The organism is Sphaerisporangium rufum (assembly GCF_016863395.1).
GTDB lineage: Bacteria > Actinomycetota > Actinomycetes > Streptosporangiales > Streptosporangiaceae > Sphaerisporangium > Sphaerisporangium rufum.
Window position 1 is genome coordinate 1 of sequence record NZ_BOOU01000001.1, and the last position, 56,106, is coordinate 56,106.

Annotated in this window: 53 protein-coding genes, 1 tRNA gene and 2 riboswitches (1 of these 56 only partly in view); of the genes, 26 read left to right on the plus strand and 28 right to left on the minus strand. The window is 73.5% G+C overall.

Features of this window, described 5'->3' with window-relative positions; genetic code table 11:
* Positions 1-525 precede the first annotated feature (525 nt).
* The 11 genes from Sru01_RS00005 to hutU all read right to left on the minus strand — a co-directional run bounded on the left by Sru01_RS00005 (position 526) and on the right by hutU (position 14,992).
* The gene (locus tag Sru01_RS00005; RefSeq protein ID WP_203981792.1) at positions 526-1,083 is read right to left on the minus strand and encodes a GTP-binding protein; all 558 of its coding nucleotides are present in this window, start codon (positions 1,081-1,083) and stop codon (positions 526-528) included.
* Positions 1,084-1,096: 13 nt separating this feature from the next.
* Positions 1,097-1,456: a DUF742 domain-containing protein gene (locus Sru01_RS00010; protein WP_203981696.1), complete on the minus strand. Its 360-nt coding sequence runs from the start codon at positions 1,454-1,456 to the stop codon at positions 1,097-1,099.
* The gene (locus tag Sru01_RS00015) at positions 1,456-1,878 is read right to left on the minus strand and encodes a roadblock/LC7 domain-containing protein (RefSeq protein ID WP_275412125.1); all 423 of its coding nucleotides are present in this window, start codon (positions 1,876-1,878) and stop codon (positions 1,456-1,458) included. The genes Sru01_RS00010 and Sru01_RS00015 overlap by 1 nt, the downstream gene beginning before the upstream one ends.
* 44 nt (positions 1,879-1,922) lie before the next feature.
* Positions 1,923-4,943 (minus strand): sensor histidine kinase, encoded by a 3,021-nt coding sequence (locus Sru01_RS00020; RefSeq protein ID WP_239136659.1) that lies wholly within the window; start codon positions 4,941-4,943, stop codon positions 1,923-1,925.
* Positions 4,944-5,220: 277 nt separating this feature from the next.
* Positions 5,221-7,530: a [protein-PII] uridylyltransferase gene (locus Sru01_RS00025; RefSeq protein WP_203981698.1), complete on the minus strand. Its 2,310-nt coding sequence runs from the start codon at positions 7,528-7,530 to the stop codon at positions 5,221-5,223.
* Between the two features lie 5 nt (positions 7,531-7,535).
* Positions 7,536-7,874, minus strand: coding sequence for a P-II family nitrogen regulator (locus Sru01_RS00030; RefSeq protein WP_203981699.1), 339 nt, complete (start codon positions 7,872-7,874; stop codon positions 7,536-7,538).
* Positions 7,871-9,184 carry an ammonium transporter gene (locus Sru01_RS00035; RefSeq protein WP_203981700.1) on the minus strand — a complete coding sequence of 438 codons (1,314 nt, stop codon included), beginning with the start codon at positions 9,182-9,184 and terminating at the stop codon, positions 7,871-7,873. The genes Sru01_RS00030 and Sru01_RS00035 overlap by 4 nt, the downstream gene beginning before the upstream one ends.
* 368 nt (positions 9,185-9,552) lie before the next feature.
* Positions 9,553-10,494, minus strand: coding sequence for a sigma-70 family RNA polymerase sigma factor (locus Sru01_RS00040; RefSeq protein WP_203981701.1), 942 nt, complete (start codon positions 10,492-10,494; stop codon positions 9,553-9,555).
* Positions 10,495-10,741: 247 nt separating this feature from the next.
* On the minus strand, positions 10,742-12,091 hold the full coding sequence (locus Sru01_RS00045; RefSeq protein ID WP_307811936.1) for a formimidoylglutamate deiminase: 1,350 nt from the start codon (positions 12,089-12,091) through the stop codon (positions 10,742-10,744).
* 92 nt (positions 12,092-12,183) lie between these two features.
* Positions 12,184-12,888 carry an SDR family oxidoreductase gene (locus Sru01_RS00050; protein ID WP_203981703.1) on the minus strand — a complete coding sequence of 235 codons (705 nt, stop codon included), beginning with the start codon at positions 12,886-12,888 and terminating at the stop codon, positions 12,184-12,186.
* Between the two features lie 451 nt (positions 12,889-13,339).
* Positions 13,340-14,992, minus strand: coding sequence for a urocanate hydratase (hutU, locus tag Sru01_RS00055; protein WP_203981704.1), 1,653 nt, complete (start codon positions 14,990-14,992; stop codon positions 13,340-13,342).
* A gap of 247 nt (positions 14,993-15,239) precedes the next feature.
* Between hutU and Sru01_RS00060 the strand changes: the two genes are divergently transcribed.
* The 3 genes from Sru01_RS00060 to Sru01_RS00070 all read left to right on the plus strand — a co-directional run bounded on the left by Sru01_RS00060 (position 15,240) and on the right by Sru01_RS00070 (position 19,667).
* Positions 15,240-16,628: a DUF4331 domain-containing protein gene (locus Sru01_RS00060; RefSeq protein WP_239136633.1), complete on the plus strand. Its 1,389-nt coding sequence runs from the start codon at positions 15,240-15,242 to the stop codon at positions 16,626-16,628.
* 79 nt (positions 16,629-16,707) lie between these two features.
* A complete protein-coding gene (locus tag Sru01_RS00065; RefSeq protein ID WP_203981705.1) occupies positions 16,708-18,027 on the plus strand; it encodes a tetratricopeptide repeat protein in 1,320 nt (439 codons plus the stop codon).
* Positions 18,024-19,667: a nickel/cobalt transporter gene (locus Sru01_RS00070; protein WP_203981706.1), complete on the plus strand. Its 1,644-nt coding sequence runs from the start codon at positions 18,024-18,026 to the stop codon at positions 19,665-19,667. Before Sru01_RS00065 ends, Sru01_RS00070 begins: the two co-directional genes overlap by 4 nt.
* Positions 19,668-19,792: 125 nt before the next feature.
* On the opposite strand, the gene Sru01_RS00075 is transcribed toward Sru01_RS00070, so the two are convergent.
* On the minus strand, positions 19,793-20,947 hold the full coding sequence (locus tag Sru01_RS00075; RefSeq protein ID WP_203981707.1) for an RtcB family protein: 1,155 nt from the start codon (positions 20,945-20,947) through the stop codon (positions 19,793-19,795).
* A 113-nt stretch (positions 20,948-21,060) separates the two neighbouring features.
* Here Sru01_RS00075 and Sru01_RS00080 point away from each other — a divergent pair, with 113 nt between their 5' ends.
* Positions 21,061-21,705 (plus strand): alpha/beta hydrolase, encoded by a 645-nt coding sequence (locus Sru01_RS00080; protein WP_203981708.1) that lies wholly within the window; start codon positions 21,061-21,063, stop codon positions 21,703-21,705.
* A 22-nt stretch (positions 21,706-21,727) separates the two neighbouring features.
* On the opposite strand, the gene Sru01_RS00085 is transcribed toward Sru01_RS00080, so the two are convergent.
* Together Sru01_RS00085 and Sru01_RS00090 are read right to left on the minus strand one after the other, a co-directional pair.
* Positions 21,728-21,922, minus strand: coding sequence for a hypothetical protein (locus Sru01_RS00085; protein ID WP_203981808.1), 195 nt, complete (start codon positions 21,920-21,922; stop codon positions 21,728-21,730).
* 86 nt (positions 21,923-22,008) lie between these two features.
* A complete protein-coding gene (locus Sru01_RS00090) occupies positions 22,009-22,830 on the minus strand; it encodes a hypothetical protein (RefSeq protein ID WP_239136635.1) in 822 nt (273 codons plus the stop codon).
* A 238-nt stretch (positions 22,831-23,068) separates the two neighbouring features.
* Between Sru01_RS00090 and Sru01_RS00095 the strand changes: the two genes are divergently transcribed.
* The 9 genes from Sru01_RS00095 to Sru01_RS00135 all read left to right on the plus strand — a co-directional run bounded on the left by Sru01_RS00095 (position 23,069) and on the right by Sru01_RS00135 (position 32,004).
* On the plus strand, positions 23,069-24,415 hold the full coding sequence (locus Sru01_RS00095; protein WP_203981709.1) for a glutamine synthetase family protein: 1,347 nt from the start codon (positions 23,069-23,071) through the stop codon (positions 24,413-24,415).
* Positions 24,416-24,482: 67 nt separating this feature from the next.
* Positions 24,483-25,826, plus strand: coding sequence for an aldehyde dehydrogenase family protein (locus tag Sru01_RS00100; protein WP_203981710.1), 1,344 nt, complete (start codon positions 24,483-24,485; stop codon positions 25,824-25,826).
* 46 nt (positions 25,827-25,872) lie between these two features.
* Positions 25,873-26,637, plus strand: coding sequence for a 3-oxoacyl-ACP reductase (locus tag Sru01_RS00105; protein ID WP_203981711.1), 765 nt, complete (start codon positions 25,873-25,875; stop codon positions 26,635-26,637).
* A gap of 6 nt (positions 26,638-26,643) precedes the next feature.
* The gene (locus tag Sru01_RS00110) at positions 26,644-27,351 is read left to right on the plus strand and encodes a gamma-glutamyl-gamma-aminobutyrate hydrolase family protein (RefSeq protein WP_203981712.1); all 708 of its coding nucleotides are present in this window, start codon (positions 26,644-26,646) and stop codon (positions 27,349-27,351) included.
* 17 nt (positions 27,352-27,368) lie between these two features.
* Positions 27,369-27,466: riboswitch (glycine riboswitch) on the plus strand.
* A riboswitch (glycine riboswitch) is annotated at positions 27,467-27,565 on the plus strand. It begins immediately after the preceding riboswitch.
* Positions 27,566-27,598: 33 nt separating this feature from the next.
* Positions 27,599-28,690: a glycine cleavage system aminomethyltransferase GcvT gene (gcvT, locus tag Sru01_RS00115; RefSeq protein ID WP_203981713.1), complete on the plus strand. Its 1,092-nt coding sequence runs from the start codon at positions 27,599-27,601 to the stop codon at positions 28,688-28,690.
* Positions 28,687-29,073 carry a glycine cleavage system protein GcvH gene (gene gcvH / locus Sru01_RS00120; RefSeq protein WP_203981714.1) on the plus strand — a complete coding sequence of 129 codons (387 nt, stop codon included), beginning with the start codon at positions 28,687-28,689 and terminating at the stop codon, positions 29,071-29,073. Before gcvT ends, gcvH begins: the two co-directional genes overlap by 4 nt.
* A gap of 68 nt (positions 29,074-29,141) precedes the next feature.
* The gene (locus Sru01_RS00125) at positions 29,142-30,518 is read left to right on the plus strand and encodes an L-serine ammonia-lyase (RefSeq protein ID WP_203981715.1); all 1,377 of its coding nucleotides are present in this window, start codon (positions 29,142-29,144) and stop codon (positions 30,516-30,518) included.
* A 153-nt stretch (positions 30,519-30,671) separates the two neighbouring features.
* Positions 30,672-31,658 carry a hypothetical protein gene (locus tag Sru01_RS00130; protein ID WP_203981716.1) on the plus strand — a complete coding sequence of 329 codons (987 nt, stop codon included), beginning with the start codon at positions 30,672-30,674 and terminating at the stop codon, positions 31,656-31,658.
* Complete coding sequence (locus Sru01_RS00135; protein WP_203981717.1) at positions 31,642-32,004, plus strand: GntR family transcriptional regulator; 363 nt, start codon at positions 31,642-31,644, stop codon at positions 32,002-32,004. Before Sru01_RS00130 ends, Sru01_RS00135 begins: the two co-directional genes overlap by 17 nt.
* A 1-nt stretch (position 32,005) precedes the next feature.
* On the opposite strand, the gene Sru01_RS00140 is transcribed toward Sru01_RS00135, so the two are convergent.
* Positions 32,006-32,401, minus strand: a complete 396-nt coding sequence (locus Sru01_RS00140) for a hypothetical protein (protein WP_203981718.1) — start codon at positions 32,399-32,401, stop codon at positions 32,006-32,008.
* Between the two features lie 212 nt (positions 32,402-32,613).
* Entirely contained in the window at positions 32,614-34,080 is a 1,467-nt protein-coding gene (locus Sru01_RS00145) for an MFS transporter (protein ID WP_203981719.1), read from the minus strand.
* Between the two features lie 141 nt (positions 34,081-34,221).
* On the opposite strand from Sru01_RS00145, the gene Sru01_RS00150 reads away from it, so the two are divergent.
* On the plus strand, positions 34,222-35,133 hold the full coding sequence (locus Sru01_RS00150; RefSeq protein ID WP_239136636.1) for a helix-turn-helix transcriptional regulator: 912 nt from the start codon (positions 34,222-34,224) through the stop codon (positions 35,131-35,133).
* Positions 35,134-35,182: 49 nt separating this feature from the next.
* On the opposite strand, the gene Sru01_RS00155 is transcribed toward Sru01_RS00150, so the two are convergent.
* From Sru01_RS00155 to Sru01_RS00175, 5 genes are all read right to left on the minus strand, one after another.
* Positions 35,183-35,401, minus strand: coding sequence for a DUF397 domain-containing protein (locus tag Sru01_RS00155; RefSeq protein WP_203981721.1), 219 nt, complete (start codon positions 35,399-35,401; stop codon positions 35,183-35,185).
* 5 nt (positions 35,402-35,406) lie between these two features.
* Entirely contained in the window at positions 35,407-35,598 is a 192-nt protein-coding gene (locus tag Sru01_RS00160) for a DUF397 domain-containing protein (RefSeq protein ID WP_203981722.1), read from the minus strand.
* Complete coding sequence (locus Sru01_RS00165) at positions 35,591-36,043, minus strand: DUF5753 domain-containing protein (protein ID WP_203981723.1); 453 nt, start codon at positions 36,041-36,043, stop codon at positions 35,591-35,593. The genes Sru01_RS00160 and Sru01_RS00165 overlap by 8 nt, the downstream gene beginning before the upstream one ends.
* A gap of 140 nt (positions 36,044-36,183) precedes the next feature.
* The gene (locus Sru01_RS00170; protein ID WP_203981724.1) at positions 36,184-36,774 is read right to left on the minus strand and encodes a cysteine hydrolase family protein; all 591 of its coding nucleotides are present in this window, start codon (positions 36,772-36,774) and stop codon (positions 36,184-36,186) included.
* Positions 36,775-36,913: 139 nt separating this feature from the next.
* Positions 36,914-37,438, minus strand: a complete 525-nt coding sequence (locus Sru01_RS00175) for a DinB family protein (protein ID WP_239136639.1) — start codon at positions 37,436-37,438, stop codon at positions 36,914-36,916.
* Between the two features lie 94 nt (positions 37,439-37,532).
* Here Sru01_RS00175 and Sru01_RS00180 point away from each other — a divergent pair, with 94 nt between their 5' ends.
* Positions 37,533-38,963, plus strand: a complete 1,431-nt coding sequence (locus Sru01_RS00180) for a hypothetical protein (RefSeq protein WP_203981725.1) — start codon at positions 37,533-37,535, stop codon at positions 38,961-38,963.
* 84 nt (positions 38,964-39,047) lie between these two features.
* Positions 39,048-40,235 carry an amino acid deaminase/aldolase gene (locus Sru01_RS00185; protein WP_203981726.1) on the plus strand — a complete coding sequence of 396 codons (1,188 nt, stop codon included), beginning with the start codon at positions 39,048-39,050 and terminating at the stop codon, positions 40,233-40,235.
* A 140-nt stretch (positions 40,236-40,375) separates the two neighbouring features.
* Here Sru01_RS00185 and Sru01_RS00190 read toward each other — a convergent pair whose 3' ends face one another.
* The gene (locus tag Sru01_RS00190; RefSeq protein ID WP_203981727.1) at positions 40,376-40,702 is read right to left on the minus strand and encodes a DUF3618 domain-containing protein; all 327 of its coding nucleotides are present in this window, start codon (positions 40,700-40,702) and stop codon (positions 40,376-40,378) included.
* Positions 40,703-40,825: 123 nt separating this feature from the next.
* Here Sru01_RS00190 and bcp point away from each other — a divergent pair, with 123 nt between their 5' ends.
* The 7 genes from bcp to Sru01_RS00225 all read left to right on the plus strand — a co-directional run bounded on the left by bcp (position 40,826) and on the right by Sru01_RS00225 (position 48,350).
* Positions 40,826-41,299: a thioredoxin-dependent thiol peroxidase gene (gene bcp, locus Sru01_RS00195; RefSeq protein WP_203981728.1), complete on the plus strand. Its 474-nt coding sequence runs from the start codon at positions 40,826-40,828 to the stop codon at positions 41,297-41,299.
* Positions 41,300-41,351: 52 nt separating this feature from the next.
* Positions 41,352-41,425: transfer RNA gene (locus Sru01_RS00200), tRNA-Leu, on the plus strand.
* Positions 41,426-41,523: 98 nt separating this feature from the next.
* A complete protein-coding gene (locus tag Sru01_RS00205; protein WP_203981729.1) occupies positions 41,524-42,633 on the plus strand; it encodes a hypothetical protein in 1,110 nt (369 codons plus the stop codon).
* 406 nt (positions 42,634-43,039) lie between these two features.
* Positions 43,040-44,206 carry a sensor histidine kinase gene (locus Sru01_RS00210; protein WP_239136641.1) on the plus strand — a complete coding sequence of 389 codons (1,167 nt, stop codon included), beginning with the start codon at positions 43,040-43,042 and terminating at the stop codon, positions 44,204-44,206.
* Positions 44,203-44,874: a response regulator transcription factor gene (locus tag Sru01_RS00215; protein WP_203981730.1), complete on the plus strand. Its 672-nt coding sequence runs from the start codon at positions 44,203-44,205 to the stop codon at positions 44,872-44,874. The genes Sru01_RS00210 and Sru01_RS00215 overlap by 4 nt, the downstream gene beginning before the upstream one ends.
* 205 nt (positions 44,875-45,079) lie before the next feature.
* Complete coding sequence (locus Sru01_RS00220) at positions 45,080-45,847, plus strand: ABC transporter ATP-binding protein (protein ID WP_203981731.1); 768 nt, start codon at positions 45,080-45,082, stop codon at positions 45,845-45,847.
* Position 45,848: 1 nt separating this feature from the next.
* Positions 45,849-48,350, plus strand: coding sequence for an ABC transporter permease (locus Sru01_RS00225; protein ID WP_203981732.1), 2,502 nt, complete (start codon positions 45,849-45,851; stop codon positions 48,348-48,350).
* 162 nt (positions 48,351-48,512) lie between these two features.
* Here Sru01_RS00225 and Sru01_RS00230 read toward each other — a convergent pair whose 3' ends face one another.
* Positions 48,513-50,282 carry a molybdopterin-dependent oxidoreductase gene (locus tag Sru01_RS00230; RefSeq protein ID WP_239136643.1) on the minus strand — a complete coding sequence of 590 codons (1,770 nt, stop codon included), beginning with the start codon at positions 50,280-50,282 and terminating at the stop codon, positions 48,513-48,515.
* Positions 50,283-50,400: 118 nt separating this feature from the next.
* On the opposite strand from Sru01_RS00230, the gene Sru01_RS00235 reads away from it, so the two are divergent.
* Positions 50,401-50,661: a hypothetical protein gene (locus Sru01_RS00235; RefSeq protein WP_203981733.1), complete on the plus strand. Its 261-nt coding sequence runs from the start codon at positions 50,401-50,403 to the stop codon at positions 50,659-50,661.
* Positions 50,658-51,011: a YlcI/YnfO family protein gene (locus tag Sru01_RS00240; protein WP_203981734.1), complete on the plus strand. Its 354-nt coding sequence runs from the start codon at positions 50,658-50,660 to the stop codon at positions 51,009-51,011. The genes Sru01_RS00235 and Sru01_RS00240 overlap by 4 nt, the downstream gene beginning before the upstream one ends.
* A gap of 36 nt (positions 51,012-51,047) precedes the next feature.
* Here the strand turns inward: Sru01_RS00240 and Sru01_RS00245 are convergent, their stop codons facing one another.
* The gene (locus tag Sru01_RS00245; protein ID WP_203981735.1) at positions 51,048-51,953 is read right to left on the minus strand and encodes a TetR/AcrR family transcriptional regulator; all 906 of its coding nucleotides are present in this window, start codon (positions 51,951-51,953) and stop codon (positions 51,048-51,050) included.
* Between the two features lie 92 nt (positions 51,954-52,045).
* On the opposite strand from Sru01_RS00245, the gene Sru01_RS00250 reads away from it, so the two are divergent.
* A complete protein-coding gene (locus tag Sru01_RS00250; protein ID WP_203981736.1) occupies positions 52,046-53,161 on the plus strand; it encodes an FAD-dependent monooxygenase in 1,116 nt (371 codons plus the stop codon).
* Positions 53,162-53,179: 18 nt separating this feature from the next.
* On the opposite strand, the gene rdgB is transcribed toward Sru01_RS00250, so the two are convergent.
* The 4 genes from rdgB to murI form a co-directional block, all read right to left on the minus strand.
* On the minus strand, positions 53,180-53,794 hold the full coding sequence (rdgB, locus tag Sru01_RS00255) for an RdgB/HAM1 family non-canonical purine NTP pyrophosphatase (RefSeq protein WP_203981737.1): 615 nt from the start codon (positions 53,792-53,794) through the stop codon (positions 53,180-53,182).
* A gap of 157 nt (positions 53,795-53,951) precedes the next feature.
* A complete protein-coding gene (gene rph, locus Sru01_RS00260) occupies positions 53,952-54,668 on the minus strand; it encodes a ribonuclease PH (protein WP_203981738.1) in 717 nt (238 codons plus the stop codon).
* Positions 54,669-54,673: 5 nt separating this feature from the next.
* Positions 54,674-55,426, minus strand: a complete 753-nt coding sequence (locus Sru01_RS00265) for an MBL fold metallo-hydrolase (RefSeq protein WP_203981739.1) — start codon at positions 55,424-55,426, stop codon at positions 54,674-54,676.
* An 11-nt stretch (positions 55,427-55,437) separates the two neighbouring features.
* On the minus strand, positions 55,438-56,106 hold the 3' portion of the coding sequence (gene murI / locus Sru01_RS00270) for a glutamate racemase (RefSeq protein ID WP_203981799.1). Its footprint extends 189 nt past the window's final position; 669 of the gene's 858 nt are visible here — the last part of the coding sequence; the start codon falls outside the window, past its right edge; the stop codon is at positions 55,438-55,440.

Consider the following 56,106-nt stretch of genomic DNA (forward strand, 5'->3'; position numbering starts at 1 on the left):
GTTCACGAAGTCCGTGATAAGCCAGTTGACTCCGCGGGCGGCCTGGCTCAGCTCCCTCACGGGCCCTCCTTGTAGCATGCACCGACGTTGTCGGAAATGATGATGGTCGAATCGTCGCCGCGCGCGGGCCGGCCCGGGCGGGCGGGCATCGGGTGTCCTCACATCCACGCAACCTCTCACCGAACCCGGCGTTGCCAGAGGATCGTGCCACGTATGGGGCTCGTGGGGAAACCGGGACATCGAACAGGCGATGGTAATTGCAGCACACCGCCACCCCAACCGCCAACCGGACGTTTCCCGACAAACCACCTGAAATGCTGCTAGATGGTGATAAATCCTGCTAGTTACTCGACAACTACCCGGGAAATACCGGCACGCGAGCGCGGCTCGCCTGTCGGCACGCGCCCGGACGGCACCCGCACGGCACCTGCACGGCACCTGCACGGCACCCGGGCGGCTCGGCGGCGACGGCCCGGCGCGGTCCCGCTCGGCGCCCGCGATCCGCTCAGCCGGCGGGCGATGCGCTCAGTTGGCGCGGCCGTACGCCGCCCGGAGCGTGAGCACGTGCTCCACCAGCGTGATCAAGGTGAACTTGACGGCGTCCCGGGAGCGGGCGTCGGTCCGGACGATCGGGATGTGCGGGGCCAGGGTGAGGGCCTCGCGCACCTCCTGCTCGACGTGCGGGAACTGGCCTTCCCAGCCGTTCACGGCCACCACGAACGGCAGCCGGGCCTCTTCGAAGTAGTCGATGGCGGGGAAGCAGTCGGCCAGCCGGCGGGTGTCGACCAGCACCACCGCGCCGATGGCGCCGCGCACCAGGTCGTCCCACATGAACCAGAACCGGTGCTGCCCGGGCGTGCCGAACAGATACAGGATCAGATCCTGATCCAGCGACAACCGCCCGAAGTCCATCGCCACCGTCGTGGTGGTCTTGTTCGGGGTCAACCCCAGATCATCGATGCCGGAACTGGCATCGGTCATGACCGCCTCGGTGGTGAGCGGAAGGATCTCCGACACCGCCCCCACGAACGTCGTCTTCCCGACCCCGAACCCACCCGCGACCACGATCTTCGTCGAGGTCAGCGCCGGCCCGCGGCTAGAGCCTGCGAAGTCCACTGAGAACCCTTTCCAGCAGATCGTTGTCCGGCTTGCCCTGCTCCAGCTGCGGAGAGTGCAGGCGCACCAGACCTTCGTCGGCCATGTCGGCGATCAACACGCGGGCCACGCCGAGCGGCACGCGCAGCAGCGCGGAGACCTCGGCGACCGAACGAACGGAGCGGCAGAGCACGATGATCGCTTCCTGCTCGGCGGTGAGCAGCGACAGATCATCGCCCATTATCGGGGCGGAGGAGACGAGAGTCTCCATGGCGAGGTGGTAACCGGGCTCGGTCCGCCCGCCGGTGACGGCGTACGGACGGAAGAGGGGCTCGTCCTCGCTCCCGTCACCCCCGAGCATCACCGCACCCTGGACGTCTGCAGCTCGGCGCGCAGGGCGGGCGTGAGCACCTGCCCGGCCCGCTCGACCAGCAGCGTCATCTGGTAGGCCACCAGACCCATGTCACAGTCGGGGGCGGCCAGGACCGCCAGGCAGGATCCGTCGCTGATGGCCATCACCAGCAGGATGCCGTACTGCATCTCCACCACGGTCTGGGTCACCCCGCCGCCGTCGAAGACCCGGGACGCCCCGGCGGTGAGGCTCAGCAATCCGGCCGCGACGGCGGCCAGCTGGTCGGCCCGGTCCGGGGGGAAGCCCTCGGAGTTCGCCAGCCGCAGACCGTCGGCCGACACCACGACCGCGTGCGCCACGCCGGGCGTGCCGCCGACGAACTCGGTGATCAACCAGTCGAACCGGCGTGCCTCGTGACTCAGCTCTAGCACGAATCCTCCTCATCGCTTGCGGCGTCATCATCGAAGAAGGCGGGTCAGCCGGCGCCGGGCGGATCTTCCTCCCGGTCGCCGATGTCCGCGGGGCCGCCGCCGCCCCGGGAGACGTCCGCCCGGCCCCGCTGGATGCCCTGCTGGAAGCGGGACATGCGGCTGCGGATGAGATCGGCGGAGACCTCCGGCCGCGGCGGCGGCGCCGCGGCGGGCGCGGCGGTGGCGGCGGACCCGGGCACCAGGTTGGCCTTCGGCGTGCGCTTGGGCAGTCCGGCCGCGGTGATGCCGCCGAGCGAGGGATCGCGCGCCGCGTCGGCCGCCCGCCATCCGCTGTCGGCCGTACTCGTCCAGCTCGGCCGGGCGGGCGCGGGGGTGTCTCCGGCGCGCGCGGCCGGCGCGCCGTCCGCACCGGGTCGCCCGGAATCGGAATGCTCGGAATCGGAATGCTCGGAATCGGAATGCTCGGGGTCGGGACGCTCGGAGTCGGGACGCTCGGAGTCGGGACGGCGGAACCAGGCGGACTCGACGGCGGCGAAGATCGGCAGGTACTCGTCGCCGCGTTCCAGCGAGGACTCACCGGGCCGGCTGACCGGACCGGTGACCGGCCCCGTCAGCGGCCCCGTCAGCGGATCGGCGCCGGGACCGGTGGGACCGGGCGGGTACGGCAGCGGCCGGGCCGGCGGAGGGCCGGCCGACCGGACCGGCCGCGGCCCCGGACCGGTGGCCGGGCCGGCCGGGCCGGTGGCCGGGCCCGTGGGACCGGTGGCCGGGCCGGTGGCGGGGCGGGCCGGCCCGGCGGGGGCGGCGGGACCGGTGTCCGGGCCCGCGGGGCCGCCGGGGAGGCCGCGCCACGGCTCTCCCGGCTCGCGCGCCGGCGTGCCGGGGCCGGTACCCGGTCCGGTACGACCAGGGCCGGCCGGGCCCGCTCCCGGGCCGGTGGGAGCGCCGAACGTCCCGGAGACGGGGTCGGCGAACGCCCGGCGCGGCCCGGCCGGGTCGCCGAACAGCGCGCCGGTTCCGGCGCCCGGCCGCTCACCGGCCGGCCCCCGCTGCGGGAGCGCGCCGCCCCCGCCCGGGACGGGGGTGGCACCGTTCCCGTACGCGGGGGTGTCCCCCGCGATGGAGGCCGGACCGCCGGGCTGGGGCACCAGCGGGTCGCGGGCCGCCGTGAGCGTGATGAGCTGCGCCGGGAACAGCACCATGGCGATCAGCCCGCCGGCGTCCCCGCGTCGCAGCTGGACGCGGACGCCGTTGCGCAGCGCCAGCCGGCCGACCACGAACAGGCCCATCCGGCGGGACACCGACACGTCCACCACCGGCGGGTCGGCGAGCCTGCGGTTGGTCTCGGCGATCTCCTCGGCCGTCATGCCGATGCCGGAGTCGCTGACCGCGAGCAGCGCGCCACCGCCCTCGACCATGCTGCTGGAGACCACCACGCGCGTGTTCTTCGGCGAGAACGCCAGCGCGTTCTCCACCAGCTCGGCGACGAGATGGACGATGTCGTTGGCCGCGTGCCCGGCGACCGCGCAGTTGCGCTGCACCTTGACGCTGACCCGGTCGTAGTCCTCGACCTCCGACAGCGCGGCGCGCACGACGTCCACCAGCTTGGCGGGTTTGCTGCGCTTGCGGGCGCTCTCGTGCCCGGCCAGCACCAGCAGGTTCTCGCTGTTGCGCCGCATGCGGGTCGCCAGGTGGTCCAGCTTGAACAGGTCGGCCAGCCGGCGGCCGTCCTGCTCGCCCCGCTCCAGCCCGTCGATGAGCGAGATCTGCCGTTCGACCAGGGTCTGGGTGCGCCGGGAGAGGTTGACGAACATCGCGTTGACGTTGCCGCGCAGCTGCGACTCCTCGGCGGCGAGCCGCAGCGCCTGGCGGTGCACCTCGTCGAACGCGGTGGCGACCTCGCCGATCTCGTCCTGGCTGCCCGGCAGGATCGGCTGCACCGGCGGGGGCGCCGCCGCCTCGCCGGACTCGCGCAGCCGGCCGACCTCGGCGGGCAGCCGGAAGCCGGCGATCTCCAGGGCCTCCGAGCGCAGCCGGCGCAGCGGCCGCACCAGCGACCGGGCGATGAGGATCGTGGTGGCCAGCACCAGCAGGAGCAGCGCCAGGATCAGCACGCCCGCGGTGATGGCGTTGCGGCGCTCGTTGGACTGCAGCGTCGACACCCGGGCGGCCAGCGAGGCGGCGACCCGGTTCTCCACCTGCTGGAGCACCTGGACGGTCCGGGTGTTGTCGTCGAACCACTGCCGCAGCAGGCCGGCGCTGCGCCCCGAGCCGTCGCGCAGCGGCAGGTTGCGGCCGGCCAGCGCGACGGCCCACGCCTTGGTGAGCTCGGCGCGGGTGACCGAGGCGCCGCGGTTGGTCTCGGCGAGCAGCCGGCCGTTGTCCGCGCCGGCCTCGCCGTTGAACGTGTTGATCGCGGTCTGCTGGCGGGACCGGGCGGCGATGAAGTCCTGCAGGGTGTCGGGGGTGAACCGCTCGCCGCGCACCAGGGTGCGGATGAGCGTGCCCCGCTGGATGGAGACCTCCTCCTTGGCGTGGGCGAGGGCGGCGATGCCCCGGGAGTAGCCGACGAGCTGGGTGTCCTGGACGGCCGCGGTGGTCTGCCCGATCTCGTCGTGCAGCCGCAGCACGGCCGCGACGGCGGTGCTGAACGCGGCCGGGCGGCCTTCCTTGCGGGTCACCGACAGCTCGTCCAGCCGGACGGCGACCTGCCGGGCGTCCTCGACGGCCCGCGCGCCGTAGCCGGCGTCGATGAGCGCCAGATCGTCGCGCACCTGGATGGCCGCGGCGTCCACGACGTCCCGCTGGTCGGTCAGCGCCTTGCGCTGCTGGCGGGTGGCGTCGAACACGATCGTCCTGTCGCGTTCCAGACCGAGTGCCATCGCCAGATCGCGCAGGTGGCCGGCCATCCGGGCGGCGGTCTCGGTGCGCTGGTAGGTGGCGACGCTCTCGATGGAGGAGACCACGCGCAGGCCGGCCAGCAGCACGGCGACCAGCGTGGGAACCAGGATGAGGGCGGTCAGGCGGGCGGGCACCCGCCACCGCCGCAGCGAGAGGCGAGACATCACGCGCCGGGCCCGCCGCCCGGCGGAACCGCCGCCTCGGCGCGCGGGCGCGCCGTCCACCGGCGCTCCGCTGGACGGGGTCGCGGTCCTGGTCTCGGATCCGTGTCGGTTCACGCGCCACCCCCCGCGGCCTTCCCATGCATGGATGACGGCATGGCATAACTACATAAGCGGGGACAATTCGACCACAAGGTCACGAGTGCTGCGGCCAGAACGATGACACCGAACGTAATTGTTATGAATCGCGCAGCTACCGAGGCGCCGTCGAGCAGGGGCGCTACCGCAGCGCGGCCAGCACGAATTCCCGGATGCGGGCTCGCTGCTCGGGGTCGGTGATCGGCCCGCCCGACCGGTCGACCACGTAGAAGACGTCGACCGCCTCCGCGCCGAGAGTCTCCACGCGCGCGGCGCGCACGTCAAGGTTGCACTCCCCGAACGCCCGGCCGATGCGCCACAGCAACCCGGGCCGGTCGTGCGCCCGCACCTCCACGACCGTGGCGGTCTGCGAGGCGTCGTCCACCAGGTTGACCCGCGGCGGCGCCACCGGCACCCGGGCGGGCCGCATCGACCGGGTGCGGCGCGCCAGCCGCTGCTCGATGTCCAGCCGGCCCGCGAGGACCAGCCGCAGGTCCGCCTCCAGGGTGGCCGGGTCCGGCGGGGTGCCGTACTCGGGCACCACGGCGAACTCGATGACCGCCGCGGTGGCCGCCGACGCCGCCGACGCCGAACGGACCACCATGCGGTGCGCCGCCAGCACACCGGCCGCCCGCCACAGCAGGCCCGGCCGGTCCGGCGCGACCACGGTGACCGCGCCGCCCTGCACGCGCACCGCGCCGCCGCCGTGCCGGGCCAGCGACGCCTGCCGCGCCGACAGCGCCGGCGCCGGAGCGGGCGGGCTGCCCGACAGCACCGAACGCACCCGGCGGACCAGGTCGGTGACCAGGCCGGCCTTCCAGGAGTTCCAGGCGGCCGGTCCGGTGGCGTGACCGTCGGCGACCGCCAGCGCGGCCAGCAGTTCGAGCACCTCCCGCGACCCGACCGCCTCGGCGACCCGCGAGATGGTGACCGGATCGTCCAGGTCACGGCGGGTGGCGGTCTCGGGCAGCAGCAGATGATGGCGGACCACGGTCGCCAGCGTGTCCACGTCGGCCGGTTGCAGGCCCATCCGGGTGCCGATGTCGCGGGCGACGACCTCGCCGGTGGCCGAGTGGTCGCCCGGCCAGCCCTTGCCGACGTCGTGCAGCAGCGCCGACAGCAGCAGCAGGTCGGGCCGGGACACCTCCCGGGTGAACGACGCCGCGCCGGCCGCGGTCTCGATGAGATGGCGGTCGACGGTGAACCGGTGCACGGGGTTGCGCTGCGGGCGGTGCCGCACCCGTTCCCAGTCCGGGACGAGCCGGACGATGACCCCGGCCTGGTCCAGCTCCTCCCAGACCGGCACCGCCGCCCGGCCCGCGCCGAGCAGCGCGACCAGCGCGTCGCGGGCCTCGTCCGGCCAGGGCACCGGCAGCGCGGGCGACTTGGCGGCGAGCAGCGAGACGGTCGCCGGAGCCATCGGCAGCCCGGCCTCGGCCGCCGCGGCCGCCGCCCGCAGCACCAGGACGGGGTCCTTGCCCGGGTCGACGCCACGGGCGAGCACGACCTCGCCGCCGTGCTCGACCACGCCGTCGGCGAGCGGGCGCCGGCCCCGGGGCGCCGGCCCGGACAGCAGGCGGTCGACGGTGCGCCAGGTGGCGTCGAAGGCGTGCGCGACGGTGCGGCCCGCCTCGGCCAGCCGGCGCATCAGCGCCTCGGCGTCCAGCAGGCCGAGGGACGCGGCGACGGCGTCCTGCTCCTGCAGCACCAGGCGGTCGGCGCCGCGCGCGGTGACCAGGTGCAGCGCGTGCCGGGCGTCCAGCAGGAACTCGTGCGCCTCGCGCACCCGCGGGCCGGGCGCCGAGGCGACCCAGGCGGCGGCCACCGCCTGCATGGCCTGCACGTCGCGCAGCCCGCCCCGCGAGTCGCGCAGGTCGGGCTCCAGCAGGAAGGCCAGCTCGCCGGCCGACTCGGCGCGCTTGTCGGCCGCCTCGCGCAGTTCGGCCAGCCGCCGCCGCGAGTCGGCGCGCCAGTCGGCGAGCACGCGCTCGCGGGCCGCCCGGGTGAGCTCGGGGTCGCCGGTCACGTGCCGGGCCTGGATCAGGCCGAGCACCGCCTTGAGATCCTCGCGGGCCACCGCGGCGACCTCGTCCACCGTGCGCACCGAGTGGTCCAGACCGATCCCGGAGTCCCAGATGGGGTACCAGATGCGGTCGGCGATGCGGGCGATGTCGTCCCGCCCGTCGTGCAGCAGCACCAGGTCCAGGTCGCTGCCCGGGGCGAGTTCGGCCCGCCCCAGGCTGCCCACCGCGACCAGCGCGATTCCGGGAGCGCCGGCCGCCGCGGCGGCGCCGGCGCGTTCCTCGGCGACGCCGTTCTTCGATGCGCCGGCCCGTCCCTCGGCGCCGCGGGCCCGCGGGTACGCCGAGCGGAACAGGTCGGCCAGCCACCGGTCGAGGTCCGCGGCCCGCTCCCTGCGGGCCGCGGAGTAGGACCGAACGTCGCCTCTCATCAAGGTCAGAGAGCCTCCGGTCCGCGTTCCCCGGTGCGCACCCGGACCACGGTGTCGACCGGGACCGACCACACCTTGCCGTCCCCGATCTTGCCGGTCTGGGCCGCCTTGACGATGACGTCGATGACGTCCTCGGCGTCCTCCTCCTCGGTCAGCACCTCCACCCGGACCTTGGGCACCAGGTCGACCTGGTACTCCGCGCCCCGGTAGACCTCGGTGTGGCCGCGCTGGCGGCCGTAGCCGCTGGTCTCGCTGACCGTCATGCCGCGGACGCCGAACTGCTCGAGAGCGGCCTTGACGTCGTCCAGCTTGAACGGCTTGATCACCGCCGTGATTAGCCTCATGCGTCAACCTTCTTCGCCACCGATGGGACAGGACCGTTAACCGAGGATGACACCCCGGAGGCGTGCACGGACCCGAGGTCGTAACCGGTCTCGGCGTGCGTGGTGATGTCGATGCCGGTGACCTCGTCCTCCTGGGAGAGGCGGAAGCCCATCGTCTTGTCGATGATCTTTCCGATGATCCAGGCGAGGACGAAGGAGTACAGGCCGACCACGACCGGGCCGAGCACCTGCCGGCCGAGCTGGGTGAATCCGCCCCCGTAGAACAGGCCCTTGGCCTGCGGCTCCAGGAAGGGGTAGGCGGACAGGAAGCCCAGCAGGATGGCGCCGATCGCGCCGCCCACCAGGTGGACGCCCACCACGTCGAGCGAGTCGTCGTAGCCGAGCCGGTACTTCAGGCCCACCGCGTAGGCGCAGGCCGTACCGGCGATCGCGCCGATCACCATGGCCGCCCACGGGTCGACGAAACCACAGGCGGGGGTGATGGCGACCAGGCCGGCCACCGCGCCGGAGGCGACGCCGAGCGTGGTCGAGTGCCCGTCGCGGATCTTCTCCACCAGGATCCACGCGCCGGCCGCGACCGCCGTGGCGATCTGGGTGTTCATGAACGCCAGGCCCGCGGTGCCGTCCACCGCCAGCTCCGAGCCGGCGTTGAAGCCGAACCAGCCGAACCACAGCAGGCCGGTGCCGAGCAACACGAGGGTGAGGTTGTGCGGCCGCATCGGGTCCTTGCGCCAGCCGGTGCGCTTGCCGAGCACCAGGGCGAGGGCCAGACCGGCGGCACCGGCGTTGACGTGCACGACCGTGCCGCCGGCGAAGTCCTCGATGCCGAGCTGGGTCAGCCAGCCGCCGCCCCAGACCCAGTGGGCGACCGGGAAGTAGACGATCGTGGCCCACACGACGCTGAACACGATCCAGGCGCCGAACCTGGCCCGGTCGGCGATCGCGCCGCTGATCAGCGCGACGGTGATGATGGCGAAGGTGAGCTGGAAGGCGGAGAACACCAGGTTCGGCATCCCGGTGCCGTCGTCCTTGGTGGCCGTGTCGACCAGGCTCTGCAGGCCGACGGCGTCCAGGCCGCCGACGATCTTGTTCAGGAAGGTGTTGCCGTTTTCGTCGAACGCCAGCGAGTGCCCGTACAGCACCCAGGCGATGGTCACCGTGATGATGCTGGCGAACGACATCATCATCATGTTCAGGACGCTCTTCGCCCTGGTCATGCCCCCGTAGAAGAACGCGAGACCCGGCGTCATCAGCAGCACCAGCGCGGTGGCCGCGAGCATCCAGGCCGTGGTGCCGCTATCGATCTTCATTCGATGCGACCCTCCTTACAAATGGCGTATGGCCGATTTCTCCCGCAGTGGGCACTTCAGGACTTCATTGACCGGCTGCACACTGACGTTGGGCGAAAGCGTGTTCTTCTGCCGTTTCAGGTCTCGACCCGGAGTGTTTCGCGTGCGTGAAACTCCCGCACACGATGTTTCGGCCACGTTTCGGAGGGGTCATGCTGATCGGATGAGCCATCCGCAATTAGCGGAGCGGGTGGCGTTCACCGGCGTTCACCAGGGCACCGGCACGTCCACCTGGGACGACACCGGCGCGCCCCCCGTGACCGGGGGACGCGCCGGGACGGCGGTGCGACGAGGGCACCGCGCGGCGCCCACCTGGGACGCCGGAGCGTTTACGCGGCGGCCTGGGCCATCCGGCGCAGCCGGGCGAGCGCGTCGCGCTCCATCCGGCGGGCCCGGTCCCGGCCGATGCCGTAGCGCTCGCCGACCTCGGTGAGTGTGTGCTCGCGGCCGTCGACCAGGCCGTAACGCCAGCGCAGCATCTCGCGCAGGTGGTCGTCCAGGCCCAGCAGCCAGTCCTCCAGCCGCTCACGCTCCAGGGTGTCCATCGCCTGCTGCTCGGGGTCGGCCCACGTCTCGTCGGCGATCATGTCCCCGAGTTCGGTCTCGTCCTCGTCGCCCACGCCGAGCTGCAGCGACACCGGGTCGGCGGCCCAGCGGCGCAGCTCGCGGACCCGCTCGATCGGCAGGTCGAGCACCGCGGCGAGATCCTCGTCGGTGGGCTCGGTGTCCATCTCGGCCAGCATGTCGCGCCGCACCCGCATCAGCCGGGTCATCTGCTCGCCGGCATGGGTGGGCAGCCGCACCGGGCGGGCCTGCTCGTGGATGGCCCGGCCGACCGACTGGCGGATCCACCAGGTCGCGTAGGTGGAGAACTTGTAACCGCGGCGATAGTCGAACTTCTCCACCGCGCGGACCAGGCCGAGGTTGCCCTCCTGTACCAGGTCGATCAGCGGCATGCCGCGCCCGGAGTACTTGCGCGCCACCGCGACCACCAGGCGCAGGTTGGCCTGGATGAACTCGTCCTTGGCCCGGCGGCCGGACACCGCGAGGCGCTCGAGCTCCTCGTCGGCCGCGTCCGAGACCTTGGGCTCCGGGCCGCCGGAGTCGAGCAGGTATTCGGCGAACAGGCCGGCCTCGATGCGTTTGGCCAGCTCGACCTCTTCGTCCGCGCTGAGCAGCGGCACCCGGCCGATCTCCGCGAGATACGTACCGAGCAGGTCCCGGTCCGCGACCTGCTGTTCCTGTCCCCGATTGCCCGCCGGCCTTGCCATCCGATGGCACCTCGTCTCGCCGCGCCCGCTTTCGCGGGTGGAGTTCGCCGCCCGGTTCCCGCGCCGCGTTCTCGCCCCCATGCTTTTCATCACCAACGAACAGTCCACGGCAAAGATTCCCCAAAGGGATGGGCCTGCGGAATGGTTCACCCGTCCTTCTCAGGGATGAGACGGCCCCGGGTCTTCTCAGGGACGACCCCGGAGAATGCGCGCATCCGGTCGCTCCGGGCCCGGGCGGGGAGGTCCGTCATCCGTCCACCGCGGCGATGGCCGCGGCGAGCAGCGCGCCCACGTCACCCAGCACGTGACCGCCCTCCACGACGACCCGCCGCCCGCCGGACACCACCGAATGGACGTCCGCGGCGGTGGCCCCGAAGATCATCATATCGCCGGCCACCGCGGGCCGGGCGCCGGCGGTGCGGACCGAGTCCAGCCGTACCGAGACCAGGTCGGCCCGGGCGCCGGGCACGATGAATCCCGCGTCGGGGTGGCCCAGCGAGGCCTGGCCGACCATCGTCACCGCGGCGAGCAGCTCCGCGGCCGGCCAGTGCCCGCGCCGCCCGCAGGCCAGCCGCTCGCCGAGCTCCAGCGCCCGGGCCTCGGCCAGCAGGTCGATGACGGCGTTGCTGTCACTGCCCATGGTGATCGGCGAGCCGGCCTCCAGCAGGCGTCGGGCCGGCCCGACGCCGTCGCCGAGATCCCACTCGGTCGTCGGGCACACGCAGACGTGGGTGGCCGAGCCGCCGAGCAACGCCACGTCCGCGTCGGCCAGGTGGGTGGCGTGCACGGCGGTGGTGCGCGGCCCGAGGATGCCGTGCTCGTAGAGCACGCGGACCGGCGTGGCGCAGTAGGTCTCCACGCAGTGCGCGTTCTCGGTGGCCCGCTCGGAGACCTGGACGTGCAACGGCACTGCCCGGCGGTGCGCGAGCTCGGCGACCACCGGCATCTGCTCGGGCGGGCAGGCCCGTACCGAGTGCACCGCCGCACCGATCACCACGTCCTCGCACTTGAGGTACTCGCCGGCCAGGTCGTCCACCCGCTCGGCCCAGCGGTGCGCGTCGCCGTCGCCGAACCGCAGCTGGGTGTCCTCCAGCGGGGCGCCGATGCCCGCGGTGAGATAGCAGGCGTCCAGTAGGGTCAGCCGGACGCCGGCGTCCCGGGCCGCCTCGACCAGGGCGTGCCCCATCACGTTGGGGTCGTCGTAGCGGCGCCCGCCGGGGCCGTGGTGCAGGTAGTGGAACTCCCCCACGCAGGTGACGCCGGCCATCGCCATCTCGGCGAACACCGCGCGGGCCAGCTGGAGGTAGGTGTCGGGGTCCAGGCGGCCCGCCAGGGCGTACAGCCGGTCCCGCCAGCCGGCGAAGTCCGCCACCCCCGTCTGCGCCCGGCCGCGCAGCACCCGCATGAACGCGTGGGAGTGCGCGTCGGCCAGCCCGGGCAGGGTCAGCCCGGCCAGCCGGACCGTCCCGGGGGGCGGCGCGGTGACGCCGGGCCGTACTTCGGCGAACCGGCCGCCTTCCACGCCGACCAGCACGCCCGCCACCGCTTCGCCGGGATGCAGCCAGGCCAGTTCACACCAGTACGTCAAGGCCGACACTTTCCTACTGTTTCAAGGAAAATGTAGATATATGTTCATATATATGCCTTGATTCGCTCCAGGTTGCCGCCTCCGGCGGCCGCGCCGGCCGGTCAGGACACCGGGCCGGCCGCCGGACGGACAGTGATCTCGGTGACGTGCGCGTCGGCGGAGGCGGTGACCGCGGCCAGCACCGCGCGGGCCACCGAATCCGGGGCCAGGTACTTGTCCGGCTGGTACGGCCCGCCCTCGTGCTCGCGGACCCCGCGCTGCATGTCGGTGTCGACCCGGCCCGGATAGACGGTGGTGACCCGTACCCCGTGCGGCTCCTCCTCCTGGCGCAGCGCGTCGGCCAGCGCGCGCAGCGCGAACTTCGAGGCGGCGTAGCAGGTCCAGCCAGGATTGGCCCGCTGCCCGGCACCGGAGTTGATCATCACCACCCGGCCCCGGGCGGCGCGCAGCCGCGGCAGCAGCAGGCGGGTGAGCCCGGCCACCGCGATCACGTTCACCTCGAAGCTCTCCCGCCAGGCCGCGGGCGGCAGCTCGGCGACCGCGCCGAGCCGGACCACCCCGGCGCTGTGCACCAGCAGGTCGAGCCGGTCGACGTCCGCCGCCGCCTCGGCCACCGCCCGGTCGTCGGTCAGCTCCACCGCCCACGGCCGCGCGCCCAGCTCGTCGCACACCGCGCGCAGCGCGGTGCCGTCCCGCCCGCCGAGGAGCAGGTCGTACGTCGGCGCCAGGGCGCGGGCGATCGCCGCGCCCACCCCGCGGGAAGCTCCGGTGATCAGCGCGACCGGCCGCGTCGTTCCGTCTGCCATACCCCCACCCTAGGCGTACCCGGGCGATCCGCCCGACCCGCGACAGATCGCCCGAAATGCCATTTCACCCTGCGCCTTTACGGGACGCACATACGAATTTGCGCGACGGGCACACCAGAGGGCCGCCTGCCGATTCCGGGTAGCCGCGAAGGACAAGAAGATCGGCGGCGGCGAGACCTGGGACCTGGGACCTGGGACCTGGAAAGCTACCGGCCCAACATCAGCTGGGCCCGGGTGAGCGGCGGCGTGCTGTTCCACGAGTGCAACTGGTGAGCGACCGGACCGGCTGACCGGCCCAGGATCGATCGCGGGGCGGGCGCGCCGCACCGCCGGGCACCGCGAACGGCCGGGGCCGCACCCTCAAGGGGCGCGGCCCCGGCCCCCGCGCGGACCCTCACCGATCGCGGGCGGCCACCTGGTCGCCCACCACCCCCGGCCCGCGCGCGGGCCCTCAGCCTTCCCGCATCGGCACCCGCACGCCCCGCTCGTCCGCCACCGTCACCGCGCGGTCGTACCCGGCGTCCACATGCCGCACGACGCCCATCCCGGGGTCGTTGGTCAGCACCCGGGCGATCTTCTCTGCGGCCAGCGGAGTGCCGTCCGCCACCGTCACCTGTCCGGCGTGGATCGACCGGCCGATGCCCACGCCGCCACCGTGGTGGATCGACACCCACGAGGCGCCCGAGGCCACGTTCACCATGGCGTTGAGCAGCGGCCAGTCGGCGATCGCGTCCGAGCCGTCGGCCATCGCCTCGGTCTCCCGGTAGGGCGAGGCCACCGAGCCGCAGTCCAGATGGTCGCGCCCGATCACCACCGGCGCGCGCAGCTCGCCGCGCGCGACCATGTCGTTGAACCGCTCGCCGGCCCGGTCGCGCTCGCCGTAGCCGAGCCAGCAGATGCGCGCCGGCAGCCCTTGGAAGCGCACCTTCTCGCCGGCCATCCGGATCCAGCGGGCCAGCGGCTCGTTGTCGGGGAACAGTTCCAGCACCGCCCGGTCGGTGCGGGCGATGTCCTCGGCCTCCCCCGACAGCGCCGCCCAGCGGAACGGTCCCTTGCCCTCGCAGAACAGCGGGCGGATGTAGGCGGGCACGAACCCCGGGAAGTCGAACGCCCGCTCGTAGCCCGCCAGCCGCGCCTCGCCCCGGATGGAGTTGCCGTAGTCGAACACCTCGGCCCCCGCGTCACGGAAGCCCACCATCGCCGCCACGTGCGCGGCCATCGACTCACGGGCCCGGCGGGTGAACCCGGCCGGATCCTTGTCGCGCTCGGCGGCCATGTCCGCGAAGGCCACCCCGCGCGGCAGGTACATCAGCGGATCGTGCGCCGAGGTCTGGTCGGTGACGATGTCGATCTCGGCTCCGGCGGCGAGCAGTTCGGGCAGCGCGTCGGCGGCGTTGGCCTCCACCCCGATCGACAGCGGGGCCCGCCCGTCGCGGGCGTCGCGGGCCAGGCGCAGCGCCTCGGCCAGGGTGTCCGCCCGGACGTCCAGGTAGCCGTGGCCGATCCGGCGCTCGATGCTGCGCGGGTCGCAGTCGACGCAGATCGCCACGCCGCCGTTCATGGTGACGGCGAGCGGCTGCGCGCCGCCCATCCCGCCGAGCCCGGCAGTGAGGGTGATCGTGCCCGCCAGCGAGCCGCCGAACCGCTTGGCGGCGACCGCGGCGAAGGTCTCGTAGGTGCCCTGCAGGATGCCCTGGGTACCGATGTAGATCCACGAACCGGCCGTCATCTGCCCGTACATCGTCAGCCCGGCCGCCTCCAACCGGCGGAACTCCTCCCAGTTCGCCCAGTCGGGCACCAGGTTGGAGTTGGCGATCAGCACGCGCGGCGCCCACTCGTGGGTGCGCATCACGCCGACCGGCCGGCCGGACTGCACCAGCAGGGTCTCGTCGGCCGCCAGCTCCGTCAGGCTGCGGCAGATCGCGTCGAACGACCGCCAGTCGCGGGCCGCCCGCCCGGACCCGCCGTAGACCACGAGCTCTTCCGGATGCTCGGCCACCTCCGGATCCAGATTGTTCTGGATCATCCGGAGCGCCGCCTCCTGCGGCCACCCCTTGGCGGTGAGCGTGCCGCCGCGCGGCGCGCGGACCACTCTGGCGTTCATGAACCGACCTCCCCATCGAGGTGAATGAGCGCGTTCATCCTGATCAGCGGACCGGCGCCCGGTCAAGCGGCGGCCCCGCGGGCGGCGCGCCCGCCCCACCCTTCACTCCCGTCCCGGAAATCTTTTGCCCGCGGACCAATCCGATCGCGCCGCCGCCGCGTATAGCCCCCTGAGGACCCGGCCGGACCTCTCCCGTTTCAGCGCCCGGTCGCGATCGCGACCGGCGGCCGAAAGGAACCGTGACGACATGGAGCTCCGGATGCACCGGCGCGCCCCGATCGTGCTGGCAGCCGTCGGGCTGCTCGCCGCCTCCGCCTTCGCCGCGCTGCGTCCCGACGCCGGCGGGGCCTCCTCCCATCGCGAGGCACCGCTGATCTCGGGCGATCCGCGTAACGACAACACCGACGTCTACGCGTTCGTCAGCCCCGACCGGCCCGACACCGTGACGCTGATGGCCAACTGGATCCCGTTCGAGGAGCCGACCGGCGGCCCGAACTTCTACCAGTTCGACACCCGCTCCCGGTACAACATCAAGATCGACAATGACGGTGACGCCAAGCCGGACGTCGTCTACCAGTGGACCTTCCGCGACGAGGACCGCCGCGGCACCGCCACCTTCCTGTACAACAACGGGCCGGTGACGTCGATCAATGACGAGAACCTGCTGTTCCGCCAGCGGTACACCCTGAAGAAGTTCACCCACCGCGGCGTCACCACCCTGGTGCGCAACGGCGTCGTCGCGCCCAGCAACACCGGCCGGGCCTCGATGCCCGACTACGCGACGCTGCGCGCCCAGTCGATCGCCGGGCTGCCGCGCGGCGGACGGGCCTTCGCCGGGCAGGCCGACGACCCGTTCTTCCTGGACCTGCGGGTGTTCGACCTGCTGTATGGCGGCGACCTGTCGGAGGTCGGCCAGGACACCCTCAAGGGCTACAACGTGCACAGCCTGGCCGTCCAGATCCCCAAGAGCGAGCTGGCGCTGCGCGGCGACGCGCGGCGCAACCCGGTGATCGGCGTGTGGTCCACCACCGACAAGTGGAGCCCGGGCGGCTACCGCCAGGTCTCCCGGCTGGGCAACCCGCTGGTCAACGAGGTGGTGCTGCCGGCCGGTCTCAAGGACACCTTCAACGCCGTCAACCCCGACCGGGACGCCCGGCTGGACGCGGTGGTCGAACGGGTCACCGAGCCGGAGCTGCCGAAGCTGATCGAGGCCATCTACAAGATCCCGGCGCCGAAGACCCCGCGCGCCGACCTGGTGGAGATCTTCCTGACCGGCATCGCCAAGGCCAACGGCCCGATCAAGGCCGACCTCAACTCGCAGATCCTCAACCGGGACGTCAACCGCCGCCACTTCCGGCCCGCGGAGATGCTGCGCCTCAACATGGCCGTCCCGCCCACCTCGCGGCCCAACCGGCTCGGCGTGCTGGCCGGAGACCTGCAGGGCTTCCCCAACGGCCGCCGGCTCGGCGACGACGTGATCGACATCTCGCTGCAGGCCGTCGAGGGCGCCGCGCTGACCGGCAAGCTCGTCGACGCGCTGGCCGCCGGGGACAAGGTCGACGAGAACGACCAGCCGTACCAGGCGCGCTTCCCCTACGTGCCGCTGCCCAGCGCCAAGGCGGTGAACGAGCGCTGACCCCGCCCGCGCCGGCTCCCGCCCCGCGGCGGGGGCCGGCGGCCGTCCGGCACCGGCCGGGGAACCCGAGGAGATCTTCATGTCCGACCTGAAACGCCCGCGCGGCCGGGCCGCCGCCGCGGCGGCCAAGACGGCCTGCGTCGTCGCCGCCACCCTGGCGATCACGGCCGGCGCGACCCTGCTCCCGCCCATCGGCCACCAGGCCCCCGCCGTGACCCCCGCGGGCGCCGAACCCGGAGCCGGGCCGCCGCAGGCCGGCGCCACCGGGCTGTCCACGACCGTGCGCGGCCTGCGCGACCGGCTGCAGCGGCTGCCCAAGGACCACCAGGCCTGGGCCGCCCTCGGCGCGGCGCACGTCCAGCAGGCGCGGATCACCGCCGACCCCTCCTACTACGTCAAGGCCGAGCAGGCCCTGGACCGGGCGGCCGCGCTCGCGCCCCGGGACGCGGCCGTGCTCGCCGCCCGGGCGTCGCTGGCCGCCGGGCGGCACGAGTTCGCCGCGGCCCGGCGGCTGGCCCGCCAGGCGATCGACGCCAACCCCTACGGGGCGACCGCCTACGGAGTGCTGGCCGACGCCGCCACCCAGCTCGGCGAGCACGCCGAGGCGACCCGGGCGGTCCGCCGGATGACCGAGCTCAAGCCCGGGGTCGCGTCCTTCACCCGCGCCTCCTACGACGCCGAGCTGCGCGGCGACGTCCGGGAGGCCGAAGAGCTGCTGAAGGCCGCCCTGGCCGACGCGTTCACCCCCGAGGACATCGCCTACTGCCGGTTCTACCTGGGCGAACTGGCGCTGCGGGCGGGCGAGCTGGAACGGGCCGGCCACATGTACGACGAGGCCCTTCGGGCGTACCCCGCGTTCGTGCCGGCCCTGGCCGGGCGGGCCCGGGCCGCCGCGCTCGCCGGGCGGCTGGAGTCCGCCGCGCAGGGCTACCAGGACGTGGTGGCGCGGCTGCCGCTGGCCCAGTACATCGTCGAGTACGGCGAGGTGCTGGCCAGGCTGGGCCGCAGCCCGGCCGGGCAGTGGGCGCTGCTGTCCGCGCAGCGGCGGCTGATGGCCGCGAGCGGGGTGCGCGACGACATCACCTGGGCGGAGTTCGAGGCCGACCACGGCTCGCCGGCCGCCGCGGTGAAGCACGCCCGCGCCGAGTACCGCCGGCATCCCAACCTGGTGTCCGCCGACGCGCTCGCCTGGGCGCTGCACCGGGACGGCCGGTCCCGCGAGGCGCTGAGGTACGCCAGAAAGGCCACCGCCCGCGGCTGGCGCAACGCCCTGTTCCACCACCACCGGGCCGAGATCGAGCGAAAGCTCGGCCTGGACGCCGGCCGGTCCAGGTCCCGGGTCAAGGAGTACAACCCGCGCTTCGACCCCGCGCTGCCGGCGCTGGCCAGGTTCTCATGATCGCCGTGGTGCTGGCCGCGGTGGTGGCGGCCCATCCGCTCGGTGACTTCACCGTCAACCACGCCAACGCGCTCAAGGTCTTCCCCGACCGGATCGAGAACACCGCCGCCGTCGACTACGCCGAGCTGCCCACCCTGCAGGCCGCGCCCGAGGTGGACACCGACGGGTCCGGATCGGCCTCGGCCGCCGAGACCGCGGCGTACGCCCGGGCCACCTGCGGGGCGCTCGCCGCCGGGCAGCGGTTGACGGTGGACGGCCGGCCGGTGACCTGGCGGGCCGGACCGGCCCGCCTCGACTACGCCCCCGGCCAGGGCGGGCTGCGGATCAGCCGGCTGACCTGCGAGCTGAGCGCGCCGCTGGCCGGACCGGCGACCATCGCGTTCTCCGACTCGTTCCTGGCCGGCCGGATCGGCTGGCGGGAGATCACCGCGACGGCCGAGGGAGTGCGGCTGGCAGCACCCGGTGTGCCCGCCGAAAGCCCGAGCCGGAACCTGCACGCCTACCCCGACGACCTGCTCGCCGACCCGCTCGACCAGCGCACCGCCACGCTGCGGGTCGAAGGGGCCACCGCCGGCACGGGCGCCGGCACGGACGCCGCCGGCGCGACGGGCGGCATGACGGGCGGCATGACGGGTGGCGCCGCGGGGCGGGCACCCGCGCTGGGCGCGCCGGTGCTGCCCGGACCGCTCGGGGACGCGCTGGCCGCGCTGGACCGCGTGTTCACCGGCCTGGTGGGCGCCCGGTCGCTGACCGTACCGCTCGGCCTGCTCGCCGTGCTGCTGGCCGCGGTGCTCGGCGCCGGCCACGCGCTGATCCCCGGGCACGGCAAGACCATCATGGCCGCCTACCTGGCCGGCCGGCGGGGCCGGCCGCGGGACGCCGTCGTCGTCGGTGCCACGGTCACCGCCACCCACACCACCGGTGTCCTGCTGGTCGGCCTGCTGGTCAGCGCGTTCTCCACCCTGGCGGGCGAGGCGGTGCTGTCCTGGCTGGGGCTGGCCAGCGGCCTGCTGATCGCCGCCGCCGGCCTCGGCCTGCTCCGCACCGCCCTCCGCCGCCCCACCCCGGGACACGGGCATGGGCACGGCCACGGACACGGGCACAGCCACGGACACGAACACGGGCACAGCCACGGACACGGACACGGACACGGACACGGGCACAGCCACGGACTCGGACATGTGCATGGGCCCGGACACGGTCTCCGGCTCTGGCGGCGGCGCGGGCCCGGCCCGGAGGCCACCGTGAACACTGACGTGAACACCGACGTGAACACCGACCTGGACTCTGCCGTGGACGGTTCCGGACGGGCACCGGGGCGGGCCGGGCTGATCGGGCTCGGCGTGGCCGGTGGCCTGGTGCCGAGCCCGTCGGCGCTCATCGTGCTGCTCGGCGCGGTCGCGCTGGGCCGTACCTGGTTCGGCGTCGCCCTGGTCGGCGCCTACGGGGTGGGCATGGCGGCGACCCTGACCGCCACCGGCCTGCTGCTGGTGAAGCTGGCCGCCCGGCTGGACCGGCTGGCCGCCGCCCGCCGCGGCCTGGCCGCCCGGGCCGCCGGCCTGGCGCCGCTGGGCACCGCCACCATGGTCGTCGTCCTCGGCACCGGCCTGGCCGTCCGCGGCCTGGCCGGCGCCCTGTGAGCTCGCGTGGCCGGATGTCGGCGATACGACCGGCCGATGGGATCGGCCGGCCGGCACCCCGGTGCGGCCCGGCACCCGGGCCTCGTCCGGTCGTCGTCCCAGCCGACCGCGGTGCCGGCGGGCGCCTACCCCTTGTAGTTGAAGATCTGCCGCAGCGTGTGCTGGACCTCGACCAGGTCCCGCTGGTCGGCCATCACCTGGTCGATGGGCTTGTACGCCTCCGGGTGCTCGTCCACCAGCGTGGCGGCCCGGTCGGCGTTCCAGGTCCGGCCGCGCATCGCCTCGGTGAGCGAGGCGGCGGACAGCTCCCGCTTCGCCCGGGTGCGCGACATGCGGCGGCCCGCCCCGTGCGCGCAGGAGTGGTAGGAGTCGGGGTTGCCGCGGCCGCGGACGATGTAGGAGCGGGTGCCCATCGAGCCGGGGATGACGCCCTCATCTCCGGTATCGGCCTTGATGGCACCCTTTCGGGTGATCCACAGCTCCTTGCCGTGATGCGTCTCTCTTTGGGTGAAATTATGGTGGCAGTTGATCACGCGGACCCGGCGGCCGGTGCCGACCACCCGGAACAGCGCGTCCACCAGCACCCGGTCCATCCGGGCGCGCGACGCCATGGCGTACCGCTGGGCCCACAGCATGTCCTCGATGTAGGCGGTGAACTCCGGGGTGTTCTGCACCAGGTAGGCCAGATCCGGATCCTCCAGGCCGAGGGCCTGCTTCTTCATCAGCTTCTTGGCGCCCACGATGTGCATGGTGGCGAGCTGGTTGCCGATGCCACGCGAACCGGAGTGCAGCACCGTCCAGACCCGGTCTCGCTCGTCCAGGCAGACCTCCACGAAGTGGTTGCCGGACCCCAGGGTGCCGAACTGCTCGGCCACCTTCTTCTCCTGCTTGGGGTTCAGGCCGGTGTGCGGGTGGCCCAGCTCGCCCAGCGCGCGGTCCAGCGACCGGTCGGCGTGCCCCTTGCCCACCCCGGCCGGGATGCGCCGCTCCACCATGGGCATCAGCGGGGCGAGGGAGTCGGGCAGGTCGGCGGCGGTGAGCGTCGTCTCGGTGGCGACCATGCCGCAGCCGATGTCCACCCCCACCGCGGCCGGGATGATCGCCCCTTCGGTGGGGATCACCGACCCCACCGTGGCGCCGATGCCGACGTGCGCGTCCGGCATGAGCGCCACGTGACCCGACACGACCGGCAGGCGGGCGGTACGGGCCGCCTGCTCGACCGTGCCCGCGTCGATCTCGCTGGCCCATGACAGAAGGTTCGGTGCGACCTGGCTCGGCATGAGGATCTCTCCTTTGTGATCGAGATCTACTGTGGCCCGGTCCGGCCCGCCGATCCACCGATTATCCGCCGCCGCTCCCCCGGCCCCGGGCGCGCCTCACTAAGATGCGCCGGATGAGGCGGGTACTGATGTGGCTGCACGGCGGGGCCTGGATGATGCGCCCGGAAGGCGACCGCTCGGCCAAGGCCTACCAGCGGCACGGCCTTGAGGTGGTGCCGGCCACCTACCGGCTGAGCGGCGAGGCGAGGTGGCCGGCGCAACTGGCGGACGTGCGGGCGGCGGCCCGAGAGATCATGGCCGGCGATCCGGACGTCCGGCTGCTGGTCGCCGGGCACTCGGCGGGCGCCCATCTCGCGTTGCACCTGGCCCTGCGCGGCGTGAACCGGCCGGGCGACGTGGCCGCGGTGATCGCCGCCTCGCCGCCGACCGACCCGCTGGCCGCCGACTGGCCCGAAAGCCGGGAGGCCGGCAGCCCGTGGGCCCGCCTGCTCGGCCAAGTGCCGGCCGCCGGCGACCCGGCCACCGCGGACGTCACGGTCGCCAACCACGTGGGCACCGGCGTGCCGGTCCTGCTGCTGCACGGCGCGGACGACCAGGTGGTGCCGCCGACCCAGACCCTGGACCTGGCGAACGCCCTGCTGGCCGCCGGGCACCCGGTGACCGCCTACCTCTGTCCCGGCGGGCACGACCTGCGGCTGGACGACGCCGACGTCGAGCAGGTGGTCGCCGCCTTCCTGCGCGGGCCGGCCGCCGGCTGACCGGCCGCGGCCGGCGGCCGGCTCAGCTGCGGACGCCGTGGTCGCGGCGGATCTGCGCGGCGGCCTGCTTGATGCGCTCCTCGGTGCGCAGCAGCCGGGCCTCGGCCTCGTCGGTGCGCGCCTTGGCCGCCATCGTGCGGTTCCCGGTGCCCGAGCCCAGCCGCCGCCGCGTCCGGGCCGCCAGCTCGCGGATGCCCAACCTGTCGATGAATCCCATGGCCGCGCCTCCTCATCACATGCTCACTGAACGTCTCCACTCCCCCGGAGCGCGACGATCATGCATGTCTCCGGTGGAACCGCGGGTCAGCCGGGACGGCGGTCACCGCCGCGGCGCCGGGAGCGCTCGCGGTCGGCGGGCCAGACCGAGGGCAGGTCGTGCCGCCCGGACACGAACTCCTGGACCGCGATCTTCACCCGGATCACCGGCCGCCGCCAGCGGTGCTCCCGGTGCACGGCGCGGGCCATCTTGCCCTCGCTGGGCCGGCGCGAGCCCGGGGCGAAGAACCAGCGCGCCCAGGGCGACCCGGGGCGGGCCAGCCGCAGCGCGCCGACCACGAGCAGGACCGGCACGAACAGCCCGACCAGCCCGGTCCAGATCTTGCCCTTGAGCAGGGTGACCACCGCCAGGACGAGGTTGCCGGTGAGGATCGCGGCCGCCGTCCACCGGCCGCTCGCCGACGGATCGGGCGATTCCCAGCCGAGCGGGCGCAGGCCGAGCAGCAGGAGCAGGGTGACCGCGATGGCGACGAACACCGCGTCGACCGAGGCCCGTCCCTCCTCCGACCAGTAGACGTCGCGCAGGTGCAGGATGAGCGCGAACTCGTCCAGCACCAGGGCCGCGCCCACCCCGAAGATCGCCGCGGTGAGGGCGTACCAGCCGGAGGACAGGCCCGCGGTGACCAGCCCGGCGATTCCGCCGAGCAGCATGAGCACCACGCCGAACACCACGTGGTGGACGTGCACGTCGCCCACGCTGACGTTGCGGAACCAGCCGACCCGGGCCCGGATCAGCCGGACGTTCACCCGGGTGAACACGAAGGTGACGATCAGCGCGATCAGGAAGCAGAACAGCGGCAGCCGGCCGTTGTCGACGATCCTCTCGGCGAACCATTCCCCCACGCGCATCCCCCGTCGCCAGGCTACGTCTCCGTCCCGGGCGGCCCGTCCGGCCGGCGTGCCCTCGCCGGGCGCCGCGCGCCCCTCGACCGTGATCGGTGCCGTCAGGCGTGGAACGCCTGGAAGGCCCGCGGTCGTTCCCGCGGCGGGTCGCGGTGACGCCGGCGGTGACGTTGACGGCGGGTCGGGGGTGCTGCTTGCATGCCACCAATGGTCTGGTCACAGGCCCGTGCCGGAGGGGGACGCCATGCTCACCGTCGACGAACTGCGCGAAGAGGTGGACGCGGGGCGGATCGACACCGTGCTGCTGGCGATCGCCGACATGCAGGGCCGCCTCCAGGGCAAGCGGCTGTCGGCCCGCTACTTCCTCGAGGAGGTGCTGGAGCACGCGGCCGAGGGCTGCAACTACCTGCTCGCGGTGGACGTGGACATGAACACCGTGGACGGGTACGAGATCTCCTCCTGGGAGCACGGTTACGGCGACTTCGTGATGAAACCCGACCTGAGCACGCTGCGCCGGCTGCCGTGGCAGGAGGGGGCCGCGCTGGTCATGGCCGATCTGGTGTGGGCGGACGGCACCCCGGTCGTGCCCTCGCCCCGGCAGATCCTGCGCGGCCAGCTCGACCGGCTGGCCGGGCGCGACTGGGCGGCCTACGTCGGCACCGAGCTGGAGTTCGTGGTGTTCAACGACAGCTACGAGAGCGCCTGGTCCAGTGGCTACCGTGACCTCACCCCCGCCAACCAGTACAACGTGGACTACTCGCTGCTCGGCGGGGCCCGGGTGGAGCCGCTGCTGCGGCGGATCCGGCTCGGCATGGAGGGCGCCGGCCTGTACGTCGAGTCGGCGAAGGGAGAGTGCAACCTGGGCCAGCACGAGATCGCCTTCCGGTTCACCGACGCCCTGGCCACCTGCGACAACCACTCGATCTACAAGAGCGGGGCCAAGGAGATCGCCGCCCAGCAGGGCATGTCGATCACCTTCATGGCCAAGCCGAACCGGCGGGAGGGCAACTCCTGCCACATCCACATCTCGCTGCGCGGCACCGACGGCGCGACGGTGATGGCCGGGGACGGCCCGCACGGGCTGTCGCGGCTCGGCGAGCACTTCATCGCCGGCCAGCTCGCCGCGCTGCGCGAGTTCACCCTGCTGCTGGCGCCGAACATCAACTCCTACAAGCGGTACGTTCCGGGCAGCTTCGCCCCGACGGCCGTCCGCTGGGGGGTGGACAACCGCACCTGCGCGCTGCGCCTGGTCGGGCACGGCCCCTCGCTGCGGGTGGAGAACCGGGTGCCCGGCGGGGACGTCAACCCGTACCTGGCGGTGGCCGGGCTCATCGCGGCCGGGCTGCACGGCATCGAGAACGAGCTGCCGCTGGAGGAGCCGTGCACCGGCAACGCCTACACCTCCGGGGCGGAGACGGTGCCGGCCACGCTGCGCGACGCACTGGCGCTGTGGGAGGGTTCGGAGATCGCCAAGGCGGCGCTGGGCCAGGACGTCGTCGGCCACTACGCCAACAACGCCCGGGTGGAGCTGGCGGCGTTCGACGCGGCGGTGACCGACTGGGAGCTGTACCGCGGCTTCGAGCGGATGTGACGCGGCGCCTGGATCGGGCACGGTCGATCGGGCACGGTCGATCGGGGCCCGCGCGCGAGGAGGAACGGTGAAGATCATCAATCCGGCCACCGAGGAGGTACTGGCCGACGTCGAGCTCGCCGACGCGGCCGAGACCGACCGCGCGGTGGCCCGGGCGCGGGCGGTGCTCGGCCCGTGGCGGCAGGTCGCGCCGGGTGACCGGGCCCGGCTGCTGCGGCGGTTCGCCGAGCTGGTCGACCGGCACGCCGGCGAGCTGGCCGGGCTGGAGACCGCCAACGCCGGGCACCCGGTGGGCAACGCCCGCTGGGAGGCGGGCAACGTCCGCGACGTGCTGCACTTCTACGCCGGGGCGCCCGAACGCGACCACGGCCGGCAGATCCCGGTCCCCGGCGGGGTGGACATCACCTTCGCCGAGCCGCTCGGCGTGGTGGCGGTGATCGTGCCGTGGAACTTCCCCATGGTGATCATGATGTGGGGCGCCGCCCCGGCGCTGGCGGCCGGCAACACGGTGATCGTGAAACCGGCCGAGCACACCCCGCTGACCGCGCTGCGGCTGGCGGAGCTGGCCCTTGAGGCGGGCCTGCCCGAGGGGGTGCTGCAGGTGCTGCCCGGCGCGGGGGAGGTGGCCGGGGCACGGCTGGCCGAGCACCCCGGAGTCAACAAGATCGTGTTCACCGGGTCCACCGAGGTGGGCCGGCAGGTGGCCGCCGCGGCGGCGCGCACCGTCAAGCGGGTGACGCTGGAGCTCGGCGGCAAGAACGTCAACGTGGTGTTCGCCGACGCCGACCTGGAGCGCGCCGCGGCCACCGCGCCGATGGCCGCCTTCGACAACAGCGGCCAGGACTGCTGCGCCCGCTCCCGCGTCCTGGTCGAGCGCCCGGTGTACGAGGAGTTCCTCGACCGGCTGGTGGACGCGGCGCGGGCGCTGAACGTCGGCGACCCGCGCGATCCGGCCACCGACCTCGGGCCGCTGATCAGCGCCGAGCACCGGTCCCGGGTGGCGTCGTACGTCACCGGCACCCCGCACTTCCAGGGCGGCTGCCCGGCCGGTCCGGGGTTCTGGTTCCCGCCGACGGTGCTGACCCACGACTCACCCGCCGACCGGGCGTTCACCGAGGAGATCTTCGGGCCGGTGGTCGGTGTGGTCCCGTTCGACGGCGAGGCGGAGGCGGTGCGGATCGCCAACGACACCGACTACGGGCTGTCCGGGTCCATCTGGACCAGGGATGTGGGCCGGGCGCTGCGCACCGCGCGGGCCATCGAGGCGGGCAACCTGTCGGTCAACTCGCACTCGTCGGTGCGCTACTGGACCCCGTTCGGCGGGTTCAAGCAGTCCGGGCTCGGCCGCGAGCTGGGCCCGGACGCGCTGGCCGCCTTCACCGAGACCAAGAACGTGTTCATCGCCTGCTGAGCCGAAACCACCACCGTCTCTCCACACCCACCGGGGGTCGTCACCTATGCAACGTCTGCGGGACCGGGTCGCCGTGATCACCGGCGCGGCGGGAGGCATCGGGCTGGCCACCGCCCGCCGCTTCGCCGAGGAGGGCGCCACGGTGGTGTGCGCCGACCTGGACGAGGAGGGCGGCGCGAAGGCCGCCGAGGAGGTGGGCGGCCTGTTCGTCCGGGCCGACGTCGCCGACGAGGCGGATGTGGCGCGCCTGTTCGAGACGGCCTTCGACACCTATGGCAGCGTGGACATCGCGTTCAACAACGCGGGCATCTCGCCGCCGGACGACGACTCGATCCTGTCCACCGGGATCGAGGCCTGGCGGCGGGTGCAGGACGTCAACCTCACCAGCGTCTACCTGTGCTGCAAGCACGTGATCCCGTACATGCGCCGGCAGGGCAAGGGGTCGATCATCAACACCGCGTCGTTCGTGGCGGTGATGGGCTCGGCCACCTCGCAGATCTCCTACACCGCCTCCAAGGGCGGCGTGCTGGCCATGTCCCGCGAGCTCGGCGTGCAGTTCGCCCGGGAGGGCATCCGGGTCAACGCGCTGTGTCCCGGGCCGGTGGACACCCCGCTGCTGCGCGAGCTGTTCGCCAAGGACCCCGAGCGCGCGCAGCGGCGCCTGGTGCACGTCCCGATGGGCCGGTTCGCCGAGGCCGCGGAGATCGCCGCCGCGGTCGCCTTCCTGGCCTCCGACGACGCGAGCTTCATCACCGGCGCGGAGTTCCTGGTGGACGGCGGCATCTCCGGCGCCTACGTCACCCCGCTGTAGGCGCCGGTGTCCCGCCCGCTGATCGGTATCACCTGCTACGTGGAGGAGGCCGCCTACACCGTGTGGCGGACTCCGGCCGCGCTGCTGCCCTACGACTACGTCGAGCACGTGGCCCGGGCCGGCGGCCAGCCGGTCCTGCTGCCGCCGGCCGGCGATCCCGGCGCGCTCGCCGGGCGGCTGGACGGGCTGATCGTGGCCGGCGGCGGCGACCTGGATCCGGCGCGGTACGGCGCGCCCGCTCACCCCCGGACCGGCTACGTCCGGCCGTTCCGGGACGGCGCGGAGTTCGCGCTGACGGCGGCCGCGCTGGCCGGCGGGCTGCCGTACCTGGGCATCTGCCGGGGGCTGCAGGTGCTCAACGTCGCGCTCGGCGGCACCCTGCACCAGCACCTGCCCGAGGTGGTCGGGCACGACGGCCACTCCCCCGCCCCCGGCCGGTACGGCCACCTGCCGGTCCGGCCGGAGCCGGGCAGCGCGCTGGCCGGCATCCTCGGCGCCGGGCCGGTGGACGTCGCGCACTACCACCACCAGGCCGCCGACCGGCCGGGCACCGGTCTGGTGGTCTCGGCGACCGCCGAGGACGGCACCGTCGAGGCCGTGGAGCTGCCGGAACACCCCTTCGCCCTGGCCGTGCAGTGGCACCCGGAGACCGGCCGGGAAGGGCACCTTTTCGAGGCGCTGGTCGCCGCCGCGCGCCTGGGCGGGCATTGGTAGGGTGGGCCGAGCACCGATCATCCCGTGCGGGAGAGCGCCCTGGCACCCGGCCAGGTCCCCTGAAGGAGCAAGCCCTCCCCGCGAACCTCACAAGGCAAAGGACCGCGCGGGCCAGGTGATCTCTGGAAAGCAGGCCGCGCCATGGTCTCGCCGAAGGTGAAAGTCCGGTAAATACCGGGCGAAACTCTCAGGCACCGATGACAGAGGGGGAGGATGCTCTCATCCGATCCTGTCTGAGGTGCGCATCATGTCCAGATCCACACCACTGCGCGAGGTGCACGAGAGCCTCGGCGCGACGCTCACCGACTTCGCCGGCTGGCTGATGCCGCTGCGGTACGGCAGCGAGTCCGCCGAGCACAACGCGGTGCGCACGGCCGCGGGGCTGTTCGACCTGTCGCACATGGGCGAGATCTTCGTGACCGGCCCGCAGGCGGGCGAGGCGCTGGACCACGCGCTGGTCGGGCACCTGTCCGCGCTCGCCCCCGGTCGCGCCAGGTACACCATGATCTGCGCACCGGACGGGGGCGTGCTGGACGACCTGATCGTCTACCGGCTCGCCGCCGAGGAGTTCCTCGTGGTGGCCAACGCCTCCAACTACGCGCGGGTGGCCGCCGAGCTGGCCGAGCGGGCCGCCGGCTTCCAGGCCGACGTCGAGGACCGCTCCGACCGGTACGCGCTGGTCGCGATCCAGGGGCCTCGCGCCGAAGAGATCCTCGGCACGCTCACCGACGCCGACCTGCCCTCGCTGAAGTACTACGCGGGCCTGCCCGGCACCGTCGCCGGCATCGACGCCCTCATCGCCCGTACCGGCTACACCGGCGAGGACGGCTTCGAGCTGTTCGTCGCCGCCGGGGACGCGGTGGCGCTGTGGCAGGAACTCGCCAAGGCCGGCGACGCGCACGGGCTGCGACCGGCCGGGCTGTCCGCCCGCGACACCCTGCGGCTGGAGGCGGGCATGCCGCTGTACGGCAACGAGCTCAACGCCGGCCTCACCCCGTTCGACGCCGGCCTCGGCCGGGTGGTCAAGTTCGACAAGCCCGGCGACTTCGTCGGCCGGGCCGCGCTCGCGCCGCTGAAGGACGTCCCGCCGCGCCGCCGGCTGGTCGGGCTGGTCGCCCGTGGCCGCCGGGTGCCGCGCCACGGCTATCCTGTGGTGCTCCCGGCCGACGGTGCCGTCGTCGGCGAGGTGACCAGTGGCGCGCCCTCCCAGTCCCTCGGCAAGCCGATCGCGATGGCGTACGTGGACACCGAGGTGTCCGAAGGCGTGGCGGTCGACATCCGTGGTAGCCATGAACCGGTCGACCTCGTTGACCTGCCTTTCTATCGGAGGAACACGTGAGCAGCATTCCCGAGGAGCTCAGCTACACCAAGGAGCACGAGTGGGTGGCCGGACCGGCCGACGGCGTCGTGACCGTCGGCATCACGGCCTTCGCCGCGGACGCGCTCGGTGACGTGGTCTACGTCCAGCTCCCCGAGGCGGGCGCCACCGTCGAGGCCGGGGACGCCGTCGGCGAGGTGGAGTCCACCAAGTCGGTCAGCGACATCTACGCCCCCGTGAGCGGCGAGGTCACCGAGGTCAACCAGGCCGTCGTCGATGACCCGTCCCTGGTCAACTCCGACTCCTACGGCGACGGCTGGCTGTTCCGCGTCCGGGTGGAGAACACCCCGGACGACCTGCTGACCGCCGAGCAGTACACGGCCGTCACCACCGCCGAATCCTGATCCTCCCTCCCGGCGGGCGGCTCGCGCCCGCCGGGACACCGCACCACGGCAGTTAGGACCCCCGATCAATGGCGATCAGCGTCTTCGATCTCTTCAAGATCGGTATCGGACCGTCGAGTTCGCACACCGGCGGCCCGATGGCGGCGGCGCACAAGTTCGCCCGGGGTCTGGACCAGGACGGCCTGCTGGACAAGGTCGCCCGGGTCGACGTGGTCCTCTACGGCTCGCTCGGGCTGACCGGCAAGGGCCACGGCAGCGACAAGGCGGTGCTGCTCGGCCTGTCCGGCGAGAAGCCCGAGCTGGTCGACGTGGACGCCGTCGAGGGCCGGCTGGCGACGATGCGCGAGTCCGGCACCGTCGCGCTGTACGGGCGGCGGGAGGTGCCGTTCGTCATCGGCGAGCACCTGGTGTTCGAGCGCAAGATCTCGCTGCCGCAGCACCCCAACGGCATGCGGTTCACCGCCGCCACCGCCGAGGGTGAGCCACTGCGCGAGAAGGTCTACTACTCGGTGGGCGGCGGCTTCGTGGTGGACGAGAACGCCACCGGCGCCGACCGGATCAAGGCCGACGACACCGAACTGCCCTATCCCTTCACCACCGCCGCCGAGCTGCTCGGCCACTGCGCGGACACCGGCCTGTCGGTCTCCGGGCTGATGCTGGAGAACGAGAAGGCGTTCGGCCGCACCGAGGCGGAGATCCGTGCCGGGTTGCTGAACCTGTGGCAGGTCATGTCCGAGTGCGTGCGGCGCGGCATCGGCAAGGAGGGCGTGCTGCCCGGCGGGCTGAAGGTGCCGCGCCGCGCCCACCTGCTGCACCGGCGGCTGCAGACCGAGGCCCCGGAGAAGGACCCGCTGACCGTGATGGACTGGGTCACCCTGTTCGCGCTGGCGGTGAACGAGGAGAACGCCGCGGGCGGGCGCATCGTCACCGCGCCGACCAACGGCGCGGCCGGCATCATCCCGGCGGTGATGACCTACTACGACCGGTTCACCCCGAGCCCCGGCGAGGACTGCATGGTCCGCTTCCTGCTCACCGCAGGCGCGATCGGCGTGCTGTTCAAGGAGAACGCCTCCATCTCCGGCGCGGAGGTCGGCTGCCAGGGCGAGGTCGGCTCCGCCTGCTCGATGGCCGCCGCCGGGCTCACCGAGGTGCTGGGCGGCACGCCCGCGCAGGTGGAGAACGCCGCCGAGATCGGCATCGAGCACAACCTCGGGCTGACCTGCGATCCGATCGGCGGCCTGGTGCAGATCCCGTGCATCGAGCGCAACGCCGTCGCCTCCATCAAGGCCATCACCGCGGCCCGCATCGCGCTGCGCGGCGACGGCCGGCACTTCGTCAGCCTGGACAAGGCCATCAAGACCATGCGCGACACCGGCCGCGACATGCTCGACAAGTACAAGGAGACCAGCCGCGGCGGCCTCGCCGTCAACGTCATCGAGTGCTGACCCCGCCCTGGCGGGCCCGCTCTTCATCCGAACCACCTCCACTGCCGGCGGGATCGACGCATGCCCGGCGCCGGCTCTCCGCGGCCTGCCGGCACATCTATGTCGGCAACTGTTTGTAGTGTTATATTGCGATACAAACAGTTGGGAGTCGTCATGGACTTGGTACCGGACCTCGCACAGCCGGGACGAGCACGCCGGCTCGCCCTGGCCCTCCTACCGTCACTGGTCATGCTGCTCACCCCGCCGATCCTGGTCGCCGTGTTCGGCGATCGGCTGCCGCCTCGCGCCTACACCGGCGGACTAGTGGAGTTCGCCCCTTCATGGGACCGGTGGAAGTGGATGTCGGCACCGGTGGCGGTGATCTACGCGCTTGGGTTAGCCGTGATCTTCGTACGGTGGTGGCGCTGGCCGGGCCTGCAGCGATGGCTGGTCACCAGCAGCTTCGCCACCGCCGGCTTCATGGCCGGCACGGTCGGCGCCGGGCTCGGCGTGCTCATCGACGCGGACGGCCCGGTGCCGGAGCCGGGCTGGATGTTCCCGGTGGCATCGCTGGTCGCGCTGGCCGCGGGCCTGGCGGGATGGCACGCCGCCGGCCCACCGCCCACCGCCGGCACCCCCCAGGATCCGCCGCCCGCCGGCCTGCCCGCCATGACGCTCGGCTCCCAGGCCCGCGCGATCTACGTGGTGTCCGGCTGGTCCAATCGCCGGTTGCTCCGCGGGGTGGCGCTGCTGGCGTTCGCCGCACTGCTCCCGCTGATGCTGTCCCCCAGCTGGCCGACGGTGGCCATCTTCGTGATGATCGGCATGACGGAGCTGCTACAGGCCCGCACCCGGCTGCAGATCGATGGGAGAGGGATGGAGCTCACCCTCCCCTGGCTCGGACGGCTGCGACGCTTCGTACCGTATGCCGAGATACGCTCCGCCGAGGCGCGACCTTCGACGTCCGGGCGCGGGCTCGGTCTGGTCGGCGGCCCGCGCGGCTGGGGATACGTCAGCGGCCCAGGCCCGGTGCTGGCCCTTAGGCTGACCGACGGGCGGGAGTTCCTCTACTCCACCCGCGACGCCGAGTCCGCCGCAGCGCTGGTCAACGGCTCGCTCCACCGTCTACGCGAAGGAACGACCGGTGCTGATCGTCGTTGACCCGGCCTCCAACCAGCCGCTGGCCGACCAGGTGGCGGCCTCGGTACGGGCGGCGGTGGCCGACGGGACCGCCGGCCCGGGAGACCGGCTGCCCTCGGCCCGCAGCGTCGCGACCGCGCTCGACATCAACCTGCACACCGTGCTGCGCGGGTACCAGCAGCTGCGCGATGAGGGCCTGGTCGAGCTGCGCCGCGGCCGGGCCGCCACGATCACCCAGCTCGCCGCCGACCGCGGGCGCCTGCGACTGCGGGACGCCGCCGAGAGGTTCGCCGCGGCCGCCCGCCACCTCGGCGCGTCCGACGACGAGGCCGTCGCCGCCCTGCGCACCGCGCTGGCCGCCCGCTGATTCACTCCTCCGGCAGCGGCGGGGGGCTGCCGAAGACCCGGAGGGTCAGGGCGTGGACCTCGCGGTCCATGTTCTCCAGCCGGTCCAGCCGGCGATCCACCGCGTCGAACCGCCGATCCACCCGCCGATCCACCGCGTCGAACCGCCGGTCCACCTCGGCGAACCGCCGGTCCACCTCGGCGAACCGCCGGTCGACGTCGGCGAACCGCAGATCGACCTTCTCGAAGCGGGCGATCATCTCTGACCGCAGCCCGCCGATCTCCGACCGCAGCTCGCCGCGTAACCCGCCGATCTCCGACTTCAAGGTCCGCACCGTCAACCCGATGACGGTGACGAACCCCGCCGCCATCATTCCGATCACCGACCAGATCTGCGCCACGGTCATGATGGTAGCCACCCCTTCCCGCTCCGTGATGGACACATCACGAATCGTGGCGACAGGCGGGGAGCCCTGGCAGGACCGAGCGACGTTCTGTGGATAACGTGACCGCCCCGCCGTTCCGGCCGAATCCGACGGCGGGGCGACGACCGGCGGACGAGCGTCCGCGGCCGGCCACTCCTGGCACATCATGAGTCCAGAGGGCCGAGGCCGATCACCGGACCCGCAGCTCAGGTGGTGGCCCCGGCGGACACGCCCGTCCGCCGGGCGGGCCGGAGGGCGAGGGCGACCAGCAGGGCGGCGGCCAGGCAGAGAGCGGTGTTGGCGGTGATGGCGGTGGAGATCCCCGAGAGCACCTCCGCGACGGCTTCCCCGCCGCCGGGCGAACCGATCCGGGCGGCCACGATCGCCGACATGACCGGGATGCCGAGCGTGATGCCGATCTGCTGGCTCATCGTGGCCAGCCCGGTCGCCAGACCTTGCTCGCCGTCCGGCAACCCGGACGTGGCGGTGACCATGAAGCCGACGATGGCCGTCAGGTTCGCCACCCCGCCGACGAAGGTGACGGCCAGCAGCACCGGCATCCAGGACGAGCCCGGGCCGAGGAAGATCAGCGGAGCCGTCGCGGCCGCCTGGACGACCAGCCCCGCACAGATGGCGCCGGCTCCACCCAGCCGCCCGACGACCCTGGGCCCGAGCAGGCCGCCGAGCACGGTGCCCGCGCCGAGCACCGCGAAGGACAGCCCGGCGACCAGCGCCGAGTAGCCGAGCACCTTCTGCAGGTAGAGGGTGAGCAGGAAGACCAGCGAGGTCTCGGTGGCGAAGGCGAGCAGGCCCGCGAGGTTCCCGATGCCCACCGCCGGACGACGCAGGATCCGGACCGGCACCAGCGGTGCACCGGCCCGCCGCTCGATCCGCACGAAGGCGGCCAGCAGGACCGCGGCGGCGGCGAGCCAGACCAGCGCGGCCGGGTCGGTCCAGGACCGCTCCCCGGCGAGCGTCAGGCCGTACACCAGAGCGAGCAGGCCGGCGGTGACGGTCACCGCGCCGGGGACGTCCAGCCGCGGGCGCCCGGCGCGCGGCGGTTCCCGAAGGACGGCCGGCGCGACCAGCAGCACCGCGGCCGCGACGACCACGTTCACGAAGAACGCCCAGCGCCAGCTGAGCAGGTCGGCCAGCACGCCGCCGAGAATGGCCCCGGTGGTGAAGCCGGCGGCCATCAGCGCCCCGTTCAGCCCGAGCGCCCGGTCCCGGGCGGGACCCTCGCGGAACGAGGTGGTGAGCAGGGAGAGCGCCGCCGGGACGACCGCGGCGGTGGCCAGGCCCTGGCCGACCCGGGCGGCCAGCAGCACCGGTGGGCTGCCGGCGATCCCTCCGGCCAGCGACGACACCCCGAGCAGCGCGATCCCGCCGAGGAACAGCCGCCGCCGGCCGAACAGATCCGCGATCCGGCCGAAGAGCAGGGTGAAGCCCGCGGCGGCCAGGGCGAAGGAGGTGGCGATCCATTGCAGGTCCGGCAGTGCGAACCCGACGTCACGCCCGATGAGCGGCAGCGCGACGTTGAGGATGGAGAAGTCGACGGCGAGGGTGAAACTCGCGGTCAGCAGGACGGCGAGGATCCATCGTTCCCGGCCGGTCATCCCGCCGGAGGTGGCGGGCGGGGAGTCCGGCGGGCCGGTCCGCGGATGGCGTGTCATGTGCGATCCCTTCGGGCTGAGTGCCCTTTCACCCTGCGCACCACCGGCCGGTGCAGCCAGGACCCGGGCGAGGCCACCCACCGGCTGCCTGGCACCGGCAGGGACAGGCAGCCGGCGCCCGGTTCAGGCAGGATGGTGGCCATGAGACGCGACGGCGAGCCGGCCACCGGCGAACTCGGCGCCTTCCTGCGCGGCCGGCGGGCGCGGCTGACCCCCCAGGACGCCGGCCTGGTCTCCTACGGCGCCCGCCGGGTGCCCGGCCTGCGCCGGGAGGAGCTGGCGCAGCTGGCCGGGGTCAGCATGACCTACTACACCCGGCTGGAACAGGGGCAGAGTGCCAACGCCTCCGAGTCGGTCATCGAGTCGCTGGCCCGGGCCCTGATGCTGGACGACGACGAACGCCGGCACCTGCACGACCTGGCCCGGCCCCGGCCGGCCCGGCGCCGCCGGACGGCCCGCCCGGAGGTGGCCCGGCCGGGCACCCGCCGGTTGATCGACGCGATGCGCGAGGTGCCCGCGGTGATCCTCGGGCGGCGCAGCGAGGTGCTGGCCTGGAACCGGCTCGGGCACCGGCTGCTCGCCGGCCACCTGGACGAGGCCGCGCCGGACCGCCCGGCCGACCGGCCGAATCTCACCTGGATGCTCTTCCTGGACCCGCACACCCGCGAGCTGTACTCCCGGTGGGCGGAGGAGGGCGATCGTGCGGTGGCGTCGCTGCGGCTGGTGGCCGGGCGCCATCCGGACGACCCGGAGCTGACCGCTTTGATCGGCGAGCTGTGCGTCAAGAGCCCGGAGTTCGCCGCCCGCTGGGCCCGGCACCCGGTACGCAGGTGCCTGTCCGGTACGAAGCACCTGCGCCACCCGGAGCTCGGCGACCTGGAGCTGGAGTTCGAGGTACTCGACCTGGCCGACGAGACCGGGCACCGGATGATCACCTACACCGCGGCGCCCGGCACCTACTCGCAGGCGGCGCTCCAGTTGCTCGCGGCCGGCGCCCCGGCCGAGCCGCCGATGGCCCGGCACGGCGGCGCGGCCGGCGAACCCCGCCGATGATCGCTCCCGCGGTCACCGCCCGATCGCCGGCCCCGTCCCGCCGGTGCGGTCAGAGGTCGCCCCACCTGACGCCGGTGACGAACACCGACCACTCGTCGGCCGAGCAGGTGAGAACAGGCTCATCGACCCGCGTGCTGTCGCGGACCGCCCGCACGCCGGAGCGCCAGGCCACCTCGACACACTCCCCCTGATCGGCGCTGTAGCTGCTCTTGTACCAATGCGACTCGTGCGGGAGTGGCCGCTCGACCGGCCATGGCGATCCGGACATGGCGCTCAGATGTCCCCCCACTTGACCCCGGTGACGAACACCGACCACTCGTCATCGGGGCAGGCGAGGGCGGCGCCGCCTCCGGTGCTGTCCCGGACTCCGCGAACTCCGGTCGTGGTCGATGCGACCTCCACGCACTCCCCGGAGTCCGAACTGAACGTGCTCTTACGCCACTGTGCGCCTTGGAGATCATTCACCTGGCTTCACCGCTTCCTCGATGAGGTGGAGTGACCTGCCGGACGGGAGCGCTTCGGCCCGGAGCGCGTCGTACCGCCGGGTCAGCTCCCTGATCAGGTGCCGTTCGATCACGGTTCGCCCGAAAGGTTGCGCATCGGTGTACGCGGCATACGGATAACCGTCCCGTTCGGCGATGATGAACCCGCCGGCCAGCCCGCAGTGCGCCCTGACCGTGCGTGGCACGATCTGAAGGGTGATCTCCGGGCGGCGAGCGAGCTGGATCAGGTGCGCCAACTGCTCTCGCATCACCTCTATATCACCGATGACGCGATAGAGCACGGCCTCATCGAGCAGGACGAGCAGCGAAGGCGGCCTGCCGCGGCGGAGGATCGCCTGTCGCCGCGTCAGCGGGGCCGAATGCCGGAGGACCGGCGGAGACAAGCACGCATGTGCCGGCCGGTTCACCCTGGACATGGTCCGGGCGCATCCGGAGCGGCTCGCGGCCGAGACCGGAGAGCGGTCCGGGGAATGGCGCATCGGCATGTACAGCGACCGATCCGGCCGATGAGAGAGCCGCCGCCGCTCTGCCGGTCGTGCCGGGCGGGTCAGGAGGCGGAGGCGGTGAGCAGGGTGGCGGTGGGCAGGACGGTGGCGAACTCGCCGTGGTGCAGGCTGGCGGCGGTGGCGCGGGTGAGGTCTTCGGCGGTGACGACCTCGCCGTCCGGACCGGTCGCGTCGAAGGTGTGCATCGCGTCGATGACGAACAGCACCCGATAGCCGAGGTTGCCGGCCATCCGGGCGGTGGTCTCGCAGCACATGTTGGTCTGGACGCCGATGACGACCAGTTGCCCGATGCCGCGGGCGCGCAGCCAGGCGTCCAGGTCCGGGGCGCCGTAGAAGGCGGAGTTCACCGACTTGGTGACCAACAGGCCGGGCTCCTCGGGGCCGAGCGCGGCGAGGACCTCGGCCCGCACGGCGTTGCCCGGGCACTCGGGCCGCAGCGGCGATCCCGGGCTGGTCGAGTCGTGCCGGACGAGCACCACCGGCCGTCCCCTCGCCCGCCACTCGCGGATCACGGCCACGATGTTGCGCTCGGCGGCGGGGTTGTCCCGCCGACCCCAGTACGGGTCGTCGAAGCCCTGTTGCACGTCCACGACGATCAGTGCGGCGTCGTCGTCGAGCTGGATCTCGGTCATGACCCTATTCTTCATTCTTCATTCTTCATTCTTCGTTCCTCGCCGCCGGGCCCCGTCCCGGCTGACGATCATCGGACCGCGCCGGCGGAGTCCCGCCGGGCGTTCGCCCATGCCTGACGGCGACCGGCGGCCGCCGAGGTCACTCGCCGGCGGTGCCGTCGATGGCCTCGCGGATGAGGTCGGCGTGCCCGTTGTGCCGGGCGTACTCGTCGATCATGTGTACCAGCACCCAGCGCAGGGTGTAGGACCGACCGGCGGTCGGGTGGTCCCCGCCGGCCGGGACGGTGCCGACCGCGTCCAGCGGGCGCTCGGCCGTGATGCGCCGGGACCGCTCGACCTGCTCGCGCCATAGGGCCAGCGTCGCCGCCCCGGTCGCGGCGGCGACGTTGTTGAAGTCCTCGTCGGCGTCACCGGTGGCGGTGTACAGGCTCCCGCGCCAGTCGTCGGCGATCACCGCCTGGAAGTACCAGCGCTCGACCCCGGCCAGGTGTCTCATCAACCCGAGCAGGCTGAGGTTGGAGGACGGCACCGCGCGGCGCCGGAGCTGCTCGTCGGTCAGGCCCGCGCACTTGCGGGCCAGCACCTCGCGGTGCCAGTCGAGGAAGGTGTCCAGCATCGCACGCTCATCGGCGTCCGGAGGGAGCATGAGCCGTTGATCGATCACAAGTCCGGATCGTAGAGGTTTTCGCGCGGTCAAGCCGGGGAGCGGCCGGGGCGGGTCGTTAGCATGTTGGCTCGCGAGAGGCCGGGGAGGCGGGATGACGGGCACGGAGACGACCGAGGCGGTGGCCGAAGCGGGCCCCGGCGCCCGGCCGGTGCGCGGCGGGCCGCAAACGTTCCTGCGGGCGCACCTGGTGTTCCTGGTGGCGCTGGCCGCCGGGGCCGCGCTACGGCTGCTGGCGATGCTCGGGTACCGGCCGGCGCTGTGGTTCTGGGCGGACTCGCTGGTGTACGTCCAGGCCGCGCTGGAGGTGCATCCGCTGGAGTCGCGCCCGTCGGGTTACCCGTTCTTCCTGTGGCTGCTGCGCCCGCTGGAGTCCTTCACCGCCGTGGTCGCCGTCCAGCACCTGCTGGGGCTCGGCATGGCGGGGTGCGTGTACGCGGTGCTGCGCCGCCGCGCCAGGCTGCCGGGCTGGGGGGCCACCCTGGCCGCGCTCCCGGTGCTGCTCGACGTGCACATGGTGCAGCTGGAACATCTGATCATGGCCGACCTGTTGTTCGCGTTCCTGGTGACGGTCGCGGTGACCGTGCTGCTGTGGCGGGACCGGCCGGGGGTGTGGACGACGGTGGGGGTCGGCGTCCTGCTGACCGGGGCCACACTTGCCCGCACGGTCGGGCTGGCGGTGCTGGCCGTCGTGGTGGTGTGCCTGCTGCTCGCCCGGGCGGGGTGGCGGCCGGTGCTGGCGTGCGCGCTCACCGCCGCGGTGGGGCTCGGCGGGTACGCCGTCTGGTACCGCGCCGACTACGGCACGTTCGGCCTCGGGCAGAGCAACCTGTGGCTGTGGGCGCGGACGATGAGCTTCGCCGACTGCGCGGTGATGCGTCCGGCCGGCGAGGAGCGGCGGTTGTGCCCGGACGAACCGGTGGCCGCTCGGCCCGCTCCGCCGGTCTACATCTGGGACGCGGACTCGCCGATCGCCGGCGTCGGCAAGGACGCCGACCGGGAACGGCTGTCCGGCGCGTTCGCCAAGCTGGCGATCCGATCGCAGCCGGCGGACTTCCTGCGCACCGGCCTTGGCGACGCGCTGTGGAGCTTCGAGTGGACCCGGCGGGTGTATCCGGCGCCCGGCCCGCAGAGCGCGTACGTCTTCCCGGCTTCGGTGAAGCCGTTCACCGGCAAGACCGCCTCCGCCGGGCGCAGCGCGCCCGAGCTGACCGCCGCCTACCAGGGCGTCCGGGCGGACACTTCGGTGGTGGCGCCGTACGCGGGGTGGTTGCGGGCCTACCAGGAGCAGGGCTATCTGCGCGGTCCGTTCCTGGCCGCGATCCTGCTGGCCGGGCTGGCCGGCGTTCTCGCGCGGTGGCGGCGGCTGGGCGGGCCGGTGCTGCTGCCGTGGGCGGTGGCGATGACGTGCCTGCTGCTGCCGCCGCTGATCGCCGCCTTCGACCACCGGTACGTGCTGCCCGCCGTCCCGGTGGCCTGCCTGGCGGCGGGCCTGGCGTTCGCCTCCCGGAATAGATCGGCTTGACGCTGGGTGACACCGCCGGCACCTGCAGCGATGCACCGAAACATGACCTAGGCTCACCTCTCCCGCGCGTCTAAGCTTCCGGCCATGGACGACCGAGAGCGATACGACCGGGCCACCGCGGATCTCGACCCGCCGTTCGCGGTCGTCGACCTGGACGCGCTGCGGGCCAACGGTGCGAACATGGCGCGGCGGGCCGGCGGCAAGCCGATCCGGGTGGCGAGCAAGTCGATCCGGTGCCGGGCGGTGCTGGAGCGGGTGCTCGCGATGGACGGGTTCGCCGGGATCATGGCGTTCACCCTGCCCGAGGCGCTGTGGCTGGTGGGGGCGGGCTTCACCGACGTCCTGGTCGCCTACCCCACGGCCGACCGGGCGGCCCTGGCCACGCTGGCGGGCGATCCGCGGGCCGCGCGGGAGATCACCTTGATGGCCGACCACACCGACCAGCTGGATCTGGTGGACCGGGCGGTGGCCGGCGTGCCCGCCCGCCAAGAGATCCGGATATGTCTGGACATTGACGCGGGGTTCGTCGCGCTCGGCGGCCGGTTGCGGGCCGGGGCGCTGCGCTCGACGATCCGCGAGCCGGCGCAGGCCGCCGCGCTGGCCGCCGCGGTGGCCGGGCGCCCCGGATTCCGGCTGGTGGGCCTGATGGCCTACGAGTCGCAGATCGCCGGGGTCGGCGACCGGGTGCCCGGCCCGTACGGGGTCGCGCTGCGCGCCGTGCAGGCCCGCTCCCGGCGGGAACTGGCGGTACGCCGGGGCCGGATCGTCCGGGCGGTCCGCGAGGTGGCCGACCTGGAGTTCGTCAACGGCGGCGGCACCGGCTCGGTGGAGAAGACCGCCCGCGAGAAGATGGTGACCGAGGTCGCGGCGGGCTCCGGCTTCTACCACCCCCGGCTGTTCGACTTCTACCGCGGGTTCACCGGCCGCCCGGCGGCGATGTTCGCCCTGCCGGTGGTCCGGCGGCCCGCCCCCGGGGTGGTGACGGTGCTCGGCGGCGGCTACCACGCCTCCGGCGCCCCCGGCGCGTCCCGGCTCCCGCAGCCGTACCTGCCGGCCGGGCTGCGCTACGACGCCAGGGAGGGCGCGGGCGAGGTGCAGACGCCGTTGCTCGGCGCCCCCGCCCGCGACCTGCGCGTCGGCGACCGGGTGTGGTTCCGGCACGCCAAGGCGGGCGAGCTGTGCGAGCGGTTCGACGCCCTGCACCTGGTGGAGGGCGACCGGATAGTCGCCACCGTGCCGACCTACCGCGGCGAGGGCCGGACCTTCCTGTGAACCACGGCCCGAGGCCGGACCACCACGCCGGCGTGCCGGCGGGCCTTCCGTGCTCTGGTGACCCGATCAGCCGCCCCGGGCAGGCCGCCCCGCGGCGCGAGGTGGTCGCCGTTCGGACCGGACCGATGGCCCGCCCCGGGTCAGCGGCGGCGGCGCCGCCAGAGCATGATGGTGGCGCCGAGCACCACGACGGCGCCCACGCCGATCAGCACCGGCGCCAGGCTCGCCGGCGGACGCTCGCCGGGGCGGCCGTCCTCGGCGCCCGGCTCGGCCGGGTGCGTGACACCGCCCAGCATGTCGCGCGCCGTGGCGACCAGGTGCTCGGCGTTGGCCTTCACCCGGGCCACCTGGCGTTCGGCGACGCGCCGGGGGCTGACCCGGTCGGCGATGGCGTCGACGGTGACGGCGAGCTCGGCCCGGGTGCGCTCGATCCGCCGTTCGAGCCCCTCGGGATCGGTGTCCGCCATTGACAGATCCCCTTTTCTCTTCCTGCCGGAGCGGGCCGTCCACGGCCCGCCACCACGTACGGCGATCAGTCTGTCAGGTCCGGCCACCGCCCGGCACGGCGGGCGGGCCGGTAAGTTGTCCCCGTGACACAGACGAGACTGGAGCCCGGCGACACCGCGCCCGACTTCACCCTGCCCGACGCCCGGGGAGAGCAGGTCGCGCTGAAGGATCTGCGCGGCCGGCGGGTCATCCTCTACTTCTACCCGGCCGCGATGACCCCTGGGTGCACCAAGCAGGCGTGCGACTTCCGCGACAGCCTGGACGCCCTGGCGGCCGCCGGGTTCGCGGTGCTCGGCGTGTCGAAGGACTCCCCCGCCCGGCTGGCGAAGTTCGCCGAGCGCGACGCGCTGACCTTCCCCCTGCTGTCGGACCCCGACCTCGAGGTGCACAAGGCGTACGGCGCGCACGGCGAGAAGACCATGTACGGGCGAACCACGGTCGGCGTGCTGCGCTCGACGTTCGTCATCGACGCGGAGGGCCGGGTGGAGAAGGCGCTCTACAACGTGAAGGCCACCGGTCACGTGGCCCGGCTGCGTAAAGATCTCGATCTCGCCTGATCGCTAGGGACGGCGCCCGCGGCTGAACTAGGATGGCCGCGCCGGAAAGGCCGGGGTCGTAGCCCAATGGCAGGAGGCACAGGTTTTAGGTACCTGACAGTGTGGGTTCGAATCCCACCGACCCCACGTACGCGGCCCGCGCGACGGCCCGGCGATCCGGGCCTCCGGACCACCTGGCCCGGGCGTCCGGTGCGGCCGTCACCGACGCGGCAGGAGGCGCCGACGTGAACGCCATGTACACCTTGAGCCCGGCGCCCAGCATCACGGGTGCCGCCCTCGCCGGTTCCGCCGCCGTCCTCTTCCCTCCGCTGGCGCCCGCCGCTCTGCTTCTGGGGGCCTGCGTGTCGCATCCCGGGCAGATCTGGGCCGCCGGCGCCGCGCTCGGCGACGCCCGGGACCTGGTGCGCGACGCGCGGGAGAAGATGACCGAGGCGGTGCGGCGGCACGCGGACGGCTGGCACGAGGCGGCCCGGGACGCCTTCGTGGACACCCGGCTGCGCCCCTACCAGGCGGTGCTGGACGAGGCCGCCGAGATGTTCGACAAGATGCAGGCGGTGACGTCCCGCCTCTCGTTGGGCTACGCGGTGGGCGGCCTGTCTTCGGTGCCGCTGGGCGCCCTGTGCCTCAGCGCGGCGGCGAAATGGAGCGTGCCGGGCGGGCAGGGCGTGGCCCTCACGGACACCGCGCTGGCGCTGGCGCGCGTGCGGGGGCTCGTCACCAAGCTGAACCAGCTCGTCAAGTTCGTAGCGGAGCTGCTCAACAAGCTGGTCCTGCGGCTGGTCCAGCTGATGAACTGGATCCTCAAGCTCATCAGAGCCGGCAAGGCCCCCCTCGCGTCACCCGAGGTGGTCGCCTGGGTGGCCAGGCCGGCCGGCTACGCCGGCATCGGAGCGTGGCCCTTGATGCTCAACAAGGGTCCGTCGGCACTGACCGGTGCCGTGCCCGACCTGGACCCGCCGCACGAGGTGCCCAAGGGATCGGCGGTACCGCCAGGCCACCGGGCGCCGACCGCGGCACAGCGCCGGGCGCTGGTCGACGTGCGCCCGGCCGCGCTCAAGGCTCTGGCGGCCGATCTGGACGACGTCGTGACCGGCCCGCTCAGCCGGGCGCAGGAGCTCTGCGCCGGCAACAAGGTCGGCACACCCGGGTTCGGCGCGATCGGCCTCCTCGGCCTGCACCAGGGGTTCCACCAGATGTGCGACCAGGCCGCCGGGCAGCTCGGCGAGTGCCGGGACACGGCCGGTAGCTGGCTGCCCGCGCTGCGCACCGCCGGCGGCAACTGGCTGGCCGTCGAGGAGGAGGTCACCGAGGACATCCGCCGGCGCGGCCGCTGATCGCCCCGGCACGCGACCACGGGCGCTCCGGCGGAACCGTGGCCTCCCGGCACCGGCAGGCCACGGGAGGCCGGGAAGACCGGCCGTACCGCCGCAAAGCATGGAGCCGCCTCCACGTGGTGGAGGCGGCTCGGCCATGTCAGCCCGCTGGGCATGGGGCGTCAAGGCGGGACGGGCGGGCGGGTCAGGGTCCGCCGGGTCACGCGGCATCCCCCCAGCCGCGCGACCCGGCTTTCCCCGACATCGCGATCTCCCTTTGCTCACCCGGAGGTGTGCTCCCAGGAACAACTATCGCTCACGGCCCGTAAGCGGGCTGTAAGCAGCGCATCTGGTACGTCAGGAGTCGTAGGGCGAGATCCGCCTCCAGGGGGAAAGGCGGTGAACTGGCGGAACGTAAAGTGGTGACGTGTTCGGCAGAATGCGCGCCTTCCGCGCCCGCCACCAGACGCTGGCGGACGCGCTCGTCGTGGTCCCGGTGTTCGCGCTCTGCCTGGTGATGATCTCTGATGACGCCGCCGCCGCCATGGGCGGCGGATGGGCCGGGTATGTGGCGCTGTCGGCGGCGCTGCTCGCCCCGCTGGGCTGGCGGCGCCACCGGCCGATCCTGGTGTTCGCCGCGGTGGCCCTGATCAGCTTCACGCAGTGGGCCGCCGGGTGCGCCGCGATCCCCGCCAACATGGCGGTGGTGGTCGCGATGTACGCGGTGGCCGCCTACCGCGATCTGCCGTGGGCGCTGGCCGCGGGCGCGATCAGCGAGCTCGGGATCGCCCTGGTCGTGCTGCCGCACGGCGGAGTGACGATGCCGGCCTTCGTCACCGGGTCGCTGGCGGTGATCACGGCATGGGTATCGGGCATCTACGCCAACATGCGCCGCCGCTACCTGGAGGGCTTGGAGGAGCGCGCCGAGCGGGCCGAGCGGGAGCGGGACCAGCGGGCGCGCATCGCCATCGCCGACGAGCGGGCCCGGATCGCCCGCGAACTGCACGATGTGGTCGCGCACAACGTCAGCGTCATGATCGTCCAGGCGGACGGCGCCGGGTACGCCATCGACAGCGACCCCGAACAGGCACGCGCCGCGGTGCGTACGGTGGCCGGCACCGGCCGGCAGGCGCTGGCCGAGATGCGGCGCCTGGTCGGCGTGCTTCGCGAGGACGATGATCGCCCTGAGGAGTACGCGCCGCAGCCGGGGGTGGCCGACCTGGACCGGCTGGTGGCGCAGGTGCGCCGGTCCGGGATGCCGGTGGAGTTCACCGTCAACGGAACGCCGCACGAACTGGCCGAGGGCGAGCAGCTGGTGATCTACCGGGTGGTCCAGGAGGCCCTGACCAACGCGCTGAAGCACGGCGGCCCGGGGGTGCGGGCGTCGGTCACCGTCGACCACGGTCCGGCGGAGGTGACGCTGATGGTGACCGACGACGGGCGCGGCGCCGCCGCGCCGCAGAGCACCGACGGGCACGGCCTGATCGGGATGCGCGAGCGGGTGGCGATGTACGACGGGAGCGTCCGGGCCGCCCCGGGCCCGGGAGGAGGTTTCCAGGTGAGCGTGCGGCTGCCGGTGAGCAGGGCGGCATGACCATCAGGGTGGTGCTGGTCGACGACCAGGAACTGGTGCGCGCCGGATTTCGGATGGTGCTCGGCGCCCAGCCGGACATCGAGGTGACCGGCGAGGCCGCGGACGGGGCGGCGGCGGTCGAGCTGCTCGGCTCGGTACCGGCCGACGTGGTGCTGATGGACGTGCGCATGCCCCGGATGGACGGGGTGGCGGCCACCCGCCGGGTGCTCACCCTGGACGACGCCCCCAAGGTGCTGATCCTGACCACGTTCGACCTGGACGAGTACGCGTTCGCGGCGCTGCGGGCCGGCGCCTCGGGGTTCCTGCTGAAGGACGTGCCGCCGTCCGACCTGATCAGCGCCATCCGGTCGGTGCACGCCGGGGACTCGGTGGTGGCGCCGAGCACGACCCGGCGGCTGCTGGAGCGCTTCACCGCGCAGCTGCCCGGCACACCGGTGGCCGAGCCGGCGGCCCTCGGCCGGCTCACCGCCCGGGAGCGCGAGGTGCTGGTGCTGGTGGGCCGGGGCCTGTCCAACGCGGAGATCGCCGAACGGCTGACGCTGGCCGAGGCCACCGTCAAGACCCACCTGGGCCGGGTCCTCGGCAAACTCGGCGTACGCGACCGCGCGCAGGCGGTCGTGTTCGCCTACGAGACAGGGCTGATCGCCCCGCTGGGCCGGGGCGGCTGACACCGGCCGGGATCGGCCGAACGGCCGATGCCCGCGTACCTCGGGAGTCGTACCCGGGTGGCCGGCCCGATGCCCAAGGACTGGCCGAGGTCCGTCCGCAGGTCTGGGGAAATGCGGCAGATGCGGCAATAGCGTGGTCTCCGCGGAACAGATCCGCAGGTCGGCGGGGTATCCGCGGGCCCGATCACTGCTTGAGGAGCCATACGTGACCGTCACCGGAGAGGCGTCCGGCCCGCGGACCGGCCCGGCCACCGTCGCCGTCGCCGCGCAGGGGGTGACCAAGGTGTACGGGACGGGCGACGCCGCCGTGCACGCGCTGCGCGGGGTGGACGTCGGATTCCACACCGGCGCGTTCACCGCCATCATGGGCCCGTCCGGCTCGGGGAAGTCGACGCTGATGCACTGCCTGGCCGGCCTGGACACCGTCACCTCCGGCCAGGTGCGCATCGGCGACACCGAGATCACCGGGCTGAGCGACAACGAGCTGACGCTGCTGCGCCGCGACCGGGTGGGCTTCGTCTTCCAGTCGTTCAACCTGCTGCCGACCCTCACCGCCGAGCAGAACATCCGCCTGCCGCTGGAGATCGCCGGCCGGCAGGCCGACCAGGAGCTCCTCGACCGGGTCATCCGGACCGTCGGGCTGCGCGACCGGCTCGGTCACCGCCCCGCCGAGCTGTCCGGCGGGCAGCAGCAGCGGGTCGCGGTGGCCCGCGCGCTCGCCACCAAGCCGCAGGTGATCTTCGCCGACGAGCCGACCGGGAACCTGGACTCCCGCAGCGGGGCCGAGGTGCTCGCCTTCCTGCGCACGTCGGTTCGCGAGCTGGGCCAGACGATCGTCATGGTCACCCACGACCCGGTGGCCGCCTCCTACGCCGACCGGGTGGTGTTCCTGCGGGACGGCCTGCTGGTCACCGAGGTGCTGCGGCCGACCGCGCAGACCGTGCTGGACACCCTGATGAAGCTGGAGGCGTGAGGTGATCCGCACCACGCTGGCCGGGTTGCGCGCGCACCGGCTCCGCCTGCTGCTGACCGCGCTCGCCATCACCCTGGGCGCCGGCTTCATCGCCGGGACCTTCGTGCTCACCGACAGCCTGCAGGCCGGGGTGACCCGGCAGGTGGCGGCGTCCGCCGACCGGGTGGACGTCGCCGTCCTGCCGCGCGCCGGACATGGGAAGCCGGGCGAGGCCGAGCTGGCCGCGATCCGCCGCACCGCCGGAGTGGCCGAGGCGCACGGCCTGGTCCGCGGGCCGGCCGCGCTGGTCGGCAAGGACGGCAAGGTGGCCGGTGACACCCCGACCACCGGGGTGTCGGTCGTCACCGGGCGGCTCGGCCGCACGGCGATGACCACCGGCCGGGCCCCGGCGGCGGACGGCGAGATCGCGCTGGACGAGAACACCGCCAGGACCCGCGGGTTCGCGGCCGGTGACACCGCCACCGTGCTGGACTCCGCCGACCGGCCGCACACCTTCCAGGTCGTCGGCCTGTTCGACGTGGGCGTCGACCAGGAACTCGCCTACACCGGCGCGGTGGGCTTCACCCCGGACGCCGCCCGCCGGATGACCGGGGAGAAGGGGTTCGCCGAGATCGACGTGGCGGCGGCCGGCGTGCCGCCGGAGCGGCTGAAGGCGGCCGTCACCGCGGCGCTGGGCGGCGCCGGGCACCGGGTGCTGACCGGGGACGAGCTCGCCGCGGAACTGGCCCGGGTGAACGGCGGCAACCTGGAGTTCCTCACCCTCGCGCTGCTGATGTTCGGCCTGGTGGCCATGCTGGTCGCCACTCTGGTGATCTACAACACCTTCAACATCCTGATCGCCCAGCGCACCCGGGAGATGGCGCTGCTGCGCTGCCTGGGCGCCACCCGCCGGCAGGTGTTCGGCTCGGTGCTGCTGGAGTCGCTGGTGGTCGGCGTGCTGTCCTCGCTGGCCGGCCTGGCCGCCGGGTACGGTCTCGGCGCCGGCGCGCTGCGCGCGGGCACCGCCTTCGGCCTGCAGAGCGCTCCGGTGGACGCCACGCTCACCCCGCGCACCATCGCGGTCGCGCTCGCCGTCGGCGTGCTCGTCACGGTGGCCGCCGCGCTGCTGCCCGCCCGGGCGGCCACCCGGGTGGCGCCGATCGCCGCGCTGCGGACGCAGAGCGAGGAGCGGGAGTTCCGCGCCGGGGCGGCCCGGCTGGTGATCGCCGGGCTGTTCCTGCTGGCCGGCGCCGGGGTCACCGTGGCCGGCACCCGGATGCCGCCGGGCGAGCAGGCGCTCTTCGTCGTCATGGGCGGCGGTGTCCTCATCTTCTGCGGCGTGCTGGTGCTCGGCCCGGTGCTCGTCCGGCCGCTGAGCGCGGTGGCCGGCTGGGCGCCCGCCCGGCTGTTCGGCGTCCCCGGCCGGCTCGCGGTGGACAACTCCCGCCGCCATCCGAAGCGGTCGGCCACCACGACGATCGCGCTCACCATCGGGGTGACCCTGATGACCACCCTCTCGGTGATCACCGCGACCACCCGGGCGACCTACACCGCCCAGCTGGACGAGCAGTTTCCGATCGACTACCTGGTCAGCGGGCAGTTCGGCCGGGCGGACGCCGGCGGGGCGCTGCCCCGGGAGATCGCCGCCACGCTGCGCGCCCGCCCGGAGCTGGCCTCGGTGACCCAGGTCCGGGGCGCCGAGGCACGGATCGGCGACGCCAAGGGCCGGGTGGTCACCTACCACGGGCCCTACACCGTGGACCTGATCCAGGGCGGCATGCGGGACTTCACCGCCGGCGGCGCGCTGATCGGCTCCAACACCGCCGACTCCCTCAAGCTCAAGCCCGGTGACACCCTCACGGTGACCACCGCGAAAGCTGGTGTCCAGCGGCTGAAGGTGGCCGGCGTCTACGAATCGGGCAAGGCGCTGGTGTCCGGCGTGGTGGTCCCGGAGGGGGCGTTCGAGACGTATTTCGGTCGGCTGGACGACGACCGCGTCCTCGTCGGCGCCCGGGACGGCGTCACCGCCGGCGACTCCCGCAAGGCGGTCGAGGCCGCCGTCGCGGCCTACCCCACCGCCAAGGTGGTCAGCACCACCGAGGTCCGCGGCGAGTTCGACCAGGCGCTCGACACGGCCCTGGCGGTCGTCACCGGGCTGCTGGGGCTGGCGATCCTGATCTCGCTGATCGGCATCGCCAACACCCTGAGCCTGTCGGTGCACGAGCGGACCCGCGAGTCGGCGCTGCTGCGCGCGCTGGGGCTCACCCGCCGCCAGCTTAAGCGGATGCTGTCGGTGGAGGCGCTGGTCCTGGGCCTGATCGGCGCGATCGTCGGCGTGGTGCTCGGCACCGCGTACGGCTGGGCCGCGAGCCGGACGATCGCCACCGACGTGCTGTTCCGACTGCCGGTCGGCCAGGTGGCGCTGTTCGTGGTGCTCTCCGGGCTGGCCGGCGTGCTCGCCGCGGTACTGCCCGCCCGGCGGGCCGCCCGCGCCTCGGTCGTCGGCGCGCTGGCCGCAGACTGACCCGGCGGCGGTCCCGGTCGGGCGGCCGGGTCGGGCATCCCTGCCGGGCCGATCCGGCCGCCCCCGGGCGCAGGCGGATCCGGGGGCGGGCCCGGGCGCGGGCGGACCCGAGGTCGCGGGCGGCCGATCCGGCGATGCGGCGACCGCCGCCGGACCGGGCGGTCAGCTGACCTGGACGGTGATGGTGTGCCAGCCGGTGGCGCCGTCCGGGGCGGGCGGCGCCTCGGCCTGCGGCTGGGTCCGGCCGGCGGCGTCGGTCGCCCGTACCTGGATGGTGTGCCGGCCCGGCGTCGCCTGCCAGTCGTCGAGCACCCACTGGCGCCAGGTGTCCGGCCCTGGCACGTCGGCCAGCCGGGCCGGGCGCCACGGCCCGGCGTCCACGCTCACCTCGACGGCGTCGACGCCGCGGTGCTGGGCCCAGGCCACCCCGGCGACGGTCGTCCGGCCGGCCGGGACGGTGGCCCGGTCGCGCGGCAGGTCGATCCGGGACTGGGTCTTGATCGGCCCGCGCGGCGCCCAGCCGCGCGGCGTCCAGTACGCCTCGTCCCGGTCGAACCGGGTGACCTTGATGTCGGTGACCCACTTGGTGGCCGACACGTAGCCGTACAGGCCGGGGATCACCTGGCGCACCGGGAAGCCGTGCGACACCGGCAGCACCTCGCCGTTCATCGCCACCGCGAGCAGCGCGTCCCGGCCGTCCAGCGTGACGTCCACCGGCGTGCCGCAGGTCCAGCCGTCGTCGGAGGTGGACAGCAGCATGTCGGCGCCGGGCTGGATGTTCGCCTCGCGCAGCAGGTCGGCCAGCCGGGCGCCCAGCCAGCGCGCGTTGCCGATGTAGGAGCCGCCGACCTCGTTGGACACGCAGGTCAGCGTGACGTCGGCCTCCACCAGCGGCCGCCGAAGCAGGTCGGCGTAGGTGATCTCGATGGGCCGGCCGACCATTCCGTGGATCTTCAGCGTCCAGGCCCGCGGGTCGACCTGCGGGACGACGATCGCGGTGTCCACCCGGTAGAAGTCGCGGTTGGGCGTGACGAACGGCGCCAGGCCGCGGATCCGCAGGTCGGCGCCGCCCGGCAGCGCTCGGGCCGGCCGGGCGGCCGGCGGCAGCGCGACGGTGGTCCGCGCGGCCTCGGCGACCGACCGGCCGCCGAGCGCCCGCCCGGCCAGCCCGGCCGCGCCGGCCACCACGACCCCGGTGACCGCTCCGGTCAGCAGCCCGCGCCGGTCCAGGTCCCCTGGCCGGGCCCGCATCACCGCCGGCCGCTCCGCCCCGCCTCCCCCGGCCGGTACGGTTCCGGCGGCCAGGGCGGGTCCGGCGGCCGGGTCCGCCCCGGCAACCGCGCCCGCGCCGAGCTCCGTGCCGGTTCCGGCGACCCGGGATGGTCCGCCGGCCGGCGACGGGGCCGATACCCCGCCATCCGCGGCCGGCGGTTCCGGACGGGGTTCGGCCGGCCGCGGGGACGACCACTCCGGCTCCGCGGCCGGCCAGGCGCGGCGCAGCAGCGGGACCAGCGCCCAGGCCGCCACCGCGCCGCCGGCGATGGAGGGCAGCACGTCCAGCAGCGCCGAGTCCGGCCGGCTCACCGCGGCGGCCACCCCCACCGCGCCGAAGGCCGCGAAGCCGAGCCGGGCGAGGCCGGGACGCCGCCGGCCGAGCACGCCCAGCCCGGCGGCGATCAACACCAGCACCACCAGGATGCCGCCGACCAGCACCGTCTTGTCGTTCGTGCCGAAGGTGCGGATCGCCCACTCCTTCAGCGGCGCGGGCGAGGAGTCCACCGCCACACCGGCCACCACCGTCACCGGGGACGCCTTCGGCGCCAGCGCCCCGGCCACCAGCTCGGCCACCCCGAGCCCGGCGGCGCCCGCCACCAGCCCGATGACCGCCGCCGCCCATGCCTGCCCGCGCGGGCGTACCTCGTTGTCCGTCACACCCGGCACGCTACGCCCGAACCCGCCCCCCGGTTCTTACGACCCGGTTACGCCGCTCCAGGCCACGGCCGGCGTCCGCCTCCGGCCGCCTGGAAAGTTCAGCCCTTCCACTCTGATCGTGTCCGACACGATTACGAGGATGTCGCGCTTCTATCGGTCGGCACGGAAGCATCGCATCGGGCGGGCGCACGCCCTCCATGTGGTGCGATCCGGACCACCGGTCGTGGTTCCGGCGGCAGATCCGAGGCTGGAGGACCGATGGGTGTGGATCGGCCCGGACGACCGGGGGATCGAGCTGGAGGTGATCGGCATTCTCGCCGAGAAGTACCTGGTGATCTTGCACGTGATGCCGACCGCACTAAGGAGGAAGAAGCCATGACCGAGCACGAGGCGAACCGGCCGCCGGAGGACATCGAACTGGTCGTGGACGACGACTCCGAGATCGACGACTTCGAAGAGGTCCACGACCGGAAGGGCAACCGGATCGACGCCGAGTACGTCGCCCGTGCCGTCGAGGATGTCCATCGTGCCATCGACGCCGGCCAGGTGCCCGTGCCGACCGGGCGCGCCGGTCGCCCTTCACTGACCGGCGGGACCCACTCCCCGCGGGTGTCGTTCCGCCTCCCCGACGAACTGCGCGAGCGTGCGACGTCCCGCGCCGCGCAGGAGGGCAAGACCGTTTCGGCCTTGGCCCGAGAGGCCTTCGAGCGGTTTCTCCGCGCGGGCTGATCACAGCCATGATCGCGTGACTGTCGTCACGGCCGATCATCGGCCGGCGGCCGCGATGCCCAGGCCGTCGAGGAGCGTCCGGAGGCCGAACTCGAAGATCTGGTCGAGGTCGAAGTCGTAGCCGCCGGGGCCGAGCTCGCCGATCAGCCGGGCGAGCAACGGCGCCCGCCCGGCGGCCAGCACCGCGTTCATCGACCCGCCATGGCTGCCGAGCCACTGGTCGCCGGACAGGCCGGTGGCCGACATCGCCTGGGTCTCCCGCTCGACGTGCACCGCGAGTCCCTGTACGTAGGCGTAGAGCGTGATCTCGATGGTCAGCACGCGCGCCGGGTCGAGACCGAGCCCGTCCAGCGCGATCAGCATCTGCTCGCCGTGCCGGACCACGCCGGGCAATGGGAGCGGACGCCCCAGCGGGGCCAGGTGGGCCAGCCAGGGGTGCCGCCGGTAGATCCGCCACAGCGTGCGGGCGGCCCGCTCCAGCCGCTCCCGGCGGCCGAGCGGCCCGCCCGGATAGCGTTCCTCGCCGTAGGCGAGGTCCGCCATCGTCCGCACCAGGTCGTCCCGGCCGCGCACCTGCCGGTGGACCGCCGCCACCGGCACGCCGAGCCGGGCGGCCACCGCCCGGACGGTCACCGCGCCGATCCCTTCCGCGTCGGCGACCGCGATCCCCTCGCGCACGATCCGCTCCCGGGTCGGCGCCAACCCGCCATGACGCCGCCTCGGCGCGGCGCGGGTGGCCGCCACCACCGTCCCGGACCGGGGCCTCCCCTCCACCAGCCCTTCCTCCTTGAGGACGGCGAGCGCCCGCACCGCGGTGGCCAGGGCGACCCCGAAGTCGCGGGCGATCGCCCGGCTGGACGGCGTCCGATCACCGGGGGCGAGTTCACCGCACTCGATGCGCCGGCGAATCTCGGCGGCGATCCGCCGGTAAGGTGCCTCCATCAGCGGCTGTCCTAGAACAGATGGGCCGGTCAGGGTCGGATCTGTTCTAGCACAGTCGCGGGTTTCCGCACCGGTGGGACTACCAAGGACCCATGACCTCCGTACTCATCTCCGGCGCGAGCGTCGCCGGCCCCGCCCTGGCCTTCTTCCTGCGCCGGCACGGCTTCGCCGTCACCGTGGTGGAGCACGCCCCCGCGCCCCGTCCCGGCGGCCAGGCGATCGACGTGCGCGGTGTCGCCCTCACCGTCGTCGAGCGGATGGGGATCCTCGACGACGTGCGCCGGCACCGCACCCGGATGAGGGGCATGTCCATGCTCGACGGCGACGGCCGCGAACTGTGGCGCTCCACCGAGGTGGCGCTGTCCAGCGGGCGGCTGGACGGCGACGACGTCGAGCTCCTCCGCGAGGACCTGTGCCGGCTGGTCCACGACCGGACGAAGGACGACACGGAGTACCTGTTCGGCGACTCGATCACCTCGCTCGACCAGGACGGGCGGGGCGTGCGGGTCACCTTCGAGCGGGCGGCCGCGCGCACCTTCGATCTGGTGGTCGGCGCGGACGGCCTGCACTCCAACGTCCGCCGCCTGGCGTTCGGTCCCGAGCCGGAGTTCGTGCACCACCTCGGGACGTACCTGTCGATCTTCTCCATGGCCAACGAGCTGGGCCTGCGGGACTGGCAGACCTGGTTCGACGACGGGGACATCGGTGGCGCCGTCTATCCGGTGCGCGACAACTCCGAGTTGCGGGTCAACCTCGGCTTCCGCGCCGAACACCCCATCTCCTACGACCACCAGGACGTCCAGGCGCAGAAGCGGCTGGTCGCCGAGCGCTGCGCGGGCGGGCGCTGGGAGGTGCCCCGGCTGCTGGCGGCGATGTGGGAGGCGCCGGACTTCTACTTCGACTCCATGGCCCAGGTGCGCATGGAACGCTGGTCGGCCGGCCGGGTGACGCTGCTCGGCGACGCCGGCCACTGCGCCTCGCCGCTGTCCGGCCAGGGGACGAGCATGGCGCTGGTCGGCGCGTACGTCCTGGCCGCCGAACTGGCCCGCGCCGGCCACCAGACCGCGTTCGCCGCCTACGAGGAGCGCATGCGACCGTGGGTGGCAGGCAACCAGGCGCTCGCGTTCAGCAATCGTGACCATGCGGGCGAGACGCCACCGGGGCAGAGCCCGCTGGACGAGGTGAAGAACGCGATCCACCTGCCCTAGCCGGCCGCCGCGACCGGGTCACCCGGCGAGGAGGGCGTGGAGGGTGGGGACGAGGGCGCGGAAGGCGCGGCCGCGGTGGCTGATGGCGTCCTTCTCGCCGTCGCCGAACTCGGCCAGGGTGCGCGGCTGGCCCTCCGGAACGAAGATCGGATCGTAGCCGAAGCCACCGGTGCCCCGCGGCGTGAAGATCACCGAGCCGGGCAGCGCGCCCTCCACGACGCGCTCGGCGCCGGACGGCAGCGCGGCGGCCGCGGCGCAGGCGAAGTGGGCCCCGCGGCGGCCCTCCGGGACGTCGGAGATCTGGCTGAGCAGCAGCCGCAGGTTGGCGGCGTCGTCGCCGTGCCCGCCGGACCAGCGGGCCGAGAAGACACCGGGCATGCCGTTCAGCGCGTCCACGCAGAGCCCGGAGTCGTCGGCGACGGCGGGCAAGCCGCTGGCCGCGGCGACCGCGTGCGCCTTGATCAGGGCGTTCTCGGCGAAGGTGAGGCCGGTCTCGGCGATCTCGCCGATCTGCGGGAACTCCTCCAGCCCGACCAGCTCGATCTTCTCGTCGGCCTCGGCGAGGATGCGGCGCAGCTCGGCGATCTTGCCAGGGTTGCGGGTCGCCAGGACGACGCGGGAGGTGCCGGACATGCCACGGCCTTTCGCTGGTGGGTGGAATCGGATCGGCCGGCCGGTCACCAGGACGGACCGGCCGGGACGAGCGGCCCCGGCCGGAAGCGGCCGTCGCCGGGACGGCCGGGAGCGGCCGGCATGGCGGCCGTCGCCGGGGCGGCCGGGTCAGGTCGGGTCAGGCCAGGGCCTGGCGCTGCAGCTCGGTCAGCTCGACGCAGCCGGCGGCGGCCAGGTCGAGCAGCGTGTCCAGCATCGGCCGGCCGAACGGCACGCCCTCGGCGGTGCCCTGCACCTCGACGAACTCCCCGGCGCCGGTCATCACGACGTTCATGTCGATCTCGGCGGCGACGTCCTCGGTGTAGCAGAGGTCGAGCAGCGGGGTGTCGCCGACCACGCCCACCGAGACGGCGGCCACCGACCCGACCAGCGGGTCGCCCGGGCACATCCGGCGCTTTCGCATCCAGGCGACCGCGTCGGCCAGCGCGACGTACGCGCCGGTGATGGCCGCGGTGCGGGTGCCGCCGTCGGCCTGCAGCACGTCGCAGTCCAGCACCACGGAGTTCTCGCCGAGGGCCTTGTAGTCGACGCAGGCGCGCAGCGACCGCCCGATCAGCCGGGAGATCTCGTGGGTGCGCCCGCCGATCTTGCCGCGCACCGACTCGCGGTCGCCGCGGGTGTTGGTGGCGCGGGGCAGCATGGCGTACTCCGCGGTCACCCAGCCAAGGCCGCTCCCCCGCCGCCAGCGGGGCACCGAGTCCTGGACCGAGGCCGCGCACAGCACCTTGGTGCCGCCGAACTCCACCAGGACCGAGCCCTCGGCGTGGGCGAGCCAGTTCCGGGTGATCTTCACCGGGCGGAGCCGGTCGGGACTGCGTCCGTCTGCGCGTGCCATGTGCCTCACCTTAGGTCATAGACGGCCCCGCTCCGCGCCAGTTCGATGGGGCCTTCGAACCCGCCGCGCCGGGCGTCGCCGAGGATCTCCGCGGGGTCGTGCCAGGGCACCAGGTGGGTGAGCACCAGGGTGCCCACGCCGGCCCGGGCGGCGTGCTCGGCGGCCTGCCGGCCGTTCATGTGCAGGCCCTCCGGCAGGCCGGGGCGGTCCGGCCAGGACGCCTCGCACAGCAGGATGTCCGCGCCGGCGGCGAGCTTCACCAGCTCGGCGCACTCGCCGGTGTCGGCCGAGTACGCCACCGAGCGCCCGCCGTGCGAGACGCGGAAGCCGTAGGTCTCCACCGGGTGGTTCATCGGCGCGACCGTCACCTCGAGCGGCCCGGCGGTGAAGGTGCCAGGGCTCAGCGGGCGGAAGTCGAACGCGGTGGACAGGCTCGGCTCGTCGCTCATGCCGTACGCGGCGGCCAGCCGGGCCGGCGCCTCACGGGGGGCGTACACCGGCAGCCGGGGCAGCGGCCCGTGCGGGGTGTAGGTGCGGACCACGTGGTAGGAGCACATGTCGAGACAGTGGTCGGCGTGCAGGTGCGACAGGCAGACGGCGTCCACGTCGTACAGGCCGATGTGCCGTTGCAGCGCGCCCAGCGAGCCGTTGCCGAAGTCGAGCAGCAGATGGAAGCCGTCGGCCTCCAGCAGGTAGCACGACGAGGGGCTGTCCGGTCCGGGGAAGCTCCCCGAGCACCCGATGATCGTCAGTTTCAACGCGGCTCCTCCTAGCCGGGCGCGGTCAGCGCCTCTTCACCCGAAACATCGCCCACCAGGGCCCGTTCGACGATGCCGATCTCCGGTCCGAGGAAGCGCCGGCCGAGATCCCCGAACAGGGCGGTGTCCCCGGTGGCGCGGAACCGGTGCCGTGGCGTGCCGGGCGGGGCGACCAGCCCCCGGTCGTGCAGCACGCGGTAGACGTCCTTGGCCGTCTCCTCGGCGCTGGACACCAGCGTGACGCCGTTGCCCATGACGTAGGAGATCGCGCCGGTGAGCAGCGGGTAGTGGGTGCAGCCCAGGATGAGGGTGTCGCAGCCGTCCTCGATGACCGGGCGCAGATACTCGCGGGCCGCCTCGATGACCTCGTCGCTCATCGTCTCGCCGCGCTCGACGAACTCCACCAGCCGCGGCGCGGCGACCCCGGTCAACCGCACGTCCGGGGCGGCGGCGAAGGCGTCGTGGTAGGCCATCGACTGGATGGTGGCCCGGGTGGCGATGACGCCGACCCGGCCGTTCCTGGTGGCGCGGACCGCGCGGCGCGCGGCGGGCTGGATGACCTCGACCACCGGGACGTCGTAGCGTTCCCGGGCGTCGCGCAGCACGGCCGCGGTGGCGCTGTTGCAGGCGATGACCAGCATCTTCACGTCGTGCTCGACGAGGTGGTCCATCACCTCCAG

What these genes read in the sequence shown, in the direction of transcription:
- Sru01_RS00010 (WP_203981696.1), bottom strand. Translation starts at nt 1,456, where the DNA reads ATGCTCGGGGGTGACGGGAGCGAGGACGAGCCCCTCTTCCGTCCGTAC.
- Sru01_RS00020 (WP_239136659.1), bottom strand. Translation starts at nt 4,943, where the DNA reads ATGTCTCGCCTCTCGCTGCGGCGGTGGCGGGTGCCCGCCCGCCTGACC.
- Sru01_RS00025 (WP_203981698.1), bottom strand. Translation starts at nt 7,530, where the DNA reads ATGAGAGGCGACGTTCGGTCCTACTCCGCGGCCCGCAGGGAGCGGGCC.
- Sru01_RS00030 (WP_203981699.1), bottom strand. Translation starts at nt 7,874, where the DNA reads ATGAGGCTAATCACGGCGGTGATCAAGCCGTTCAAGCTGGACGACGTC.
- Sru01_RS00035 (WP_203981700.1), bottom strand. Translation starts at nt 9,184, where the DNA reads ATGAAGATCGATAGCGGCACCACGGCCTGGATGCTCGCGGCCACCGCG.
- Sru01_RS00040 (WP_203981701.1), bottom strand. Translation starts at nt 10,494, where the DNA reads ATGGCAAGGCCGGCGGGCAATCGGGGACAGGAACAGCAGGTCGCGGAC.
- Sru01_RS00050 (WP_203981703.1), bottom strand. Translation starts at nt 12,888, where the DNA reads ATGGCAGACGGAACGACGCGGCCGGTCGCGCTGATCACCGGAGCTTCC.
- hutU (WP_203981704.1), bottom strand. Translation starts at nt 14,992, where the DNA reads ATGAACGCCAGAGTGGTCCGCGCGCCGCGCGGCGGCACGCTCACCGCC.
- Sru01_RS00060 (WP_239136633.1), top strand. Translation starts at nt 15,240, where the DNA reads ATGGAGCTCCGGATGCACCGGCGCGCCCCGATCGTGCTGGCAGCCGTC.
- Sru01_RS00065 (WP_203981705.1), top strand. Translation starts at nt 16,708, where the DNA reads ATGTCCGACCTGAAACGCCCGCGCGGCCGGGCCGCCGCCGCGGCGGCC.
- Sru01_RS00070 (WP_203981706.1), top strand. Translation starts at nt 18,024, where the DNA reads ATGATCGCCGTGGTGCTGGCCGCGGTGGTGGCGGCCCATCCGCTCGGT.
- Sru01_RS00075 (WP_203981707.1), bottom strand. Translation starts at nt 20,947, where the DNA reads ATGCCGAGCCAGGTCGCACCGAACCTTCTGTCATGGGCCAGCGAGATC.
- Sru01_RS00080 (WP_203981708.1), top strand. Translation starts at nt 21,061, where the DNA reads ATGAGGCGGGTACTGATGTGGCTGCACGGCGGGGCCTGGATGATGCGC.
- Sru01_RS00085 (WP_203981808.1), bottom strand. Translation starts at nt 21,922, where the DNA reads ATGGGATTCATCGACAGGTTGGGCATCCGCGAGCTGGCGGCCCGGACG.
- Sru01_RS00090 (WP_239136635.1), bottom strand. Translation starts at nt 22,830, where the DNA reads ATGCGCGTGGGGGAATGGTTCGCCGAGAGGATCGTCGACAACGGCCGG.
- Sru01_RS00095 (WP_203981709.1), top strand. Translation starts at nt 23,069, where the DNA reads ATGCTCACCGTCGACGAACTGCGCGAAGAGGTGGACGCGGGGCGGATC.
- Sru01_RS00105 (WP_203981711.1), top strand. Translation starts at nt 25,873, where the DNA reads ATGCAACGTCTGCGGGACCGGGTCGCCGTGATCACCGGCGCGGCGGGA.
- gcvT (WP_203981713.1), top strand. Translation starts at nt 27,599, where the DNA reads ATGTCCAGATCCACACCACTGCGCGAGGTGCACGAGAGCCTCGGCGCG.
- Sru01_RS00125 (WP_203981715.1), top strand. Translation starts at nt 29,142, where the DNA reads ATGGCGATCAGCGTCTTCGATCTCTTCAAGATCGGTATCGGACCGTCG.
- Sru01_RS00130 (WP_203981716.1), top strand. Translation starts at nt 30,672, where the DNA reads ATGGACTTGGTACCGGACCTCGCACAGCCGGGACGAGCACGCCGGCTC.
- Sru01_RS00145 (WP_203981719.1), bottom strand. Translation starts at nt 34,080, where the DNA reads ATGACACGCCATCCGCGGACCGGCCCGCCGGACTCCCCGCCCGCCACC.
- Sru01_RS00150 (WP_239136636.1), top strand. Translation starts at nt 34,222, where the DNA reads ATGAGACGCGACGGCGAGCCGGCCACCGGCGAACTCGGCGCCTTCCTG.
- Sru01_RS00155 (WP_203981721.1), bottom strand. Translation starts at nt 35,401, where the DNA reads ATGTCCGGATCGCCATGGCCGGTCGAGCGGCCACTCCCGCACGAGTCG.
- Sru01_RS00170 (WP_203981724.1), bottom strand. Translation starts at nt 36,774, where the DNA reads ATGACCGAGATCCAGCTCGACGACGACGCCGCACTGATCGTCGTGGAC.
- Sru01_RS00180 (WP_203981725.1), top strand. Translation starts at nt 37,533, where the DNA reads ATGACGGGCACGGAGACGACCGAGGCGGTGGCCGAAGCGGGCCCCGGC.
- Sru01_RS00185 (WP_203981726.1), top strand. Translation starts at nt 39,048, where the DNA reads ATGGACGACCGAGAGCGATACGACCGGGCCACCGCGGATCTCGACCCG.
- Sru01_RS00190 (WP_203981727.1), bottom strand. Translation starts at nt 40,702, where the DNA reads ATGGCGGACACCGATCCCGAGGGGCTCGAACGGCGGATCGAGCGCACC.
- Sru01_RS00215 (WP_203981730.1), top strand. Translation starts at nt 44,203, where the DNA reads ATGACCATCAGGGTGGTGCTGGTCGACGACCAGGAACTGGTGCGCGCC.
- Sru01_RS00240 (WP_203981734.1), top strand. Translation starts at nt 50,658, where the DNA reads ATGACCGAGCACGAGGCGAACCGGCCGCCGGAGGACATCGAACTGGTC.
- Sru01_RS00245 (WP_203981735.1), bottom strand. Translation starts at nt 51,953, where the DNA reads ATGGAGGCACCTTACCGGCGGATCGCCGCCGAGATTCGCCGGCGCATC.
- Sru01_RS00250 (WP_203981736.1), top strand. Translation starts at nt 52,046, where the DNA reads ATGACCTCCGTACTCATCTCCGGCGCGAGCGTCGCCGGCCCCGCCCTG.
- rdgB (WP_203981737.1), bottom strand. Translation starts at nt 53,794, where the DNA reads ATGTCCGGCACCTCCCGCGTCGTCCTGGCGACCCGCAACCCTGGCAAG.
- rph (WP_203981738.1), bottom strand. Translation starts at nt 54,668, where the DNA reads ATGGCACGCGCAGACGGACGCAGTCCCGACCGGCTCCGCCCGGTGAAG.